48 protein-coding genes and 1 pseudogene (2 of these 49 only partly in view) are annotated in these 57671 nt (G+C 72.5%); 32 read left to right on the forward strand and 17 right to left on the reverse strand.

Annotation, left to right across the window (positions count from 1 at the left end):
• A protein-coding gene (gene clpB, locus AB0C59_RS08660; protein WP_363002030.1) for an ATP-dependent chaperone ClpB crosses the window boundary here: on the forward strand, positions 1-518 show its final stretch. Its footprint begins 2128 nt before the window's first position; 518 of the gene's 2646 nt are visible here — the last part of the coding sequence; its start codon lies beyond the left edge, outside the window; the stop codon is at positions 516-518.
• A 3-nt stretch (positions 519-521) separates the two neighbouring features.
• Here clpB and AB0C59_RS08665 read toward each other — a convergent pair whose 3' ends face one another.
• The gene (locus tag AB0C59_RS08665) at positions 522-1016 is read right to left on the reverse strand and encodes a hypothetical protein (RefSeq protein WP_363002032.1); all 495 of its coding nucleotides are present in this window, start codon (positions 1014-1016) and stop codon (positions 522-524) included.
• A 145-nt stretch (positions 1017-1161) separates the two neighbouring features.
• Here AB0C59_RS08665 and AB0C59_RS08670 point away from each other — a divergent pair, with 145 nt between their 5' ends.
• A complete protein-coding gene (locus AB0C59_RS08670) occupies positions 1162-1713 on the forward strand; it encodes a YbjN domain-containing protein (protein ID WP_363002034.1) in 552 nt (183 codons plus the stop codon).
• Between the two features lie 18 nt (positions 1714-1731).
• Here AB0C59_RS08670 and AB0C59_RS08675 read toward each other — a convergent pair whose 3' ends face one another.
• Positions 1732-2847 carry a mannosyltransferase family protein gene (locus tag AB0C59_RS08675; RefSeq protein WP_363002394.1) on the reverse strand — a complete coding sequence of 372 codons (1116 nt, stop codon included), beginning with the start codon at positions 2845-2847 and terminating at the stop codon, positions 1732-1734.
• 268 nt (positions 2848-3115) lie between these two features.
• Entirely contained in the window at positions 3116-4309 is a 1194-nt protein-coding gene (locus AB0C59_RS08680; protein ID WP_363002036.1) for a pyridoxal phosphate-dependent aminotransferase, read from the reverse strand.
• 176 nt (positions 4310-4485) lie between these two features.
• Here AB0C59_RS08680 and AB0C59_RS08685 point away from each other — a divergent pair, with 176 nt between their 5' ends.
• The 8 genes from AB0C59_RS08685 to AB0C59_RS08720 all read left to right on the forward strand — a co-directional run bounded on the left by AB0C59_RS08685 (position 4486) and on the right by AB0C59_RS08720 (position 13027).
• Positions 4486-4797 carry a hypothetical protein gene (locus tag AB0C59_RS08685; RefSeq protein ID WP_363002038.1) on the forward strand — a complete coding sequence of 104 codons (312 nt, stop codon included), beginning with the start codon at positions 4486-4488 and terminating at the stop codon, positions 4795-4797.
• A 450-nt stretch (positions 4798-5247) separates the two neighbouring features.
• Positions 5248-5784 carry a DUF2617 family protein gene (locus AB0C59_RS08690; RefSeq protein ID WP_363002040.1) on the forward strand — a complete coding sequence of 179 codons (537 nt, stop codon included), beginning with the start codon at positions 5248-5250 and terminating at the stop codon, positions 5782-5784.
• A 116-nt stretch (positions 5785-5900) separates the two neighbouring features.
• Positions 5901-7559, forward strand: a complete 1659-nt coding sequence (locus AB0C59_RS08695) for a polyamine aminopropyltransferase (protein ID WP_363002396.1) — start codon at positions 5901-5903, stop codon at positions 7557-7559.
• A 60-nt stretch (positions 7560-7619) separates the two neighbouring features.
• Complete coding sequence (locus tag AB0C59_RS08700) at positions 7620-8774, forward strand: SRPBCC family protein (RefSeq protein WP_363002041.1); 1155 nt, start codon at positions 7620-7622, stop codon at positions 8772-8774.
• A gap of 54 nt (positions 8775-8828) precedes the next feature.
• A complete protein-coding gene (locus AB0C59_RS08705; protein ID WP_363002043.1) occupies positions 8829-9617 on the forward strand; it encodes an aldose 1-epimerase in 789 nt (262 codons plus the stop codon).
• A 10-nt stretch (positions 9618-9627) separates the two neighbouring features.
• Positions 9628-10200: an orotate phosphoribosyltransferase gene (gene pyrE / locus AB0C59_RS08710; RefSeq protein ID WP_363002045.1), complete on the forward strand. Its 573-nt coding sequence runs from the start codon at positions 9628-9630 to the stop codon at positions 10198-10200.
• Positions 10201-10348: 148 nt separating this feature from the next.
• On the forward strand, positions 10349-11380 hold the full coding sequence (fbaA, locus tag AB0C59_RS08715) for a class II fructose-bisphosphate aldolase (protein WP_363002047.1): 1032 nt from the start codon (positions 10349-10351) through the stop codon (positions 11378-11380).
• 87 nt (positions 11381-11467) lie between these two features.
• Positions 11468-13027: an MFS transporter gene (locus AB0C59_RS08720; RefSeq protein ID WP_363002049.1), complete on the forward strand. Its 1560-nt coding sequence runs from the start codon at positions 11468-11470 to the stop codon at positions 13025-13027.
• A gap of 326 nt (positions 13028-13353) precedes the next feature.
• Here AB0C59_RS08720 and AB0C59_RS08725 read toward each other — a convergent pair whose 3' ends face one another.
• The gene (locus AB0C59_RS08725) at positions 13354-13773 is read right to left on the reverse strand and encodes a DUF3151 domain-containing protein (protein WP_363002051.1); all 420 of its coding nucleotides are present in this window, start codon (positions 13771-13773) and stop codon (positions 13354-13356) included.
• A gap of 281 nt (positions 13774-14054) precedes the next feature.
• On the opposite strand from AB0C59_RS08725, the gene AB0C59_RS08730 reads away from it, so the two are divergent.
• From AB0C59_RS08730 to AB0C59_RS08770, 9 genes are all read left to right on the forward strand, one after another.
• Positions 14055-14930, forward strand: coding sequence for a tryptophan 2,3-dioxygenase family protein (locus AB0C59_RS08730; protein WP_363002053.1), 876 nt, complete (start codon positions 14055-14057; stop codon positions 14928-14930).
• Complete coding sequence (kynU, locus tag AB0C59_RS08735; RefSeq protein WP_363002055.1) at positions 14923-16155, forward strand: kynureninase; 1233 nt, start codon at positions 14923-14925, stop codon at positions 16153-16155. Before AB0C59_RS08730 ends, kynU begins: the two co-directional genes overlap by 8 nt.
• Before the next feature lie 185 nt (positions 16156-16340).
• Complete coding sequence (locus AB0C59_RS08740; protein ID WP_363002057.1) at positions 16341-17246, forward strand: alpha/beta hydrolase; 906 nt, start codon at positions 16341-16343, stop codon at positions 17244-17246.
• A gap of 176 nt (positions 17247-17422) precedes the next feature.
• Complete coding sequence (locus AB0C59_RS08745; RefSeq protein WP_363002059.1) at positions 17423-18487, forward strand: alpha/beta hydrolase; 1065 nt, start codon at positions 17423-17425, stop codon at positions 18485-18487.
• A gap of 118 nt (positions 18488-18605) precedes the next feature.
• Positions 18606-19739 carry an acyltransferase gene (locus tag AB0C59_RS08750; protein WP_363002398.1) on the forward strand — a complete coding sequence of 378 codons (1134 nt, stop codon included), beginning with the start codon at positions 18606-18608 and terminating at the stop codon, positions 19737-19739.
• Positions 19740-19775: 36 nt separating this feature from the next.
• Positions 19776-21140 (forward strand): histidine kinase, encoded by a 1365-nt coding sequence (locus tag AB0C59_RS08755; protein ID WP_363002060.1) that lies wholly within the window; start codon positions 19776-19778, stop codon positions 21138-21140.
• Positions 21137-21811, forward strand: coding sequence for a response regulator transcription factor (locus tag AB0C59_RS08760; RefSeq protein ID WP_363002062.1), 675 nt, complete (start codon positions 21137-21139; stop codon positions 21809-21811). The genes AB0C59_RS08755 and AB0C59_RS08760 overlap by 4 nt, the downstream gene beginning before the upstream one ends.
• A gap of 136 nt (positions 21812-21947) precedes the next feature.
• Complete coding sequence (locus AB0C59_RS08765) at positions 21948-23168, forward strand: cytochrome P450 (protein WP_363002064.1); 1221 nt, start codon at positions 21948-21950, stop codon at positions 23166-23168.
• 87 nt (positions 23169-23255) lie between these two features.
• Positions 23256-23852, forward strand: a complete 597-nt coding sequence (locus AB0C59_RS08770) for a Uma2 family endonuclease (RefSeq protein ID WP_363002066.1) — start codon at positions 23256-23258, stop codon at positions 23850-23852.
• Between the two features lie 21 nt (positions 23853-23873).
• Here AB0C59_RS08770 and AB0C59_RS08775 read toward each other — a convergent pair whose 3' ends face one another.
• Both AB0C59_RS08775 and AB0C59_RS08780 read right to left on the reverse strand, forming a co-directional pair.
• Complete coding sequence (locus AB0C59_RS08775) at positions 23874-25394, reverse strand: APC family permease (RefSeq protein WP_363002068.1); 1521 nt, start codon at positions 25392-25394, stop codon at positions 23874-23876.
• A gap of 247 nt (positions 25395-25641) precedes the next feature.
• Complete coding sequence (locus tag AB0C59_RS08780; protein WP_363002070.1) at positions 25642-26469, reverse strand: diacylglycerol kinase family protein; 828 nt, start codon at positions 26467-26469, stop codon at positions 25642-25644.
• Between the two features lie 196 nt (positions 26470-26665).
• Here AB0C59_RS08780 and AB0C59_RS08785 point away from each other — a divergent pair, with 196 nt between their 5' ends.
• Positions 26666-27949, forward strand: a complete 1284-nt coding sequence (locus AB0C59_RS08785) for an adenylosuccinate synthase (RefSeq protein ID WP_363002072.1) — start codon at positions 26666-26668, stop codon at positions 27947-27949.
• A 301-nt stretch (positions 27950-28250) separates the two neighbouring features.
• Positions 28251-30080, forward strand: a complete 1830-nt coding sequence (locus AB0C59_RS08790; protein WP_363002074.1) for a 5'-nucleotidase C-terminal domain-containing protein — start codon at positions 28251-28253, stop codon at positions 30078-30080.
• Positions 30081-30185: 105 nt separating this feature from the next.
• On the opposite strand, the gene AB0C59_RS08795 is transcribed toward AB0C59_RS08790, so the two are convergent.
• The 4 genes from AB0C59_RS08795 to AB0C59_RS08810 form a co-directional block, all read right to left on the reverse strand.
• Entirely contained in the window at positions 30186-30836 is a 651-nt protein-coding gene (locus AB0C59_RS08795; protein ID WP_363002076.1) for a hypothetical protein, read from the reverse strand.
• Positions 30837-30912: 76 nt separating this feature from the next.
• A complete protein-coding gene (locus AB0C59_RS08800) occupies positions 30913-31056 on the reverse strand; it encodes a hypothetical protein (RefSeq protein WP_363002078.1) in 144 nt (47 codons plus the stop codon).
• A 55-nt stretch (positions 31057-31111) separates the two neighbouring features.
• Positions 31112-31801, reverse strand: a complete 690-nt coding sequence (locus tag AB0C59_RS08805) for a GntR family transcriptional regulator (protein ID WP_363002080.1) — start codon at positions 31799-31801, stop codon at positions 31112-31114.
• Between the two features lie 398 nt (positions 31802-32199).
• Positions 32200-33555 carry an aspartate aminotransferase family protein gene (locus AB0C59_RS08810; RefSeq protein WP_363002082.1) on the reverse strand — a complete coding sequence of 452 codons (1356 nt, stop codon included), beginning with the start codon at positions 33553-33555 and terminating at the stop codon, positions 32200-32202.
• A gap of 227 nt (positions 33556-33782) precedes the next feature.
• Here AB0C59_RS08810 and AB0C59_RS08815 point away from each other — a divergent pair, with 227 nt between their 5' ends.
• Positions 33783-35732 (forward strand): serine/threonine-protein kinase, encoded by a 1950-nt coding sequence (locus tag AB0C59_RS08815; RefSeq protein WP_363002084.1) that lies wholly within the window; start codon positions 33783-33785, stop codon positions 35730-35732.
• A gap of 40 nt (positions 35733-35772) precedes the next feature.
• Here AB0C59_RS08815 and AB0C59_RS08820 read toward each other — a convergent pair whose 3' ends face one another.
• Entirely contained in the window at positions 35773-36513 is a 741-nt protein-coding gene (locus tag AB0C59_RS08820) for an SLATT domain-containing protein (protein ID WP_363002086.1), read from the reverse strand.
• Between the two features lie 344 nt (positions 36514-36857).
• On the opposite strand from AB0C59_RS08820, the gene AB0C59_RS08825 reads away from it, so the two are divergent.
• The 7 genes from AB0C59_RS08825 (at position 36858) to AB0C59_RS08855 (ending at position 43818) form a co-directional block, all read left to right on the forward strand.
• Entirely contained in the window at positions 36858-37199 is a 342-nt protein-coding gene (locus AB0C59_RS08825) for a YbaB/EbfC family nucleoid-associated protein (protein WP_363002088.1), read from the forward strand.
• A gap of 172 nt (positions 37200-37371) precedes the next feature.
• Complete coding sequence (gene recR, locus AB0C59_RS08830) at positions 37372-37971, forward strand: recombination mediator RecR (RefSeq protein WP_363002090.1); 600 nt, start codon at positions 37372-37374, stop codon at positions 37969-37971.
• The gene (locus AB0C59_RS08835) at positions 37964-38623 is read left to right on the forward strand and encodes a DUF5063 domain-containing protein (RefSeq protein WP_363002092.1); all 660 of its coding nucleotides are present in this window, start codon (positions 37964-37966) and stop codon (positions 38621-38623) included. The genes recR and AB0C59_RS08835 overlap by 8 nt, the downstream gene beginning before the upstream one ends.
• Positions 38624-38840: 217 nt before the next feature.
• Positions 38841-40115, forward strand: a complete 1275-nt coding sequence (locus AB0C59_RS08840; protein ID WP_363002094.1) for an aspartate kinase — start codon at positions 38841-38843, stop codon at positions 40113-40115.
• Positions 40116-40167: 52 nt separating this feature from the next.
• Positions 40168-41241, forward strand: coding sequence for an aspartate-semialdehyde dehydrogenase (locus tag AB0C59_RS08845; RefSeq protein ID WP_363002096.1), 1074 nt, complete (start codon positions 40168-40170; stop codon positions 41239-41241).
• Positions 41242-41728: 487 nt separating this feature from the next.
• Complete coding sequence (locus AB0C59_RS08850) at positions 41729-42481, forward strand: SigE family RNA polymerase sigma factor (RefSeq protein WP_363002098.1); 753 nt, start codon at positions 41729-41731, stop codon at positions 42479-42481.
• Positions 42478-43818 carry a hypothetical protein gene (locus tag AB0C59_RS08855; RefSeq protein WP_363002100.1) on the forward strand — a complete coding sequence of 447 codons (1341 nt, stop codon included), beginning with the start codon at positions 42478-42480 and terminating at the stop codon, positions 43816-43818. The genes AB0C59_RS08850 and AB0C59_RS08855 overlap by 4 nt, the downstream gene beginning before the upstream one ends.
• A 243-nt stretch (positions 43819-44061) precedes the next feature.
• On the opposite strand, the gene AB0C59_RS08860 is transcribed toward AB0C59_RS08855, so the two are convergent.
• Together AB0C59_RS08860 and AB0C59_RS08865 are read right to left on the reverse strand one after the other, a co-directional pair.
• Positions 44062-44994 (reverse strand): SURF1 family protein, encoded by a 933-nt coding sequence (locus tag AB0C59_RS08860; protein WP_363002102.1) that lies wholly within the window; start codon positions 44992-44994, stop codon positions 44062-44064.
• A gap of 163 nt (positions 44995-45157) precedes the next feature.
• Positions 45158-47092, reverse strand: a complete 1935-nt coding sequence (locus AB0C59_RS08865) for a prolyl oligopeptidase family serine peptidase (protein ID WP_363002104.1) — start codon at positions 47090-47092, stop codon at positions 45158-45160.
• A 184-nt stretch (positions 47093-47276) separates the two neighbouring features.
• On the opposite strand from AB0C59_RS08865, the gene AB0C59_RS08870 reads away from it, so the two are divergent.
• A complete protein-coding gene (locus tag AB0C59_RS08870; RefSeq protein ID WP_363002106.1) occupies positions 47277-47660 on the forward strand; it encodes a nuclear transport factor 2 family protein in 384 nt (127 codons plus the stop codon).
• A 170-nt stretch (positions 47661-47830) separates the two neighbouring features.
• Here AB0C59_RS08870 and AB0C59_RS08875 read toward each other — a convergent pair whose 3' ends face one another.
• Positions 47831-49810, reverse strand: coding sequence for an NAD-binding protein (locus tag AB0C59_RS08875; RefSeq protein ID WP_363002400.1), 1980 nt, complete (start codon positions 49808-49810; stop codon positions 47831-47833).
• A gap of 366 nt (positions 49811-50176) precedes the next feature.
• Here AB0C59_RS08875 and AB0C59_RS08880 point away from each other — a divergent pair, with 366 nt between their 5' ends.
• Both AB0C59_RS08880 and AB0C59_RS08885 read left to right on the forward strand, forming a co-directional pair.
• Positions 50177-51124, forward strand: coding sequence for an MIP family channel protein (locus AB0C59_RS08880; protein WP_363002108.1), 948 nt, complete (start codon positions 50177-50179; stop codon positions 51122-51124).
• Between the two features lie 191 nt (positions 51125-51315).
• Complete coding sequence (locus tag AB0C59_RS08885; RefSeq protein WP_363002110.1) at positions 51316-51687, forward strand: 6-carboxytetrahydropterin synthase; 372 nt, start codon at positions 51316-51318, stop codon at positions 51685-51687.
• A gap of 268 nt (positions 51688-51955) precedes the next feature.
• On the opposite strand, the gene AB0C59_RS08890 is transcribed toward AB0C59_RS08885, so the two are convergent.
• The 3 genes and pseudogenes from AB0C59_RS08890 to AB0C59_RS08900 form a co-directional block, all read right to left on the reverse strand.
• The gene (locus AB0C59_RS08890) at positions 51956-56119 is read right to left on the reverse strand and encodes a hypothetical protein (protein WP_363002112.1); all 4164 of its coding nucleotides are present in this window, start codon (positions 56117-56119) and stop codon (positions 51956-51958) included.
• Positions 56120-57201: 1082 nt separating this feature from the next.
• Positions 57202-57309, reverse strand: a pseudogene (locus tag AB0C59_RS08895) (restriction endonuclease); the annotation flags it as partial.
• A gap of 31 nt (positions 57310-57340) precedes the next feature.
• On the reverse strand, positions 57341-57671 hold the 3' portion of the coding sequence (locus tag AB0C59_RS08900; protein ID WP_363002114.1) for a DUF4041 domain-containing protein. The gene runs 1043 nt beyond the window's last position; 331 of the gene's 1374 nt are visible here — the last part of the coding sequence; its start codon lies beyond the right edge, outside the window — the gene reads right to left on this strand; it ends in the stop codon at positions 57341-57343.

Below are 57671 nucleotides of genomic sequence, written 5' to 3' on the forward strand. Positions count from 1 at the left end.
CGGTCGACTTCCGCAACGTCATCCTCGTCCTGACCTCCAACCTGGGCAGCCAGTTCCTGGTCGACCCGGTGACCAGCGAGGAGGAGAAGCGGCAGCAGGTCCTGGAGGTGGTCCGCGCCTCCTTCAAGCCGGAGTTCCTCAACCGGCTCGACGACCTGGTGGTGTTCTCGGCGCTGGCGAGGGACGAGCTGGCCCGGATCGCCCAGCTCCAGATCGACCGCCTTGCCCGCCGGCTGGCCGAGCGGCGCCTCAGCCTTGAGATCACGCCGGCGGCGCTGGCCTGGCTCGCCGACGAGGGCAACGATCCGGCCTACGGGGCCCGGCCGCTGCGCCGCCTGGTGCAGACCGCCATCGGCGACCGGCTGGCCAAGGAGATCCTGTCCGGAGAGATCAGGGACGGCGACACGGTCCGGGTGGACACCTTCGGCGAGGGCCTGCTCGTGGGCCCGGCCACGGACGGGAACGGGACCGGGCAGACCGGGACCGGGCAGACCGGGACCGAGGCCGTGTCGCTGTGACGCTCAGGTCGTGAAGGCGGTGAAGCGTACGAGGGCCCGGTCCGGGCCCTCGTACGTGACGTCGACTCGCACCGAGTCCGCCCCGAACCCGGCGCCGGCGGCCCCGGGGACACGGCCCGCCCAGTCCCCGTCGCCCTCCGTGAAGCCAAGGCTCAGGCACAGGTCAGCGGAGCCGTCGCGGCAGGGGTCCTCGTACGCGCTCGGCGGCGCCTTGGGATAGGTGGCTCTCAGCCAGTCGCGCACCGCCGCCCTCGGCATGCGGAATCCGGCCTCGTGGTCGGTGTCCGTCCAGGCCCGCACGGAGCAGTCCGTGTCGTACGCCCCCTCCGGCAGCCTCGCGCCGCCGAAGGCGAGCGCGTCGGCGCAGGACGCCCTCTGCCCGGCGAGGGGATCGAAGGTCGCGAGCCGCCACCCGAACCACGCCAGCCCGATCGCGCACAGCACGCCGATCGTGCCCATCACCCTGCCGGCGATCGTGTTCGCCCGCCCGTGCGCCATGAGGGCCTCCCCGCCCGTGGGACGCCGAATCCCCACCCGTCGGGCCGGATCATGTCAGCCTATGGCTGACAGGTCACGTCAGGGCTTGCCACTTCCCTCCCCGGATGGGGGAGGATGGCGAGATCCGTATGAAGGGAAAAACACGGTGAGCATCGACCCGTCCTCGATTCCGAACTTCGGGGGCCAGCCCGAGCCGCAGCCCCAAGGACCGGCGGGCCCCGTCGTCCCGGATCAGGACCTTGTGAAGCAGCTCCTGGAGCAGATGGAGCTCAAGCACCTCGTGGACGAGGAGGGAGACCTCGTCGCGCCGTGGGAGCAGTTCCGCACGTACTTCATGTTCCGCGGTGAGGACGACCAGCAGGTCTTCTCGGTACGGACGTTCTACGACCGGCCGCACAAGATCGACGAGAAGCCGCAGCTGCTGGAGTCCCTCGACGACTGGAACCGGCGCACGCTGTGGCCCAAGGTGTACACGCACACGCACGACGACGGCACGGTCCGCCTCATCGGTGAGGCGCAGATGCTGATCGGCACGGGCGTGAGCCTGGAGCACTTCGTCTCCTCCACCGTCAGCTGGGTGCGCGCCGCCATCGAGTTCGACCGGTGGCTCGTGGAGCAGCTCGGCCTCACGGAGGACGTCGACACCTCGGAGAAGCCCGGGGAGCCCGGGTCCGGGGAAGAGACCGACGGAGAGTAGCTCCGTCCCCGTCCCCTGTCACAGGGGCGACCGGGCCACCACCAGGAGGTAGGCCCCGTAGACGAACGAGAGCCCGGCCAGGGCGCCCCCCATCACGGTGGCGTGCCAGGGCCGGGCTCTCGCCGTGCGCACCAGCGCCCGCGCCACCGGGATCAGCAGCGGGTACGCCGGCAGCAGGAAGCGCGGCTTGGACTCGAAGAACCCGGACCCGCCGAGCGCGACGAGCAGCAGCAGACCGCTGTAGACGACCAGCGGCAGCGGCGCCCGGTCGGCGAGCAGCAGGGCGAAGAGCACGGCGCCCGCCGCCACCACCAGCAGCGCCATCACGGACACCACGCGCGTCTCGTGCCGCGCCATGTGCTGGGCGAAGTGGAGCGAACCCCGCCCGAAGTCGAAGCGCGAGCCCCACAGCCGCTGGACGGTGAAGTAGCCGCCGAGCGGGTCGCCCCTGCGGTGGCCCACCCACAGCACGTAGCCGCACCAGCCGAGCGGGGCGAGCGCCGCGCCCGCCCACAGCCTGGGGGAGATGCCGCGCCCCCGGGCGCGCCACACCTCCTGGGCCGCCGCCGCGAGGACCGCCGCGGCCACCGCGAAGCCGTTGGGCCGGGACAGGCCGGCGAGGGCGGCGAGGGTGCCCGCCCACAGCCAGCGCCCGGTGACGACCGCGTACAGCGACCAGGCCGCGAACGCGATCAGCAACGGCTCGGTGTACGCCATCGTCAGCACGACGGAGTGCGGGAGCAGGCCCCACAGCGCGACGAGGACGGTGCCCACGGCACGGCCGTACAGCCGGGTGCCGAGCAGGTACACGCCGTACGCGGCGACCAGGGCGGCCGTCCAGGACACCAGCAGGGCCGAGGTGATGCCGTGGAGCGGGGTGAACACGGTCAGGGCGCGGATCATCGCCGGGTACAGAGGGAAGAAGGCCAGGTCGTTGTGGATGGCGTCGGCGGTGTGCTGGTCGAGCCCGTAGCCGCGCTCGGCGATCCGCACGTACCAGACGGAGTCCCACGAGTGCCCGAGCAGCAGCAGAGGCCGCCTGACCAGGCCCCCGGAGGCGGCGGCGAGCACCAGGGCGCCGCACACGCGGACGGCCGCGAAGAGCCCGAGGGCGCCGAGCGCCGAGGTGGGCAGGCGTCCGGCTCCGGCCGGTCGGACAAGGTCACGGTCTCCCGAGCCCCCGGCGGCGGGGGCCGGGGCGGTACTGGCGTGGGTCACAACCGCACCTTGCGCCGCCCCCGCCCGTTTCGCGATCCGCGCAGGTCCGCACGGACGGAATTGCCACCCCTTGGTGTGCCGGGGCGCGGTGGGGTGTGGCGGGTCCGGCCCATGCGTGGTCACGCCCCGGGCGGGGGGCCCGGGCCCGTGCGGCGCCGCTCCCGCGCCCCGTCGGGGGGAGCGGTCAGGGGGCCAGCCGCTCCAGGCGGGCGACCGCCTCGTCCAGCACGCTCTTCCGCTTGCAGAACGCGAACCGGACGAACGGGGCTCCCGCCTCGCGGTGGTCGTAGAAGACGGCGTTCGGGATGGCGACCACGCCCGCGCGTTCGGGCAGGGCGCGGCAGAAGGCGAAGCCGTCGCGCTCGCCGAGGGGGCGGATGTCGGTGGTGACGAAGTACGTGCCCGCGGGGCGGAACACCTCGAACCCCGCCCGGCCGAGCCCGGCCGCGAGCAGGTCCCGCCTGGCCCGCATGTCCGCGCGGAACTCCTCGAAGTAGCTGTCCGGCAGCGCCAGCGCCTCGGCGACGGCGTACTGGAACGGCCCGGAGGCCACATAGGTCAGGAACTGCTTGGCCGAGCGCACCGCGGTCACGAGCGGGGCCGCCGCCGTGACCCAGCCGACCTTCCAGCCCGTGAACGAGAACGTCTTGCCGGCCGAGCCGATGGTGACCGTGCGCTCGCGCATGCCGGGGAAGGTGGCGAGGGGGACGTGCTCGGCGTCGTCGAAGACCAGGTGCTCGTACACCTCGTCGGTGACGACCAGCAGATCGCGTTCGACGGCGAGCGCCGCGACGGCCGCCAGCTCCTCGCGGCTGAGCACGGTGCCCGTCGGGTTGTGCGGGGTGTTGATCAGCAGCAGCCGGGTGCGGTCGGTGACCGCGTCGCGCAGCTCGTCCAGGTCGAGCCGGAAGGCGCCCTCGTGCGGGCGCAGGGTGACGGGCACGCGCCGGCCGCCCGCCATGGCGATCGAGGCGGCGTAGGAGTCGTAGTACGGCTCCAGGGCGATCACCTCGTCGCCGGGTTCCAGGAGGGCCAGCAGGGCCGCGGCGATCGCCTCGGTCGCGCCGGCGGTGACGAGCACCTCGGTCCCGGGGTCGTACGACAGCCCGTAGCGCCGCAGCTGGTGCGCGGCGACGGCCTCGCGCAGCTCGGGCACGCCGGGGCCCGGCGGGTACTGGTTGCCGCGCCCGTCGCGCAGCGCCCGTACGGCCGCCTCGCGCACCTCCTCGGGGCCGTCGGTGTCGGGGAAGCCCTGGCCGAGGTTGATGGACCCCGTGCTCACGGCGAGGGCCGACATCTCGGCGAAGATCGTCGTCCCGAACTCGGCGAGACGGCGGTTGAGGAGGGGACGCGCGCTGGAGGTCGTCATGGCGGTCATCCTGCGCCGAAGCTCTGGAGTTCCTCAACTCTGCTTTGGGCCGCGCCGGGCACGGGCATCTCCCGGTCACCCCGGGAGGAAGACGGGCCCACGGGGGGCCGGTCCGGGGCATGCGAGTCGCACGGGCACCGCCTGCGGACCGCATGGGACACCGTAGGGGAAAGGGGGACTGCGCCATGATCCTGGGCGTATTCCTGGTGGTCGCGTTCTTCGTGGTCTTCGCGGCTCTCGCGAAGGCCGGGCGCAGGAGCGGGGGCGACGCGAAGGCGGGTCCGCGCGGCCGCGGCGGGTCGCGGTCGGGCGACGGCGGCAGCTGGTGGGCGGGGTCGACCGACGGCGGATCGTCGGGCGGCCACCACTCCGGAGGTCACCACTCGGGCGGTCACCACTCCGGCGGAGGTCACTCGGGCGGCCACCACTCGTGCGGCGGGGGCCACTCGTGCGGCGGTCACTCCTCGTGCGGAGGGGGCGGCTGCGGCTCCAGCTGACGGGAGTGCCGAGGGCTCCACGAGCCGAGCGGACCGCGCGCAGGACGCGCGGGAACCATGTCGAGTGCCCGCCGCGGGAAGCGCGGCGGGCACGCTGTGTTTCACCCGGCAGTGGGGCGCGAGGGCGTGTGCCGCGGGCGCTTCCCGTAGTGCGTGCGCCTGCCGCCGGACCGGCGAACCGACGCCGACCTGCGGGTCAACGAGCTTGCACAACAAGGTGGTTGAACAGTTGCGCAAGTGTGCCCCCGGTGGGATGGAAACCCTATGAACTTGGGTAAAAATGGTGTGGTGACGGCGCGGTTCGTGATTCCCTCTCAATCACCAACAAAGCTCCCGGATCCCCGTCCAGCAGGCGTTTTCGCCCGGACAGGCCGAGCAGGCCGCGTCCCAGGTGCCGACCGTGGCGCGCCGGAGCTCTCCCCATCTTTCGCGTGCTAGCGGAGCCGATCCATGCTCACGACCCTCAACACCTCCTACACCGACACACGCGCCGCCGACCTCGCCTGGACCCTCGGGCGCGAGCCGCTGCCCGCGCTCGCCACACTCGATCTCGAACTCGACGGAGCTCATTGTCAGTTGAGACTCCTCGGCGCGTCCCACCAGGTCATCCTGGAGGAGGACCGGGGCACCTGCTCGGAGACGGTGGCGTGCATCGCGGGCTCCAGCGCCCCCCTGCCGCTCGGCGTCGCCAAACGCGTCGGCGACTGGGAGTACGAGTTCGCGGCCCGGGTCGAACTCCTGTCGCCCGGCTCCTTCGCGGGCCGCGCCCAGGAGTTGCTGGCCCTCGTCTCGGACCACCCGCACGGCCTGGCGGGCGTCTTCCCCGGCAGTCCGCACGCGTTCACCGCGATGCTGGCGCATCGCCATGAGGGCCAGGTCCACTGGCGCACCTGGCACGCGTATCCGCAGGACGGCCAGTTGGTGGCGACCAGGACCCGCGTCGGCGTGCGGGTGCCGGCGGCCCAGCTGAGCGGGTCGGGCGTCTGAGGCGTCCGGCACCGCCGACACCCGGTGGCCGAAACGCGCGGTGTCGTCGCCGGAGCCGACAGTTCCACACGTGTGGGTGACAAGGTCGAGCGTATGCGTCACGTAGCGTTCCGATGGTGATCGAACCGCACGCGCATGCGCCACCCGGCGTGCCGCGCCACCCGGGCGAGGCCGGCCCCGAGCAGGCGCGGCTTCCCGTACGGCCCGGCACGGGGCGGTTCCTCGTCCTCCTCGGCGTCTTCGTCTGCGCGGCCTGCGGCCTGGTCTACGAACTCGAACTGGTCGCCCTGGCCTCCTACTTGATCGGCGACTCGGTCACCCAGGCCTCGGTCGTGCTCTCGGTGATGGTCTTCGCCATGGGGATCGGCTCGCTCGCCGCCAAGCGGTTGCGCCATCGCGCCGCCGCGGGCTTCGGCGCGGTGGAGGCGGCGCTCGCGCTGGTCGGCGGCTGCAGCGCGATCGCCCTCTACGCGGTCTTCGCCTGGAGCGGCGACTGGGTCGGCCTCGGCTCCGGCGGCCCGCGCTGGCTGCTGGTGGCCTTCTCGCTCGCCATCGGCCTGCTCATCGGCGCCGAGATCCCGCTGCTGATGGAGCTGATCCAGCGCATCCGGTGCCAGGACGCGGGCGGCGCGGTCGCGGACCTGTTCGCCGCCGACTACGTGGGCGCGCTGGTCGGCGGCCTCGCCTTCCCCTTCCTGCTGCTGCCGCAGTTCGGCCAGCTCACCGGCGCCCTGCTGACCGGCATGGTCAACGCGGCCGCCGGGGGCGCCCTCGCGCTCGGCCTGTTCCGGCGGGACCTGACCCGGCGCGGCCGCTGGCTGCTGCTGATCGCCAACGTCGTCGTGCTGAGCGTGCTCGCCGCGGCGACGGCCCTGGTCGACGACTTCGAACGGGCCGCGCGCCAGGCGGTGTACGGCGGGCACGTCCGGGTCGCGCTGCGCACCGGCGTCCAGGAGGTGGTGCTGACGGGCGGAACCGACGGCCGCCCTCTGGACCTCTTCCTCGACGGCCGGCTGCGGGTGAACGGTGACGACGAGCGGGCCTATCACGAGGCGCTCGTCCACCCCGCGCTCAGCGGCGGCCCGCACGCGCGCGTGCTCGTCCTCGGCGGCGGCGACGGTCTCGCCGCGCGCGAGGTGCTGAGGCATCCGGGGGTGCGCCGGGTCGATCTGGTCGACCCCGACCCGGGACTGGTGCGGCTGGCCCGCCGCGACCCCGCCCTGTCCGCGCTGAACGGCCACGCCCTGACCGACCGCCGCGTCCACGTGGCCGCGGCGGGCCCCTTCCGCTGGTTGCGGGACACCCGGCGGACCTATGACGTGGTGATCGCGGACCTGCCCGACCCGGGGAGCACGTCCAGCACCAAGCTCTACTCGCAGGAGTTCTACGGCCTGGCCCGCCGCGCCCTCGCGCCCGGAGGCCGGCTGGTGGTGCACGCGGGGCCGGTGACCGCCCGCCCGCGCGCCTTCTGGACGGTCGAGGCGACGATACGGGCGGCCGGGCTGAGCACGGTGCCGTACCGTGTCGCCGACCTGGCCCCGGCCCCCGCGACCGGTCTCGCCCGCGCGGCCCTGCCCCTGTCCGGCGCCGCCTGCGACGACTGGGGGTTCGTGCTCGCCGCACGCGCCCGCCCGGTGCTGACGCTGGACCCCCACGAGCCGCCCTCGGGCACCCTGAGCCGGGCCGCGCTGCGGGCGGACGCGCGCGCGGCGGCACGCACCCGGGTGCCCGGGCTGCCGCCGTCGACGCTGGTGCACCCGAGATACCTGGACTGAGGGCACGAATCACGTGGGACAGGGGCGCGTCCGTGGCACTCCTGGGTAGGCTCGGCAGACATGGAGCATGAGGTGTTCGTCATGATGTCCGCCGAGCGTCTCGGTGAGGCGCTGGCCGACCCCGCCCGGGTGGCCCGCGCGATCCCCGGGCTCCAGCAGGACGTGGGAGCGGAGGCGGAGTCGGTCGCCGGGCGGCTGAAGGTGCGGGTCGCGGGACACACGATCACCTACCGGGGCACGCTGAGGGTCAGCAGGCAGGACGAGACGTCGTACGCGATCGAGGCCGAGGCCTTGGAGGCGCGCGGCACCGGCGGGGTGAAGCTCTCCCTGTCCCTGCGCCTGCTCCCGGCCCGCGGCGGCACCACGCTGGCCTTCACGGGGACGGCCACGGGCGACGGGCGGATCGCCGAACTCCCCGAGGACGCGGTCGCCTCGGCCGGGACGCGGCTGCTGGGGCGCTTCGCGGAGGGACTCGGGGCCGGGTCGGACGGGACGCCCGGACCCGCCGAGAAGCGCGCCGACGGAGACCCGCCGATCGAGGACCTCCTCCCCACCAAGGAGCCCGATCCCACCGAGCCCACCGAGAGCGGCCGAGGCCGCGAGGGCGCTGGGGGGCGCGAGGGTGGCGAGGACACCGGGGGCCGCGAGGGTGCTGAGGGCCACCACGAGGGCGTCGGGGGCGGCGAGGGCGACGAGGGCGGCAATGCCGAAGGCCCTGGCCCTGGCACGGGCACCGGTTCCGACTCCGGCACTGGCACCGACTCCGGCCCTGGTACGGGTACCGGCACCGGCTCCAGCACGGACGCCGGCTCCGGCCCTGGTACGGGTACCGGCCCCGGTACGGACGCGGGCACGGGCACCGGAACCGGCCCTGGCACTGGCTCCGGCTCTGGTCGAGGGGCGGGCCCGGGTGTGGGTTCCGGGGACGACTACCTGGCGGGGGGCTTCGACGGCGAGGACGACAACGCGCCGGTTGTCCCGGACGCTTCCTCGCTGGACGGAGATCCCCAGGCCGAGGCGGCCCACGCCCGGCGCACGATGATCGGCCGCAGCGCGGAGGAGGTCGACCACGCGCCCCCGCGCGGCCGCTACGCCCCCGTACCCGTCCCGGAGACCGCGACGGCCACCGCGACCCTGCGCTGGGCGGCACCGGCGGCGGCCCTGGTCGTCGCGTCGGTGGTCGTGGCGGGCCGGATGCTGCGCCGCCGCCGCTGACCCGGCGGGCCGCCGTGAGCGCCGGGTGCCGAAGGTCCCAGTAGGGTCGGCCTCGTGAGCAACGACGAGATCAGGTTGGCCGCGGGAGACGCGGAAGTGGTCCTGGCGCCGGGAAACGGCGGACGCGTGCGGAGTCTTCGCGTCGGCGGGAGCGAACTGCTGCGGCAGGGCGAGCGGTTCGGGTGCTTCCCGATGGCGCCCTGGTGCGGCCGGGTCCGGGACGGCAGGTTCCGCGACGGCGGCACGGTCCATCAGATGCCCCTCAACAACCCGCCGCACGCCATCCACGGCACCGTGCGGGACGGCGCGTGGCGGGTGGCCCGCGCGGACGGCGCCGAGGCGGTCCTCGTCCAGGACCTGGCGGACCCCTGGCCCTACCCCGGCCGTGTCACCCAGGTCTTCACACTCACCGAGGACTCCCTCACGCTCACCATGGCGGTGGAGGCGCACCACTCCTCCTTCCCGGCCCAGGTCGGCTGGCACCCCTGGTTCAACCGCAGCATCCAGGGCTCCGAGGCGCGCGTCGACTTCTCCCCGGCGTGGCAGGAGGAGCGCGGCGAGGACCACCTGCCGACGGGCCACCGCATCGACCGCAAGCCCGGCCCCTGGGACGACTGCTTCGGCATGCCCGACGGAGTCGACGTCACCCTCACCTGGCCCGGACTGCTGGAGCTGAAGGTCACCAGCCGGGAGGAATGGGTGGTGGTGTACGACGAGCAGGAGGAAGCGGTCTGCGTGGAGCCGCAGACGGGCCCGCCCAACGGCCTCAACACGCTTCCGCGGCTGGTCACGCCCATCGAGCCGCTGGAGGCCGCGACGACGTGGAGCTGGCGTCGCCTCTAAGCTGAGGGCCATGACTGACCTCGACGAAACAAGGCCCCACGGCACACGTGACGAGCTGCTCCAGCAGATCAAGGACAAGGCCGTGGTGCACGGCAAGGTGACGCTGTCGTCGGGCCTGGAGGCCGACTACTACGTGGACCTGCGCCGCATCACCCTCGACGGCGAGGCCGCCCCGCTGGTGGGTGAGGTCCTCCTGGACCTCACCGCCGACCTCGACTTCGACGCGGTGGGCGGCCTGACCATGGGCGCCGACCCGGTCGCGGGCGCGATGCTGCACGCCGCCGCCAAGCGGGGCCGCAGGCTGGACGCCTTCGTCGTGCGCAAGGCCGCGAAGGCGCACGGTCTGCAGCGCCGCGTCGAGGGCCCGGAGATCAGGGGCCGCCGGGTACTGGTCGTCGAGGACACCTCCACCACCGGCGGCTCGCCGCTGACCGCGGTGGAGGCGGTGCGGGAGGCGGGCGCCGAGGTCGTCGCCGTCGCGACCATCGTGGACCGGGCGACCGGAGCGGCCGAGAAGATCCAGGAGGGCACCGGGGTTCCCTACCTGTTCGCGTACTCCAAGGACGACCTGGGTCTGGACTGAGCGCGGAGTTATCCACAGGCTGGACAGGGTGCCCCTCGTATCCGGCACGGTCTGCGAAGATGGGCCGCGACGATGACGTCACCCCCTAGGTCAGGGCTTGTAGTACGCAGGACGAATCCCCGCAACCCGCACAACAAGGAGCGGACAGATGCCCATCGCAACCCCCGAGGTCTACAACGAGATGCTCGACCGGGCGAAGGCTGGCAAGTTCGCCTACCCGGCCATCAACGTGACCTCGTCGCAGACCCTGCACGCGGCCCTGCGCGGCTTCGCGGAGGCCGAGAGCGACGGCATCGTCCAGATCTCGACGGGTGGCGCCGAGTTCCTGGGTGGCCAGTACAGCAAGGACATGGTCACCGGCGCGGTCGCCCTGGCCGAGTTCGCGCACATCGTCGCCGAGAAGTACCCGGTGAACATCGCGCTGCACACCGACCACTGCCCGAAGGACAAGCTGGACGGGTATGTGCGGCCGCTGCTCGCGCTCTCCGAGGAGCGTGTGGGCCGGGGTGAGAACCCGCTGTTCCAATCGCACATGTGGGACGGCTCGGCGGAGACCCTCGCCGACAACCTGAAGATCGCGCAGGAGCTCCTCGAGCGTGCCCGCGCCGCCAGGATCATCCTGGAGGTGGAGATCACCCCCACCGGCGGTGAGGAGGACGGCGTCACCCACGAGATCAACGACTCGCTGTACACCACGGTGGACGACGCGGTGCGCACGGCGGAGGCGCTGGGCCTCGGTGACAAGGGCCGCTACCTGCTGGCCGCGTCGTTCGGCAACGTGCACGGTGTGTACAAGCCGGGCAACGTGGTGCTGCGCCCCGAGCTGCTGAAGCAGCTCAACGAGGGCGTCGCCGCCCAGTACGGCCGCCCGGCGGGCAGCCAGCCGTTCGACTTCGTCTTCCACGGCGGCTCCGGCTCCAGCGAGCAGGAGATCCTGACGGCGCTGGAGAACGGCGTGGTCAAGATGAACATCGACACCGACACCCAGTACGCGTTCACGCGTCCGGTCGCCGACCACATGTTCCGGAACTACGACGGCGTGCTGAAGGTCGACGGCGAGGTCGGCTCCAAGAAGACCTACGACCCGCGCACCTGGGGCAAGCTGGCCGAGACGTCGATGTCCCAGCGCGTCCTCGAGGCCTGCGGCAACCTCCGCTCCAGCGGCACGCGGATCAAGTAGCGACGCACCGGGTGTTCCGGGGCGGGGTGACCCGTCCCGGAGCGCCCAGGTCTGGCCCGCGCGCGGGGGACGAGAGATGATCCGTGCATGGCTGTCAGTGCGGAACAGCTCGGTCCCGCCGTCAGGCTGGAGTCACCGCGGGGCAAGTGGATCCTGCTGACCACGGTGCTCGGATCCAGCATGGCGCTGCTGGACTCCACCGTCGTCAATGTCGCGCTGCCCCGGATCGGGGAGGATCTCGACGCCGGTCTCGCCGCCCTCCAGTGGACCGTCAACGCGTATCTGGTCACGCTCGCCGGTCTGATCCTGCTCGGCGGTTCCCTCGGGGACCGCTTCGGCCGCCGCAAGGTGTTCGTCGTCGGCGTCGTCTGGTTCGCGAGCGCCTCCCTGCTGTGCGGGCTCGCCGTCGACGCGACGATGCTCATCGCCGCCCGCGCCCTCCAGGGCATCGGCGGCGCCCTGCTGACCCCCGGCTCGCTCGCCCTCATCCAGGCCTCGTTCCACCGGGACGACCGGGCCCGCGCGGTCGGCCTGTGGTCCGGCTTCGGCGGTATCGGCGCCGCCGTCGGCCCGTTCCTGGGCGGCTGGCTGGTGGCGGGCCCCGGCTGGCGCTGGGTCTTCCTCCTCAACGTGCCGCTCGCCCTGCTGTGCGCTCCCATCGCGCTCCGGCACGTCCCGGAGTCCAAGGACGACCGCGCCCACGGGAGCTTCGACGTCCTCGGTGCCGTTCTCGGCGCGCTGGCCCTCGCCTTCGTCACCTACGCCCTGATCGAGGCCCAGGGCGGCTCCCCGGCCGTGGCACTCACGGCGGTCGCGGGTGTGGCGGCGGGCGTCGCCTTCGTGGTCGTGGAGAGGCGCCGGCCGGACCCGATGCTGCCGCTCGACATCTTCGCCTCGCGCCAGTTCACCTCGGTGAACCTGGTGACCGTGTGCGTGTACGCGGCCTTCGGCGGTTTCTTCTTCCTCACCGCGTTGCAGCTCCAGGTGGTCGCCGGCTACTCGCCGCTGCGTGCCGGTACGGCCCTGTTGCCCACGACCGTCATGATGCTGCTGTTCTCGTCCCGCTCGGGCGCCCTCGCCGAGCGCATCGGACCCCGCATCCCGCTCACCGTCGGTCCCCTGCTGTGCGCGGGCGGCATGCTGCTGATGCTGCGCGTCGGCAAGGACGCCTCGTACCCCGTCGACGTGCTGCCCGCGCTGGTGGTGATGGGCGCCGGCATGGTCACCCTGGTCGCGCCGCTGACCTCCGCCGTGCTCGCCTCGGTGGACACCGGCCGGGCCGGACTGGCCAGCGGCGTCAACAACGCGGCGGCGCGCGCGGCCGGCCTGATGGCGGTGGCCGCGCTGCCGCTGCTGACGGGGATGGGCCCGGACGCCTATCGCTCGCCGGACGCGTTCGACGCCGCCTTCGACCGGGCGATGCCGCTGTGCGCGGGGGTCCTGGTGGTCGGGGCGGTACTCGCCTTCGCGACGGTGCGCCGCCCGGCACCGGACTGCCGCCGCCCGGAGTGCCGCACCCACGGCTGCCTCACGACACCGCCCCTGGAACCCCGCCGCAGCGTCCCGGCCGCCGCCCCGCCGTCGCCGGACGACAGGACGAGAAGCCCCGAGGGCCCGCCGGGCGGCCCGGGCGGCTCCCAGACCTGAGCGGCGGCCTCGGGCCCTCATGCGTCACCCGGCGCTCAGCACCAGCCACCGGCCGGACCAGCGCTCGTGTCCGCCAACCCGCCGTCGCCGGGCGACAGGGGGGAAGCCCCGACGGCCCGCCGGGCGGCGTCGGGCCGCTATGCGTCACCGGGCGCTCAGCACCCGCCACCCGCCAACCGCCGGCCCAGTGCTCGTGTCCGTCCGGGTGCCCCTGGCTCGGCATCTGGCATCCGGCATCGGCCCCTCGCCACCCGTTGGCCGGGGGCCGGGGCCGCTCGGCGGTGCGTCGCGGTGGTGCCGGACCGCTGCCGCCCCGCCCCCGCCGGCTACCGGCGCAGCGCGGCGTAGGCCTCGGGGCTGCTGTCCTGGAGGAACTGCCAGCAGCGCTCGGCCTCGTCCTTCTCGTCGATCGCGTCGGCGGCCCGCGCGAGGGCGGCCAGGCAGCGCAGGAACCCGCGGTTGGCCCGGTGCTCCCAGGGAACCGGGCCGTGGCCCTTCCACCCGGCGCGGCGCAGGGCGTCCAGACCGCGGTGGTAGCCGGTGCGCGCGTACGCGTACGACTCGACCACCCGTCCCGCCTCGAAGGCGTCGTCGGCGAGCATCGCCCAGGCCAGCGAGAACGTGGGGTGCTTCGCCGCGACCTCGGCCGGCGGCCGGGACTCCTCGCCCAGCAGGCGGTACGCCTCCACGTCCTCCGGGAGGCGGGTCGGCTCGGGGCCGCCGAGCAGGTTCTTGTGCGTCGTCATGCGGTCAGTCTGCCACCCGCCGCGGGCCACGGGGCAGGACGTCCGGACGCGCGGGCCGCGCCGGAAGAGCGCCGCGGACGCCGTGCCGCACATGCGCCGGGCCCCGCACCCGGGCAAGATCATAAGGGTGCGTCCCGTTCCTCCCGTTTCCTTCGCCCCCCACGTCCCTCCCGTGCCTTGCGGCGCCGGGAATGATTGCGCAGGATGCGCGTGGGGACCGGGGCCCCCGTGCCGGCATCGGCAGGGGCGGACCGCTACCCGAGCACACACAGGAGACAGCGATGGCCGCACAGGCTCAGCAGTCCCATGAGACGCAGGAGACATCAGGGACGCAGGGGACATCGCAGCCCGAGGCCCCGCATCTCGACTTCCAGGGCACGACGCCGTACGAGGACTACGTCAAGGCGGATCTGCTCACCCACCTCCAGAGCCCCCTGTCCGACGATCCGGGCGAGATGGTCTTCCTGGTCACCACCCAGGTGATGGAGCTGTGGTTCACGGTGCTCGTCCACGAGTGGGAGACCGCCGCGCGGGCCCTGCGCGAGGAGCGGGTGCCGGTGGCGGTGGACGCGCTGAAGAGGTCCGTACGGGAGCTGGAGGCGCTGAACGCGTCCTGGCGGCCCCTGGCCCAGCTGACGCCCGCCCAGTTCAACTCCTACCGCTCCGCCCTCGGCGAGGGGTCCGGTTTCCAGTCGGCGATGTACCGCCGCATGGAGTTCCTGCTCGGTGAGAAGTCGGCGTCCATGCTGGTCCCGCACCGCGGCGCGCCGCGTGTCCACGCCGAGCTGGAGAAGGCGCTGCACGAGCCGAGCCTGTACGACGAGGTGCTGCGGCTGCTCGCACGGCGCGGGCACCCGGTCCCGGACGCGGTGCTCTCCCGCGACGTCTCCCTGCGCTACGAGCCCTCGGACGAGGTCGAGGCGGTGTGGACCGCCCTCTACACGGGGGACCCGACGGACGAACTCGCGCGTCTGGGTGAGGCGTTGACCGACGTCGCGGAACTGGTGCTGCGCTGGCGCACCGACCATCTGCTCGCCACCCGGCGCGCGATGGGCTCCAAGGTCGGCACGGGCGGTTCCGCCGGGGTGGCCTGGTTGGAGAAGCGGGCGCAGAAGAACGTGTTCCCCGAGCTGTGGACGGCCCGGTCCCATGTCTGAGGCGACCGAGGCGACTGCGGCGACCGAGGGCACCTCGGCGACCGGGGTGGCCGCGACGGCCGCGGCGCTGGACGCGGCCGACGAACTGGCCCCGCTGCGCGCGAGGTTCACCCTCGACGACGTCGTCTATCTTGACGGAAACTCCCTGGGTGCCCTGCCCGCCCACGTGGCGGACCGGATGGACGACGTCGTCCGCCGGCAGTGGGGATCGCTGCGGATCCGGTCCTGGGACGAGAGCGGCTGGTGGACGGCGCCGGAGCGGATCGGCGACCGGATCGCCCCGCTGGTGGGCGCGGCGCCCGGGCAGATCGTGGTGGGCGACTCGACCAGCGTCAACGTGTTCAAGGCGCTCGTGGCCGCCGTGCGCATGGCCGACGGGACAGGCCGGGACGAGATCCTGGTCGACGCGACCACGTTCCCGACCGACGGCTACCTCGCCGGGTCGGCGGCCCGGATGACCGGCCGCACCCTGCGCCCGGTCGCCCCGGCCGAGGTGCCCGAGGCCCTGTCCGGCCGTACGGCCGCGGTGCTGCTCAACCACGTCGACTACCGCACCGGCCGGCTGCACGACCTGCCGGGGCTCACGGCCGCCGTGCACGCGGCGGGAGCCGTGGCGGTCTGGGACCTGTGCCACAGCGCGGGCGCCCTGCCGGTCGGCCTGGACGAGCACGGGGTCGACCTGGCGGTCGGCTGCACCTACAAGTACCTGAACGGCGGCCCCGGCTCCCCGGCCTACCTCTATGTACGCCGGGACCTCCAGGACCGCTTCGACTCCCCGCTGCCGGGCTGGAACTCGCACGCCGAGCCCTTCGGCATGCGGCCGGACTACGAGGCGGCGCCGGGCGCGGTGCGCGGCCGTGTCGGCACCCCGGACATCCTGTCCCTGCTCGCCCTGGAGGCGGCGCTCGACGTGTGGGACGGCGTCACCGTCGAGGCGGTGCGCGCCAAGTCCCTCGCGCTCACGGACTTCTTCCTGGAGTGCGTGGCCGCCCACGTCCCCCGGGGCGCGGTCGAGTGCCTGACCCCCCTCGCGCACGCGGAGCGGGGCAGCCAGGTGGCGCTGCGGTGCCGTGACGCGGGAGAGGTGATGCGGCGGCTCGTCGCGGGCGGCGTGGTCGGCGACTTCCGTCCGCCGGACGTGCTGCGGTTCGGGTTCACCCCGCTGTACGTGGGGTTCGCGGACGTGGAGCGGGCGGCCCGGATCCTGGGGGAGACCCTGTCCTGAGGGGCGCCTCCCCGGGACCCCGGTGGCCCCGGGGACGCGGTGAGGTCCTGCGGGACCGTTCGTCGAGCGGTCCCGCGGGCGGTCCCGTGGGCCGGTGCCGTCCGCCCTGGTAGCGTCCCCGCGAACGCCCGGCCGCCCACCGGTCACGGCGGTCGTATCCCGTCTCGCCGCTGAGAGGTTGGAGCATGCCGGACGACGCCCGCGACGCCGCGGAGGAGGCGTCCCTCTTCTCCCATCCTCCCGTCGAGCCGGACGCCACCGCCGCCTACGGCGACCATCCCGACCAGGTCGTCGACTTCTACGCCGCCAGGGGTGTGGAGCCGGCCGGCCCCGCGGGTGCCGCCCCGCTCGTCGTCGTGCTGCACGGGGGAGCGTGGCGCTCGCCCTACGACCGCCTGCACATCAGCCCGTTCGCGGACTTCCTGGCCCGCGGGGGCTTCGCCGTGGCCAATGTCGAGTACCGCAGGGGCGCCCTCATCCCGGCCCAGGCCGACGGCTGTGCGGCCGAGAGCGGCGGCACGGCTCCGGCGGCGGGCCGCTGGCCCGACACCTTCGACGACGTCGCCACCGCGCTCGACGCGCTTCCCGACCTCGTGGGCCGGGCGCTGCCCGGGGCCGATCCGCGCCGCATGGTGATCACCGGGCACTCGGCGGGCGGTCAGCTCGCCCTGTGGCTGGCGGCCCGCCATGTCCTGCCGAAGGACTCCCCGTGGCGTACGGACCGGCCGGCGCCGCTGCGGGGAGTGGTGGCGCTCGCCCCGATCGCGGACTTCGAGACCGCGCGGGACCTCGGGGTGTGCGGTGGGGCGGAGACGCAACTCCTGGGCGGCCCGACGTGGTTCGAGCGGCGGCGCCCCTACGCGGACCCCTCCCTGCTGCTGCCCACAGGCATCGCCACCACCCTGGTCCAGGGGTGTACGGACGTCGTCGTCCCGCAGGCGGTCGCCGAGGCGTACGCGGACGCCGCCGCGCGGGCCGGTGAGGTCGTCGGCCTCACGCTCCTGGAGGACGTGGGCCACTTCCCCCTGATCGACCCGGCGGCGGACGCGTGCGCGGTGGTGGCGGAGGAGATCGCGCAACTGGCCTGGTGAGCAAGGCCTTTGCGGCCCCCGGCCGTCCGCCGCCCGCGGGGCGCCCGTAGTACCCGTAGTCCCCGAGGACTACCTCCGCAGTGGGCTCTTCGGCATGACGCCGACTACACCTCACCCTTCGTAACTTCCCTTCCGTGACGGCCCGATGAGCGGGCCGGCGGAAGGGGGAGGACGCCATGGGACTCCGGGGGAGGCACCCGGTCGCGCGGGCGGCGGCCGCGGCGACGGATCGGGGGGCGGGCGCGGCGACGGCCGGGGGCACCGCCGCGAAGGGAGCGGTGCCCCGCGAGGGCACCCGCCGGCGCCGTGGCCGCCTGCGGCGCACGGGGCTCACGGCGCTGCTCGCGGCCGCCGTCGTCATCCCCCTCTCGGCCGGCGTACGCCCCCCGATCCCGGCGCCGCCCCCGGCCCGGCTCGCCCCGCTCTCGGTGGCCACGATCGCCGCGATCTACGACGCGAACCGCGCGGACGCCGCGACGGCGTCCCGGATGGCCGACGGCCACGGCGACCGGCACCGCGCGGCGGTCGAGCGGGCCATGGCCTCCCCGGACCGCCACCTCCTGGCCTTCGACGGCCGGGGGACGGGCCGGGTGGCCGAGGTCTTCGGGGACCTGGCCACGGCGGAGCACATCGCGGTCCTGGTCCCGGGCTCCGACACCACCCTGGACTCCTACGGCCGTCTGGGCGCGGGCGCGGGGGCCCTGTACCGCGCGGCCGGGCCGCACACCGCCGTCATCGCCTGGCTCGGATACGACACGCCCCGCATGATCAGCCCGAGCGCGCTCACCACGACCCGGGCCGAGGAAGCGGCGCCCCTGCTGCGGCGGTTCGTGCGCCAACTGCGCGGGGCGCGGGGCGAGAGGCCCGGCATCTCCCTGCTGTGCCACTCCTACGGCACGGTGGTCTGCGCCAAGGCCGCGGGCGCGGCCGACGTCCAGGACGTCGTCCTGCTGGGCAGCCCCGGCACCGGCGTGGACCGTGCCGCCGGGCTGCGCACCCGGGCCCGTGTCTGGGCGGGCCGCGGGGCGGGCGACTGGATCGCGCACGTGCCGCACGTCAGCGCCGACCTGTTCGGCACCACCACCGGTTTCGGCGCGGACCCCGTGTCGCCCGGATACGGCGCCCGGGTCTTCGCGGCGGGCGGCGGCGGCCACAGCGACTACTTCAGGCCCGGTTCGCTCTGCCTGCGCAACCTCGCCCGCATCACTCAGGGCCGTGCACCGGAGGCGCCCCGTGCGTGAGCATCCCCCGCACGCGCACGCAGGGCTCGCGAAGGCCCGGTCGGCGACCGCCGCGACCCGCTTCCGGGAGGCGGCGCGCCGTGTCGACGCGGCCACCCCCGCCGACCGTGACCGTGCCGTGGACGCGCTGCGGGCCCTGGCCGTCCTCGGGGTCGTCCTCGGGCACTGGCTGGTGACCGCGCTGGTCGCGGACGGCGGCTCCCTGCACACCGCGAGCCCGCTGCGCCACCATCCGTGGCTCGCCCCCGTCTCCTGGGTGTTCCAGACGCTCGCCGTGTTCTTCCTGGTGGGCGGGCACGTGGCGACGAAGGGCCTGGCCGGCGCGCGCGCCGAGGGCCGCACCTACGGGCAGTGGCTGCGCGGCCGGCTGGCCCGGCTGACCCGGCCCGTCGCGGCCCTCGTCGGCCTGTGGACGGTCCTGGCGTGCGCCCTGCTCGCGGCCGGCGCGGACGCGGTCACCCTCCACACCCTGGTGAAGCTGGCGCTGTCCCCCCTGTGGTTCCTGCTGGTCTTCGCGGCGCTGACGGCGGCGACCCCCCTGCTGGCCCGCCTCCACCCCCTCTGGCCGCTGGTCGTGGTCCTCCACGTGGACCTGGTCCGCTTCGGGTTCGGCGGCCCCTCCTGGCTCGGCTGGGTCAACGTGGCGGCCGGCTGGGCGGTGCCCTTCACCCTCGGCGCGGCCTGGACGCGCGGCGAACTGGAGGGCCGGCGCACGGGCTGGGTGCTCCTGCTGGCCGGCACCGCCGCGACCGTGCTGCTGGTGGCCTTCGCGGGCTACCCGGCGTCGATGGTCGGCGTCCCGGGCGAGGCGGTCTCCAACCTCGATCCGCCGACCCTGGCCGCCGCCACCTTCGGTGTCGCCCAGTGCGGAGGGGCCCTGCTGCTGCGCGCACCGCTGCGCCGTCTGATGCGGCGCCGCCTGCCGCTGTGGGCGGCGGTCGCGATGGTGAACCTCTTCGCCATGACGATCTATCTCTGGCATCTGACGGCGCTGATGGCGACCACGGCCACCGGCCTCCTCGCGGGACCCCTGCCGGGCCTGCACACCGCCCCCGCGGGCCTGACCTGGATGGCCTGCCGGCTGGCCTGGCTCCCGGTGTTCGCCGTCGCGCTGGCCGTGTGCTGGGCCGCCTTCCGCGGGCACGAACAGGGGCCGCGCCGGCGCGCCACCCCCGCCGCACCGTCCTCCCGGCGCCTCCGCGGCCCCTCCGTAGTACTTCAGGCGGATCCCCAAGGCCCCTCTCACCGGTGACGACGGCCGCCTCCGCCGCCGCCTACCTTCGATACCGTGACCGAGACGCCCCAGACACAGACGCCGCCGTCGCATCACGGCGCGGAGGGTCCGTACAGACCGTACGTACCGACCAGCCCGGAGTACCAGGCCCTCGTGAGGTCCCTGCGCGGCCTGCGGCAGGACCTGCTCCACGACGTCCTCGCCTACCGCCCGCTGCCGCCCCGCACCGTCCGCGGGCGGCGCGGCCGGCCGGTGGGCCGGTGGCGGGCCCGGTACGGGCCCTGGACCCGGCACGGCCTGGTGGCGGCGGCCGGCCTGGTGGCGATGTCCGGCGGCTGGCAGGGCGGCGGCGCGAGCCCGGAGGCCCCCCTGTTCGGCCTGATGGCCCTGTTCCCGGTGCTGCTCACCCTGGTCCGCCCCGCCGCTGCCTTCTGGCTGTCCCTGGCCGTGACGGCGGTCACCTCCATGCTGTCCGGCTCATTTGACGACTGGCCCTGGCAGCCCGGCACCTTCATCGCCCACCTGGTCGTGCTCACCGTGGTCGCGATACGGACCCGGCCGCGCACGGCGGCGTGGATGTGGGTGTTCACCGCGATCTACGCCTTCGCCGTCAGGAGCCTCCACGGCTACTCCTTCGGCGACAACCTGGCGCCCATGCTGGTGATCTCCGCGCTGGTCCTGCTGGTCGTCACCGTCTGGCACATCCGCCACGACGCCGAGCAGGAGGTGACCGCGCAGCAGACGGTGACCGCGCACGAGCGCTCCCGCCGCACCCTGCTGGAGGAGCGCACGACGATCGCCCGCGAACTGCACGACGTGGTGGCCCACCACATGTCGGTGGTCGCGATCCAGGCGGAGGCCGCGCCCTACCGGGTTCAGAACCCGCCCCCGGAACTGGAGAAGGCGTTCGTCACCATCCGGGAGAACGCGGTGGCGGCCTTGACCGAACTGCGCCGCGTCCTCGGCGTCGTACGGGCCGAGGACTACGAGGCCCCCGACGCCCCGCAGCCCACCCTCGCCGACCTCGACGCCCTGCTCGCCAATGTGCGTGAGGCGGGCTTGAGCGTGGAGAAGGCGGTCACGGGCGCGGTGCGGGAGCTTCCGCAGGGCGTCGAGCTGTCGGCGTACCGCATGGTCCAGGAGGCCCTCAGCAACACCCTGCGGCACGCCCCGGGCGCCTCTGCCCGCGTGGAGGTCGGCTATGTGCTGGGCGGCCTCGGCCTGCGCATCGTCAACGGGCCGCCGCCCCGGCCCGACCTGGAGAAGTCGACGCAGGGCGCGGGGCACGGCCTGACGGGCATGCGTGAGCGGGTCACGATGCTGAACGGCGAGATGACCGCCGGGGCGACGGACGACGGGGGATACGAGGTGGCGGTGTTCCTGCCGGTGGCCATGCCCGGGACGGAGGACGCCGCGTGAGCGCGGGAACCATCCGCGTCCTGATCGCGGACGACCAGATGATGGTCCGGGAGGGCTTCTCGGTGCTGCTCGGGGCGATGCCGGACATCGAGGTCGTGGGAGAGGCGGTCAACGGCCGGGAGGCGGTCGGGCGGGTCCGCGAACTGGCCCCGGACGTGGTGCTGATGGACATCCGCATGCCGGAGATGAACGGCATCGAGGCCACCCGCGAGATCGTCGCCGCGGACGCGTCGGCGAAGGTGCTGGTCCTGACGACGTTCGACCTCGACGAGTACGTGTACCAGGCGCTGCGGGCGGGGGCCTCCGGCTTCCTGCTCAAGGACGCCTCGGCACGTCAACTCGCCGACGGCGTGCGGGTCGTGGCGGCGGGGGAGGCGCTGCTGGCCCCCTCGGTCACCCGGCGGCTGATCACGGAGTTCTCCAAGCTGTCCGACGGCCCGCGCTTCCCGTCCGCCGCGCAGGGGGCGTACGGGGAGCTGACCGAGCGGGAGACGGAGGTGCTGGTCCTCATCGCGCACGGCCTGTCGAACGCGGAGATCGCCGGGCGGCTGGTGGTCGCCGAGTCCACGATCAAGACCCATGTCAGCCGCATCCTGGTGAAGCTGGGGCTGCGGGACCGGACGCAGGCGGCGGTGTTCGCGTACGAGGCGCGACTGGTGACGCCGGGCTGACCGCCGCCCCGGCGAGGACCAGGTCACGTCACCGCGCCTCGGGTGACCGGGCCTCCGGTCACCGAGCCTCTGGTCACCGGGCCTCTGGTCACTTGGCCTCTGGTCACCGAGGGGGAGGCCGGGCTAGCGTCCGTTCATGGCAGCCCGATCCTCCCTCGCGTTCGACCCCTGGGACCCGGCGTTCCTCGCCGACCCCTACCCCGCCTACGCCGAGCTGCGCGCGAAGGGCCGGGTGCACTACTACGAGCCCAGCGACCAGTGGCTGGTCCCGCACCACGCCGACGTGTCGGCGCTGCTGAGGGACCGGCGCCTGGGCCGGACGTACCAGCACCGGTTCACGCACGAGGACTTCGGGCGCACCGCGCCGCCGCCCGAGCAGGAGCCGTTCCACACGCTCAACGACCACGGCATGCTCGACCTGGAGCCGCCGGACCACACCCGGATCCGGCGACTGGTCTCGAAGGCGTTCACCCCGCGGACGGTGGAGCGCCTGAAGCCGTACGTCCAGGACCTGGCCGGGGAGCTGGTGGCCCGCCTGGTGGAGCGCGGCGGGGGCGATCTGCTCGCGGACGTCGCCGAACCGCTGCCCGTCGCGGTGATCGCCGAGATGCTGGGTGTCCCCGAGGCGGACCGGGACCGGTTGCGGCCCTGGTCGTCGGCCATCTGCGGGATGTACGAGCTGGGGCCGTCGCAGGAGACGGCGCGGCAGGCGGTGCTGGCCTCGACCGAGTTCTCCGACTATCTGCGGGGGCTGATCGCCGAGCGCCGCGCGGACCCGGGCGAGGACCTGATCTCGGGCCTGATCGCGGCGTACGACGAGGGCGACCGGCTCACCGAGCAGGAGATGATCTCGACCTGCGTCCTGCTGCTGAACGCGGGGCACGAGGCCACGGTGAACGCGACGGTCAACGGCTGGTCGGCCCTGTTCCGCAACCCGGCCCAGCTCGCCGCGCTGCGCGCCGACCACAGCCTCGTCCCGACCGCCGTCGAGGAGCTGATGCGCTACGACACCCCGCTCCAGCTCTTCGAACGCTGGGTCCTGGACGAGATCGAGATCGACGGGACGGTGATCCCGCGCGGCGCGGAGATCGCCCTCCTCTTCGGCTCGGCCAACCACGACCCGGCGGTCTTCACCGCCCCCGAGCGCCTGGACCTGACCCGCCGCGACAACCCGCACATCTCCTTCAGCGCGGGCATCCACTACTGCATCGGCGCGCCCCTGGCCCGCATCGAGCTGGCGGCGTCGATGACGGCCCTCCTGGACCGCGCCCCGACCCTGAGCCCGACCACACCCCCGACCCGCAAGCCGAACTTCGTGATCAGGGGCCTGGAAAGCCTGGACGTGACGATCGACTGATCACCCGTTCGGCTGATCGCGGGGCAGGCCGGGGCCGGGGTCCGCCGGGCCCGGCCATGCTGGTGCTCGCCTGCGAAGGGAGACACCATGACGGTCATGGCAGAGCGCACGTCGTCTCGGATGTCGGTGGACCTGTTCGAGCGGATGGCCGAGTTCGCCGCCTCTGAGGACGAGACCGTCAGGTTCGAGTTCATCGACGGACGGATCGGGCTCAAGAAGGTGACGAACGGTAACCACGGCGAGCCGGCGATGTGGCTGGTCTTCCAGTGCAAGCACGCACGACCGGACCTCACCCTCAACACGACGGGCCAGGGCCTGAAGGTCGAGGCGTACCGGAAGGGGCGTGCGCGACCCGACGCCGTGCTGACACGGGTGGGGTACTTCACGGACCAGGGCGAATGGGCCGACCCCGACGGCGTGTTGATGGCGGTCGAGATCACGTCGTACGACGCGGACACCCACCGGCGTGACCGTGTGGACAAGCCGCGCGCCTATGCCGAGGCGGGCATCCCGGTCTATCTGCTGATCGACCGGGACCACCACACGATCCTCGTCCACAGCGAGCCCGATCCCGAGGGCGGCTACGCCGACGTCCACACGGTCAGGCTCGGCGGCAAGGTCACCCTGCCGATGCCCGTCGGCATCGAGCTGGACACCGCGGAGCTGAAGCGCTGGGCGGACTGAGGGGCTCGGTTCCCCCGGTGGCTACCGCTCCTTCGTCTCCTCCAGCACCGTGCGTCCCAGCAGCGCGTACCGCTCCGGGGCGCGTCGCTTCAGGTAGCGGGCGTAGCCGATACCCGTCGCCGCGACCAGGGCCACCAGCCACGGGGTCGCCTTCAGGACGAGTGAGCCGGACTCGGGGCCGGCGGCGGCGCCCATGTTGGACAGCAGCAGCGCCACCACGCCCAGCATCGCGACCCCGCCGATCAGCGGGGCGGTGAGGGTCTTGAACCAGTGGCGGCTCTCGGGGTGGTGGGAGCGGAAGTAGACGAGGACCGCGAACGAGCACACGGCCTGGACGACCAGGATCGCCATGGTGCCGAGGATGGCCAGCAGGACGTAGGTCCCGGTGTACGGGTCCTTGCCCGCCGCCCAGAAGCCGCCGAGCAGCACCGCGCTGACGGCCGTCTGCACCAGGCCCGCGATGTGCGGCGAGCCGTGCCGTGCGTGGGTGCGCCCCACGGTCCGGCGCAGCGACGGCAGGACGCCCTCACGGCCCAGCGCGTACATGTAGCGCGCGGCGCAGTTGTGGAAGGCCATGCCGCACGCCAGCGAGCCGGTGATCATCAGCCACTGCATGACGTCCACCGCCCAGTGCCCCACATAGCGTTCGGTGGGGTTGAAGAAGAGGGAGAGCGGGTTCGCCGACGACGCGGCCTTGACCGCCTCAGCCTCCCCGCTGCCGCTGATCGCCATCCAGGACACGAGGACGTAGAACACCCCGACGCCGAGCACCGAGATCATCGTCGCCTTGGGGATGATCCGCTTCGGGTCGCGGGACTCCTCGCCGTACATCGCCGTCGACTCGAAGCCGACCCACGACCAGAAGGCGAAGAACAGCCCGAGGCCGGCGCTCGTGCCCTTGAACGCGTTGACCGGGTTGACGGGGGCGAAGGTGAAGCCGTGCGGTCCGCCGCCGTGCAGGGCCACGGACACCGCCATCGCCGCGAGGACGGTGACCTCGGTGGCCAGCAGCACGACCAGCAGCTTCTCGGCGACGTCGATGCCGAACCAGGTGCCGGTGGCGTTGAGGGCGAGCATCACCACCGCGAACGCCCACCACGGTATGGCCAGGCCGGTCTGGTCCCTGAGCGTGGTGGTGGCGAAGGTCGAGAAGATGCCGATCAGGGCGGGCTCGAAGACGGCGTAGGCGAAGGTCGCCAGCAGTCCCGACGCGAGACCCGCGGTGCGGCCGAGGCCGTAGGAGATGAAGCCGTAGAAGGCGCCGGTCGACGTGATGTGTTTCGCCATCGAGGTGAAACCGACGGAAAAGATTGCCAGGACGACCATTGCGACGAGATATCCGGCGGGCGCGCCGATGCCGTCGCCCGCCGAGACCATGAAGGGCACGTTGCCCGTCATGGCCGTGATCGGCGCGGCGGTCGCCACGGCCATGAACACCACACCGAGCAACCCGACGGCGTTGGGTTTCAGCCGATGAACGGTGCCTTCACCGTCGCCGTCGCCCGTCTTCGCGTCCGGGACCAAGTCATTCTGTACTGCCATCGGGTGGCCCTTTCCATGGTGCCGTGATCGCGCTGCGCACTGCTGCCGGAGTGGAACTCTGTGGCCCGAATGAGTCGACCAAGCGTGTCCGCACGTTAAATGTTTGTCAACCAGACCTTTAGAGAAATCTGTCGACTCCCCGGTACCCGACACGCCGGAACCGGACACCGCGGCACACGCCGCCACATGACCCCGCCACATGACCCCGCCACACGACCCCGTCGCGCGACTCCGCCGAGCACCCCCGCTACGCGAGCGGAACCGTGATCCCCCAGGCCCCCTCGCGGACCACCCAGGTCCGGCTGCGCACCGGGCCGCCCGGCAGCGCGTCCGCCCGGTAGCGGAAGTCGGGCCCCGACACCGTCACCGCCCGCCCCCGCGCCGCCAGCGGGGAGGAGGCCTCCGCACCCAGCGGCGCCGGCCGGACCTCCACCACCGCCGCGCCCGTCCGGTCCGGGACGACCGAGACCCGCTCCACCGGCCGGTCCAGATCCACCAGCAGGACGCCGTCCACGTCGACCCGCAGCCGCGAGGGCCCCGCCCCCGGCCGCGGCGGACGGGTCAGCGTCCGCACCAGCGAGCGCCGCACCCGCAGCAACCGCCCCCCGGACCCGCCCGCCCGCTGCGTGGGCACCGTCGGCAGGCCAGCCCCCGCCCCGATCCGCAGCTCGCCCAGCACCACCCCGTCGCTGTCGTCCACCAGCAGGTCCAGCCGCCGCTCCACGCCCTCCAGCACCGTCCGCGCCGCCGCCACCGCCCCGGTGGGCACCCCGAGCGAGCGCGCCAGCGACAGCGCGGATCCGACCGGCACCAGCGACAGGACCGTCCCGTCCAGCTCGCGGCGCCGGTGCAGCAGGGTCACCGCCCGCAGCAGCGCCCGGTCGTCCCCCACGACCACGGGTCTGCGCGACCCCCTGCGGGCCAGCGCCCGCGCGAATTCCTCCGGCCCCTCGGGCAGGCACACCTTGGTCGCCGCACCCGCGCTGAGCACGTCTTTCGCGATCCGTACCGACTCACCGTCGCAGGTGCGGGCGACCGGGTCGATCACCACGAGGAGCTGGTCGGAAGTCGCCACCTCGGTCCTGCCTCGCTTCCTCGGGTAGCATCTTTGTGCAAGAGCCCCTTGCGCTATTGCGCCAGGGGCTTCGTCTATTCCGGGGCATCCGGTCCGACGGTTTGCGGCCAAAGGCGGTCGCGGTGCACACGGTGGGTGGACCCTCCGCGTACGCCCCTGACCTTGGACATGCCCCGCCCGGAAGGGGTGTACGCGCGTGCCCGCACTTGTGCTGCTCGGTGCTCAGTGGGGTGACGAAGGCAAGGGAAAGGCCACCGACCTGCTCGGTGGCTCGGTGGATTATGTGGTGCGATACCAGGGCGGCAACAACGCCGGCCACACGGTCGTCGTTGGCGACCAGAAGTACGCCCTCCACCTCCTCCCTTCCGGAATCCTGTCGCCCGGCTGTACGCCTGTCATCGGCAACGGCGTTGTCGTCGACCCGTCGGTCCTGCTCTCCGAGCTGAGCGGTCTGAACGAGCGCGGCGTCGATACGTCGAAGCTCCTGATCAGCGGGAACGCCCACATCATCACCCCGTACAACGTCACCGTCGACAAGGTGACCGAGCGCTTCCTGGGCAAGCGCAAGATCGGTACGACCGGCCGCGGCATCGGCCCGACCTACGCCGACAAGATCAACCGCGTGGGCATCCGGGTCCAGGACCTGTACGACGAGTCGATCCTCACCCAGAAGGTGGAGGCCGCGCTCGAGGCCAAGAACCAGATCCTGAGCAAGCTCTACAACCGCCGCGCCATCGCCGTGGACCAGGTGGTCGAGGAGCTGCTCGGCTACGCCGACAAGCTCGCGCCCTACGTCGCCGACACGGTCCTGGTCCTCAACCAGGCCCTGGAGGAGGACAAGGTGGTCCTCTTCGAGGGCGGCCAGGGCACCCTGCTGGACATCGACCACGGCACGTACCCCTTCGTGACCTCGTCCAACCCGACCGCCGGCGGTGCCTGCACCGGCGCCGGAGTGGGCCCGACGAAGATCAGCCGGGTGATCGGCATCCTGAAGGCGTACACCACCCGCGTCGGCTCGGGCCCCTTCCCGACCGAGCTGTTCGACGAGGACGGCGAGGCGCTGCGCCGCATCGGCGGCGAGCGGGGCGTGACCACGGGCCGCGACCGCCGCTGCGGCTGGTTCGACGCGGTGATCGCCCGCTACGCGACCCGGGTGAACGGCCTGACCGACTTCTTCCTCACCAAGCTGGACGTCCTCACCGGCTGGGAGCAGATCCCGGTCTGCGTGGCCTACGAGATCGACGGGCAGCGCGTCGAGGAACTCCCCTACTCCCAGACGGACTTCCACCACGCGAAGCCGGTCTACGAGTACCTGCCGGGCTGGCAGGAGGACATCACGAAGGCCAAGACCTTCGCCGACCTCCCCAAGAACGCGCAGGACTACGTCAAGGCCCTGGAGGAGATGTCGGGCGCGCCGATCTCGGCGATCGGCGTCGGCCCGGGCCGTGACGAGACGATCGAGATCAACTCGTTCATCTGAAGGCTGTCCCCTCCCTCCAGGCCCGCAGGGCCGATCGGATTCGGGGTCCTGGCCGGTGATCGTCCGCGACCGCCGGCCAGGACCTCGCACCCGCCCGCCCACGGAGCCGCTTCGACGAGGGAGCGGTCGCCCGAGAGGCATGGTCGTTCCATGGGTCATCCTTGACCTGTACATGGGAATTTGAGGGTTTCGCGCGTCACCGGAGTGCCGCGACCATCTACGCGTGTAGTCCCGCCGCGAGCCGTACTCCCCGCGCCACCAGCGCAGTTGACCCTCGATCCTCGAGACCCAGGAGCACCGAATGCCCGTTCCTCCCATGAACCGCCGGGAGTTCGTGAAGAAGTCGGCCGTCACCGGTGCGGCCGTGGCCGCCGCGGGCACCGTCGCCGCCGCCCCCGCAGAGGCCGCCGAGCACCGCCCGGGCCACATGCCCGAACACACGCCGCGCACCTGGTCGTTCTCCATCCTGGGCACCACCGACCTGCACAGCCACGTCTTCGACTGGGACTACTACCTGGACGCCCCCTACAAGGACAAGGCGGGCAACTCCGTGGGTGTGGCGCGCGTCGCCACCCTCATCAAGCAGCAGCGCAAGGCCAAGGGGGAGCACCGCACCCTGCTGGTCGACGCGGGCGACATCATCCAGGGCACCTCGCTGGCCTACTACTTCGCCCGCGTCGAGCCCATCACGGGCTCGAAGGGCAAGAAGGGCCCCAAGCACCCGATGGCCGTGGCCATGAACCACATGCGCTACGACGCCGCCGCCCTCGGCAACCACGAGTTCAACTACGGCATCGACACCCTGCGCAAGTTCGAGAGCCAGTGCGACTTCCCGCTGCTCGGTGCCAACGCCCTGGACGCCAAGACGCTCCGCCCCGCCTTCGCGCCGTACACCGTCAAGCGCATCTGCGTCCCCGGTGCCCCGGACATCAAGGTCGGCATCCTCGGTCTCACCAACCCGGGCATCGCCCTGTGGGACAAGGACAACGTCAGCGGCAGGATGGTCTTCCCGGGCCTGGTCGAACAGGCCAAGAAGTACGTGCCGCGCCTGCGCGCCCTCGGCTGCGACGTCGTCTTCCTGACCGACCACTCCGGCCTGGACGGCTCCTCCTCCTACGGCGACGAGCTCCCGTACGTCGAGAACGCCTCCAACCTCGTGGCCGAGCAGGTCCCCGGCATCGACGCGATCCTCGTGGGCCACACCCACGTCGAGGTGCCGTCGTACACGGTGAAGAACAAGGAGACCGGCGCGGACGTCCTGCTCTCCGAGCCGTACTGCTGGGGCTACCGCCTGAGCGTCTTCGACTTCGAGCTCGAACTCCACCACGGTCAGTGGAAGGTCACCTCCAAGAAGGCGCAGACCCTCAACCCCAACACGGTGGACGAGGACCCGGAGATCAAGAAGCTCCTGCAGGCCGACCACGAGCTGGTCGTGAAGTACGTGAACACCGCCGTCGGCACCTGCACCGCCGACCTCTCGGCCGCGGACTCCTGCTGGAAGGACGTCCCGATCATGGACTTCATCCACCAGGTCCAGATGGACGCGGTGAAGGCGGGACTGTCGACGGCCGACGCCGCCCTCCCGCTGATCTCGGTCGCGGCCCCCTTCAGCCGCACGGCCGACATCCCGCAGGGCAACGTCACCATCAAGGACATCGCCGGGCTCTACATCTACGACAACACCCTGTACGGCAAGAAGCTGACGGGCGCCCAGCTCAAGGACTACCTGGAGTACGGCGCCAAGTACTACCACCAGGTCCCCGGCGGCACGAAGGTCGACACCGCGACCCTCACCAACGCCAACAGCTTCTGGGACTACATGTACGACACCGCGGCGGGCGTCTCGTACGACATCGACATCGCGCAGGCCGAGGGCTCCCGGATCAAGAACCTCAGCTACAACGGCGCCCCGATCGCCGACGACCAGGTCTTCGTCGTGGCCGTCAACAACTACCGCGCCAACGGCGGCTCCGGCTACCCGCACATCGCCGCGGCGCCGATCGCGTACAGCTCGACCAACGAGATCCGCCAGCTCATGATCGACTACGTCACCGCGAAGAAGTCCCTGAACCCGGCCGACTTCGCCGTCACGAACTGGAAGCTGACGCAGGACGGCACCCCGGTGTTCTGACCGGACCGGCCGACGACCGAGCGCCCCCACCGGCAACGGCGGGGGCGTTCTGTCGTGCGGGCGCGTGTACGAGGCGGTCGCCACGCCGGCGCCCCCACAGGGGGCTCAGCTGAAGACGATCATCGAGCCCTGGGCGAGGCTCCGGGTCGCCGCCGCGTGCAGACCGAGCCAGACGTGGCGTTCACGGGCGAAGGGGCTCGGGTCGTACGGGGCGGGGGAGGCCGGTTCCTCCAGGGCGGTGGGCGCCGAGGGGGGCCGCGGGGCCATCGGGGGGTTCACCGGGTCGATGCCGATGGCCGGGGCCACCGCCTGCAGTTCCCGCAGCAGGGCGTGGGTGGAGCCCAGCGGGCCGCCGCTCGCCAGGAGTTCGTCGCTGGACAGCGGCTGGGGGAAGTCCACCGGGACGTACGCGCCGGCGTGGTCGTAGTGCCAGACCAGATGGGACTGCTGGGCGGTCGTCTCGAACATCTCCAGGAGCTGTTCGTAGTCGCCGCCCAGCTCGTCCACCGGGGTCACGGCGAGCCCGCACACCTGGAGCAGGTAGGCGCGGCGCAGGAAGTGCAGCGCGTCGTAGTCGAAGCCCGCGACCGGGGCGACCTCGCCGGTCAGGCCCGGCATGTACTGGTAGACCGGCACCGGGGGCAGTCCTGCCTCGCCCAGCACCTTGTCGTAGAGGGCGAGTTCGTCCGCGAACGGGTTGTCGGGGGTGTGGCACAGCACGTCGACGAGGGGGACCAGCCACAGGTCACAGGCCAACAGTAAGCTCCTCGGCTTGTCGGGACGGCTCATCCAAGTGGTGCAGGCAGCGTAATGGCCGCGGCGGCGCGGCGCCTCAGCGGTGCGGGGGGTGCGCGCAGCACGGGTCGTGCAGGTCCCCTACCCACACCCCGCCGCCCCACTTCACGGGCCGCCCCACCAGTTCGTCCACCGTCCGCCGCAGCGGCTCCTGGTACTGCTGCGGGGGCGGCACGAGCACGCCCGCCCTCCACTGGCCCGCATGCCCTCGTTCACGTGGGCGGAGGGTCCCGCGCTCAACCGGCGCCCGGCGGGGGGAGCAGCGCGAGGGAGTGGGCGTTGTACGAGGAGACGACGGACCGCGCGGCGGTCGGATCGTTGCCGGCCAGGGCGTCCACCAGTTCGGTGTATCCGGCCCACAGCCGGCCCCGCAGCCCGGTCGCCCCGCGCAGGTACTGCACCGTGCAGACCCAGGACTGGACGCGCAGGCGGTGCAGGAAGTCCGCGAGGTACGGGTTGCCGTACAGGCCGCTGAGCTCGCGCCAGAAGCGCAGGTCGTAGCCGATGAGGACGTTCAGGTCGCCGACTGCCGCCGCACGGTGCGCCTCCTCGCCGCGGCGGCGTACGGCGGCGAGGGCGGTGCCGTAGCCGACGGCGGAGGTGATGGTGCCCCACTCGCCGGCGAGCAGGCGCAGGAACATTCCCTCGGTGACCAGGCCGCGGGCCTCGATCATGCCGCGGTAGTCCTCCAGGGAGTACGCGTGCACCTCGAACCCCCGGTGCTGCACGGCGTCCAGCAGGCCCTGGGCCGCCAGGTCCACCAGGGCCTCGCGGACGGGGGTCGCGGAGACGCCGTACTGCTCGGCGATCTCCTTCACCGTGAACGCGCGGCCCGTCTGCAGGCGTCCGGCCAGCATCTCGTCGCGCAGCGCGTCGGCGACCTGCTGGCGCAGGGTGCTGCGGGTGACGGCCCCATGACCGTGCATCACACTCAGGCTCCCCATCCGAGTCAGGTGACGTACACAGACGACATACAGCCACGCGTCACCTTACGCGCTGAACCCCCCGCGGGTGGGTGGTGGGTTTCCGCGCAGTTCCCCGCGCCCCTCAACCGGTACGTGGTCGTCTGCGGGTCCGCGGTGGGATCTCGCGCGGTTCCCCACGCCCCTGTCCGGCGTGGTCCGGTGCGTCGTCGTCCGCGGGCGGCATCGCGCGCGCAGCGCGCCCTCAGGGGCGCGGGGAACCGCGCGCCCCACCACGACGCACCCGCAGACGACAACGCACCGCCGTGAGGGGCGCGGGGAACTGCGCAACAGCCCACCGCGCACCCGCAGGCGACCACACACCGGAAAGGGGGCGCGGGGAACTGCGCGAGAACCGCCCGCTACGACACGTACTCGTCCGCCACAGCCAGCGCAGCGTCCAGCGCCGCCAACCCCTCCTTGGCCTCCGCCTCACTCACGGTGCACGGCGGCACCACATGCGTCCGGTTCATGTTCACGAACGGCCACAACCCCCGCGCCTTCGCCGCGGAGGCGAACGCCGCCATGGGAGCGTTGGCCTCCCCGACGGCGTTGTACGGAACCAGCGGCTCCCGCGTCTCCCGGTTCTTCACCAGCTCCAGCGCCCAGAACATGCCGACCCCCCGCACCTCACCCACCGAGGGGTGCCGCGAGGCAAGCTCCCGCAGCCCCGGCTCGATGACCTGCGCCCCGACGACGGCCGCGTTGGCGACCACGCCCTCCTCCGCCATGACGTTGATCGTCGCCACGGCCGCGGCACAGGCCAGCGGGTGCCCGGAGTAGGTGAGCCCGCCCGGGTAGGGCCGCTTGCCGAAGGTCTCCGCGATCCTCCCGGAGATGGCGACACCGCCGAGCGGCACGTACCCGGAGTTCACGCCCTTCGCGAAGGTCATGAGGTCGGGCGTCACCTCGAACAGGTCCGCCGCGAACCACTCGCCCGTACGCCCGAACCCGGACATCACCTCGTCCAGGATGAAGACGATGCCGTACTTGTCGCACAGGTCGCGCACCCCCGCGAGATACCCGCGTGGCGGCACCATGATCCCGGCGGTGCCGGGAATGCTCTCCAGCACGATCGCGGCGACGGTCCCCGGCCCCTCGAACGCGATCGTGGTCTCCAGGTGCTCCAGCGCCCGCTCGCACTCCTGCTGCTCGGTCTCGGCGTAGAACCGCGAGCGGTACAGGTACGGCGCCCAGAAGTGCACCACGCCCGCCGTGCCGCTGTCGGAGGCCCAGCGGCGCGGGTCACCGGTCATGTTGATGGCCTGCTGCGTGCCGCCGTGGTACGAGCGGTACGCGGACATCACCTTGGCGCGGCCGGTGTGGATGCGCGCCATGCGCACGGCGTGCTCGATCGCGTCGGCGCCGCCGTTGGTGAAGAAGATCTTGTCCAGGTCGCCCGGCGTGCGCTCGGCGATCAGCCGGGCCGCCTCCGAGCGGGCCTCCACGGCGAACGCGGGCGCGAACGTGGTCAGGCGGGCGGCCTGCTCCTGTATCGCGGCGACCACCTTGGGGTGCTGGTAGCCGATGTTGGTGAAGACGAGGCCGCTGGAGAAGTCGAGGTAGCGGTTGCCGTCGTAGTCCCAGAAGTACGACCCTTCCGCACCGGCGACGGCGAGCGGGTCGATGAGCTCCTGGGCGGACCAGGAGTGGAAGACGTGCGCACGGTCCGCGGCCTTGACGGCCGCTCCTGCCTGAGGGTCGGTGTGAGGGGTCATGCGCGGAAGCGTAGGTGCCCGGGGCGCCGGGCGACATCGGCGTCCTGTCCCACGGTCCGGGCGGGAACGCGACAGTGTGTCGACGTGTGCCGCGCGCCCCCCGGTGCGACGCGCGTTCGACCTGTTACCCAACCGTGGACGGTCTTCTTCCCGGCTTCCGCCGCGACGGCACTATCCTCGGCTGTCTCAAGGGCTGGGGGCGGCACGGGAGCGGGTGGGACGCGGCGATGGAGAAGCTGCATGCGGGGGATCCGCAGCGGATCGGGGCCTATCGGCTGCTCGCACGGCTCGGCGCCGGCGGCATGGGCCGGGTGTATCTGGCCCGCTCCGACCGGGGCCGCACGGTCGCGGTGAAGCTGGTGCGGCGGGAGCTGGCGGAGCAGGAGGAGTTCCGGGCCCGCTTCCGGCAGGAGGTGCGGGCGGCGCGCCAGGTCGGCGGATACTGGACCGCACCGGTCCTGGACGCCGACACCGAGGCCGAGATCCCGTGGGTGGCCACCGGCTATGTCGCGGGACCCAGCCTGTACAGCGTCGTGTCGCGGGAGCACGGGGCCCTGCCCGAGCGCACCGTGCGCATCCTGGCCGCCGGGCTCGCCCACGCGCTCCAGGACATCCACGCGGCCGGGCTCATCCACCGCGACCTCAAGCCGTCCAACGTCCTGGTGACGATCGACGGGCCCCGCGTCATCGACTTCGGTATCGCCCGGGCCCTCCAGACCCCCGGCGCCGACGGGCTCACCCGCACCGGCGCGCTCGTCGGCTCCCCGGGGTTCATGGCGCCCGAGCAGGTGCGCGGCGACCGGATCACACCGGCGTGCGACGTGTTCTGCCTGGGCTCCGTGCTGGCGTACGCCGCCACGGGCAGCCTCCCCTTCGGCGCGACCGACAGCGGGGTGCACGCGCAGATGTTCCGCATCGCGCAGGAGAAGCCCGACCTGGACGGCATGCCCGAGGAACTCGCCGACCTCGTGCGGGACTGCCTGCACAAGGACCCGGACGCCCGCCCCACGCCCGCCCGGATTTTGGAGCGGACCGGAGCCGAGGACACGGTCTCCGGCGGACGCAGCCGCGACCCCTGGCTGCCGGGTTCGCTGGTCGCGCAACTCGGGCGGCACGCGGTGCGGTTGCTGGACGCCGAGGACCCGCAGGAGGCGGCGGCCGCCGACGGTCCCGCGACGGTGCAGCTCACCAAGCAGCCCCCGGCGCCCATGGCGGCGCCCGCGCCCGAGGACGCCCCGCGTGCACCCGGGCACGCCCCCGTAGGCGACGCCCGGGCCGGTGCCGGGGCGCCGCGGCCGGCCCCGGTGGCCGCGGGCGCCCCGACGCCCGCCGAGCCGCCCACGGCCGGAGCCACGGCCGGCGCGGCCGCCGGCGCGCCGGGAACCCCGCCGCCGGTCTCCGCCGCGCCCCCGCATCCCGCCTACGGCTATCCGCAGCAGCACCAGGCGTACGCCTCCTACGGCCCCTACGGCTCCCCGCAGCAGCACGCACCCGGTCCGACACCCCCGTACGGCCCGCCCCCGTACACCGGTACGGGTACCGGCACCGGCTTCGGTCCGGCGGGCTACGGCGCGGTCCCGGCCCCTTCGGCGCCCCGGGGCCGCAGCGGCCGGGCCACCGCCGCGCTGGTCATCGCCGCGCTGGTGGTGGCGCTGGGCGCGGGCGGCTCGGTGTTCGCGCTGATGAAGGGCACGGGATCGACGACCGGCGCCGCCGCCGGCACCCCGACGACCCCGGACACCGGCACCGCCGCCCCCGCGCCGCCGGACACCGCGGCACCCGGCTCCCCCGCACCCTCCTCCCGGCCCTCCGGGGGCGGAGCCGTCCCCGACGCCTACCTCGGCACCTGGACCGCGTCCATCGACAGCGCCACCAGCCACAGCACCCGCCAACTGGTCATCAGGCAGGGGAAGGTGGGCGACGCGGTGCTGTCCGTGACGGCGGACGGCCCGGCGGGCGCCGGCTCCTACCACTGCGTCTTCGAGGCGAGGCTGTCCGGAGCCCCCGCCGGGAACGGCCCGTTGGAGATCGGCCCGTCGACGGTCGTGGTCGGGCAGCCCGCCTCGTCCTGCACGCCGGGCGGTGCGACACGGCTGACGGTCCTCGCGGCCGGCGCCCTCCAGCGCGTGAACACGAGCACCGGTGAGTCCCTGACCTACGTCAAGAAGGCGCACTGACGCCCGGACCCCGCGCCGACCAGGGCGGTTTCACCGTCCTTCAGCGAGGCTCCGGAGGCCGCTGGCGCGGCATGTTCGGCCGGGCGCCGCCGGGCGGGGTGAACCTGCCCGAGGCGCCCCCCTCCGGTCGCGGCGCGGCCACGGTCGTGGACTGGATGCCGAGCGGCCCCGAACGGGCCCGGAACTCCACCATCCAGTCCGCTGTCTCGGCCCGCACCAGCTCCGTCACGTCCTCGGAGAACCGCCGCAGCACCGCCAGACACCGCTCGGCCGCCTCCCCGGCGGTCCCCTCGGTGGGCCCGAGCACCTCGCGCACGCTCTCGGAGGCCCAGTCGAACTGCAAGGCCTGCAAGCGCCGTTGCACCGCCTGCGCGGTCGCCACGTCCCGCATCCAGCCCGACGTCACCCCGAAGAAGCGGTCCGCCGCGACACACGCGGCCCCGAGCAGCAGGGACAGATAGGCCCAGGGCGCGACCCCGCCGACCACCGCGGTCAGATCGAGCAGGGGCAGCGCGGCCCCGCACACCGCCCCGGCGGCGGCCCCGCCCCGCAGCAGCAACGCACCCCGCCGCTTCCACGTCCGGTTCGCCAGATACCAGGCCGCCGTCCGCAGCGCCCGGGACTCCACCCACCGGTACAGCTCGTCCAGCCGCTGGGCGGGCTCCCCCCAGTCCCCGTGCGGGAAGGGCCGTCCCGTGAGGTCGTCCGGCCGTGCCCTCGCCGTGCCCTCGTCCCGCTCCTCGTGGAGAGGGCCCTCCGGCTGCATCTCCGGCTGGCTCACCCGGCACTCCCTACCGGCGGCTGTGACGTCCCGCCATGCTCTCGTGACGCACGGTGCTGAGGCGCCGACTCCTTCCTACCTCCCAATGGGTGGCGAAGCCCCGCGTTCTGCCGTCAATGCGCCCGGAAGTGGTCCCTGGTCAGGTATAAGCCACCCCCCGAAGTCACCCGGACGAGTGAGGCGTGTCGGATCCGCGCGAAAACCGCTCCCGCACCTCGTCCAGCCGGTTCCGGGTGGACTACCGGGGCGAGCGTCGCGGTGACCACGTAGGCTCGTGCCAGGCGGGAAAATCGCCCGTTTGACCCCCGACAGCCGACCGAACCGTACGAGACCAGGAGCTCATCGTGATTCCCGGTGGTGGCCAGCCCAACATGCAGCAGTTGCTCCAGCAGGCCCAGAAGATGCAGCAGGATCTCGCGAACGCGCAGGAGGAGCTGGCGCGGACCGAGGTCGACGGCCAGGCGGGCGGCGGCCTGGTGAAGGCCACGGTCACCGGTTCCGGGGAGCTGCGGGGCCTGGTGATCGACCCCAAGGCGGTCGATCCGGAGGACACCGAGACGCTCGCGGACCTGGTCGTCGCGGCCGTCCAGGCGGCCAACGAGAACGCACAGGCGCTCCAGCAGCAGAAGCTCGGCCCGCTCGCGCAGGGGCTGGGCGGCGGCGGCATCCCCGGGCTGCCGTTCTGACATCGCGGCGGCCGACTCACGGACCCGTCCCTTCTAAGAAGGGCGGGGGCCAACTACGGTACGTACCGGAACGCACCGGAGTCCCTTCCGGAAGTCCAGGTCGTCCGAGCAGTGCATGAAGTTCAGGCAGTCCACGAAGTTCAGGTAGTTCGGGAAGCAGGAAGGCAGTCCGTTGTACGAAGGCGTGGTCCAGGACCTCATCGACGAGCTGGGGCGGTTGCCCGGCGTCGGTCCCAAGAGCGCGCAGCGGATCGCCTTCCACATCCTGCAGACCGAGCCGACGGACGTACGCCGCCTCGCCCAGGCGCTGCTGGAGGTGAAGGCGAAGGTCCGCTTCTGCGCTACCTGCGGCAACGTCGCGCAGGAGGAGCTGTGCGGCATCTGCCGTGACGCGCGCCGCGACGTCTCGGTGATCTGCGTGGTGGAGGAGCCCAAGGACGTCGTGGCGATCGAGCGCACCCGCGAGTTCCGCGGCCGCTACCACGTCCTGGGCGGCGCCATCAGCCCGATCGAGGGCGTGGGCCCGGACGACCTGCGCATCAGGGAACTGCTCGCGCGACTGGCCGACGGCACGGTCACGGAGCTGATCCTGGCCACGGATCCGAACCTGGAAGGCGAGGCCACGGCCACCTACCTCGCCCGGATGATCAAACCCATGGGCCTCAAGGTCACCCGCCTGGCCAGCGGCCTCCCGGTGGGTGGCGACCTGGAATACGCGGACGAGGTCACCCTCGGCCGGGCCTTCGAGGGGAGACGACTCCTAGATGTCTGACGCCACGCTGCACTCCACGACGCAGGACCCCGACGACTTCGCCGTGCAGATCGCGGACCAGATCGAGAGTTTCCTGGTCGCCGTCACCGAGGTCGCCAAGGGCGACGAGCCGGACTCGGCCATCCCGTTCCTTCTGCTGGAGGTCTCCCAGCTGCTCCTCGCGGGCGGCCGGCTCGGCGCGCACGAGGACATCGTGCCGGACGAGCGCTACGAGCCCGACTCGGGCCCGGACGCCGACGCCGACGAGCTGCGCGAGCGCCTCGCCACCATGCTGGACCCGATCGACGTCTACTCGGAGGTCTTCGACCCCTACGAGCCGCGCACCGCGCCGGTCCCGGCCCGGATCTCCGACGACCTCGCGGACGTCATCACCGACCTGCGCCACGGCATGGCCCACTACCGTGCGGGCCGCACCACCGAGGCCCTGTGGTGGTGGCAGTTCTCGTACTTCTCCAACTGGGGATCGACCGCGTCCGCGACGCTGCGCGCACTCCAGTCCCTGGTCGCGCACGTCCGGCTGAACCAGCCCCTCGCGGAGCTCGACGGCCTCGACACGGACGAGGACCTCGGCGACGAGGTGCTGGCCGAGCAGGCGGGCAGGGTGATGGCCCAGGAGATCGCGGGGCCGCTCGGACTGCGGACCGTCAAGTAAGCCCACTCCGCGCGCGCTGTGACACGCGGCACTTTCCGAGTACGTACGCCCTCCCGGGGGCAGATGCGCTGCTGGAGCGGCCGGAGGACGCCATGGTGAGCGGGACATCTCACCATCCGGGATGCCGGAAGTGGAATCCGGCCGCTCGATAGACTGAGCCGACCGGACCTGCAAGCTGTGCGGGTGCGGAAAGAGACACACTGAGCGAGGAGCGCACGTGGGCCTTGTCGTGCAGAAGTACGGAGGCTCCTCCGTAGCCGATGCCGAAGGCATCAAGCGCGTCGCCAAGCGGATCGTGGATGCGAGCAAGAACGGCAACCAGGTGGTTGTCGTCGTCTCCGCGATGGGCGACACGACGGACGAGCTGATCGATCTCGCCGAGCAGGTTTCCCCGATGCCTGCAGGGCGCGAGTTCGACATGCTGCTGACCGCCGGAGAGCGGATCTCCATGGCACTGCTGGCCATGGCGATCAAGAACCTGGGCTACAACGCCCAGTCGTTCACCGGCAGCCAGGCAGGTGTCATCACCGACTCGGTCCACAACAAAGCCCGGATCATCGATGTCACGCCGGGCCGTATCCGTACGGCGCTGGACGAGGGCAACATCGCCATCGTCGCCGGCTTCCAGGGCGTCAGCCAGGACAAGAAGGACATCACGACCCTGGGTCGCGGAGGCTCCGACACCACCGCTGTCGCGCTGGCCGCCGCCCTCGACGCCGAGGTCTGCGAGATCTACACCGACGTCGACGGCGTGTTCACCGCCGACCCGCGTGTGGTGAAGAAGGCGAAGAAGATCGACTGGATCTCCTTCGAGGACATGCTGGAGCTCGCGGCCTCCGGTTCCAAGGTGCTGCTCCACCGCTGTGTGGAGTACGCACGCCGTTACAACATCCCGATCCACGTCCGGTCCAGCTTCAGCGGACTGCAGGGCACGTGGGTCAGCAGCGAGCCGATCGAAGGGGTCAAGAAGGTGGAGCAGGCCATCATCTCCGGTGTCGCGCACGACACCTCCGAGGCCAAGGTCACGGTCGTCGGCGTGCCGGACAAGCCGGGCGAGGCCGCCTCGATCTTCCGCGCCATCGCCGACGCCGAGATCAACATCGACATGGTGGTGCAGAACGTGTCGGCCGCGTCGACCGGTCTCACCGACATCTCCTTCACCCTCCCGAAGACCGAGGGGCGCAAGGCGATCGACGCCCTGGAGAAGCGGCGTACGGGCATCGGCTTCGACTCCCTGCGCTACGACGACCAGATCGGCAAGATCTCCCTGGTCGGCGCGGGCATGAAGACGAACCCGGGCGTCACGGCCACCTTCTTCGAGGCGCTCAGCGACGCCGGCGTGAACATCGAGCTGATCTCGACCTCCGAGATCCGCATCTCGGTCGTCACCCGCGCCGAGGACGTGCCGGAGGCCGTGCGCGCCGTGCACACCGCGTTCGGCCTGGACTCCGAGAGCGACGAGGCCGTCGTCTACGGAGGCACCGGACGATGAACGCCCTCCCCCGAGGGGGCATGGGCCGTCGTACGACCCGCACGGAGGGTCGATGACGGCGCGGGCCGGGAAGCCGACGCTCGCGGTCGTGGGAGCGACCGGGGCCGTCGGCACGGTCATGCTCCAGATCCTGTCCCAGCACGCGGACATCTGGGGTGAGATCCGTCTGCTCGCCTCGCCCCGCTCGGTGGGCCGCAAGCTGACCGTGCGCGGCGAGGAGGTCGAGGTCCTCGCGCTCAGCGAAGAGGCGCTCACCGGCGTCGACGTGGCGATGTTCGACGTACCGGACGAGATCGCGGAGCGGTGGGCGCCGATCGCCGCCGCCAAGGGCGCGGTGGTGGTGGACAACTCGGGCGCCTTCCGGATGGACCCCGACGTCCCGCTGGTCGTTCCCGAGGTCAACCCGCACGCCGCCCGGGTGCGCCCCCGCGGCATCATCGCCAACCCCAACTGCACGACCCTCTCGATGATCGTGGCACTCGGCGCGCTGCACGCCGAGTTCGGGCTGCGCGAACTGGTCGTGTCCTCCTACCAGGCGGTCAGCGGTGCGGGCCGCGCGGGCATCGACACCCTGCGCCGGCAGCTGTCGCTCGTCGCCGGTACGGAACTCGGCACCCACCCCGGTGACGTGCGGCGCGCGCTGGGCGACAACACGGGTCCGTTCCCGGAGCCGGTCGCGCTGAACGTCGTGCCGTGGGCCGGATCCCTGCGCGAGGACGGATGGTCCTCGGAGGAGATGAAGGTACGGGACGAGTCCCGCAAGATCCTCGGCCTGCCCGAGCTGCGCGTGGCCGTCACCTGTGTGCGCGTGCCCGTGGTCACCACGCACTCGTTGACCGTCCACGCGCGCTTCGAGGGCGAGGTCACGGTCGGCCACGCGCGCGAGATCCTCGACACCGCGCCCGGTGTGGTCCTCTTCGACAACCCGGCGGCGGGCGAGTTCCCCACGCCCGCGGACGTGGTGGGCACGGACCCGACCTGGGTGGGCCGGGTGCGGCGTGCCCTGGACGATCCCACCGCCCTCGAACTGTTCGTGTGCGGCGACAACCTGCGCAAGGGCGCGGCCCTGAACACGGCGCAGATCGCCGAGCTGGTGGCGGGCGAGCTGAGGACAACCGGGCAGTAGGGGCGCTGCCGGACCGTGTTGGACGGCATCGGACGGCATCGGACGGCGTTGGACGGCGTTGGACGGCGTTGGAGCGTGCCGGACGGCGTCGGACCGGACGGCCGGGGCGAGCGAATTCCCTTGCCTGATGTCTGAAACGTTTGCAGGATTCGTGGTGGTTGTGTGCAGGACCATGGTCCGGACCACTTGAATCGACCCCTCTCGGCGTTCGAAGATTTCCCTCCCCGCCCTCGCAACCGCGCGCGGGGCGGGGAGCGTCTTTGCGGTCGCCTTCGGGGGCTGGGCGCCACCACACACGGGGCATAAAGGAAGAGCTGGTACGCATGAGGGCACTTGACGCACGGTCCGTGCCGGGGGGCATACGACGGGGCGTGCACGGGGAGGGGACGCCGCTCGGGGATGTGAAGGCGCACCGGGATGTGAAGACGCGCGGGAAAGCCCGGCCCGCCGCGTACAACCCTGGCCGGGGACGACGTGTCCAACTGGCGTGGCTGAGGTTCTGGAATTCACCGCGGTACAGGCGAGGGGCGCGGCCCTTCGCCCGCCTCGCCGTCGCCCTCGCGTGCCCGGCACGCCCGGCGGCATGCCGGTGATCGCCCCCATGCCCACGACGCGGCGGCCCGCCCGCATACCGAACCAGCGTGAGACACCGCAGGAGCCGCGCGACGCACGTGAGGCGCAGGGGTCGGACGCGGCACGTGAGCGGGGATCGGCGCGTGCCGAGAGCGCCGCCGACGCGACGGCCGCCGGCACCACCGTCGACCACCTGACCGAGACCTACCGCGCCCACTACCGCTCCCTGCTGGGTCTGGCGGCCCTCCTCCTCGACGACACCGCCTCCTGCGAGGACGTCGTGCAGGAGGCGTTCATCCGCGTCCACTCGGCCCGCAAGCGCGTCCGGGACCCCGAGAAGACCCTCGCCTACCTGCGCCAGACCGTCGTCAACCTCTCGCGTTCGGCCCTGCGACGCCGCATCCTCGGCCTCAAGCTGCTGTCGAAGCCGATGCCGGACATGGCGAGCGCCGAAGAGGGCGCCTACGACCAGTTGGAGCGCGACGCGCTGATCAAGGCGATGAAGGGCCTCCAGCGGCGCCAGCGGGAGGTCCTGGTGCTGCGCTACTTCGCCGACATGACCGAAGCCCAGGTGGCCGAGACGCTCGGAGTCTCCATCGGGTCCGTGAAGGCGTACGGTTCCCGTGGCATAGCGGCGCTGCGCGTCGCGATGGGGGCGACGGCATGAGCGAGCACGACAAGGGCGTCGTTCCCTGGGGGCACGACTCCCACGAACGGCACGAGCCTTACGCGTGGCGGGAGCCGACAGACCGGCGAGAGCCCGACGAGAACGACCATGAGCAGCACGCTGGGAACGCACCTGTGAACCAACGCCCCGACGCCCCGTCCCCCACCGACCCCGACATCGGTGGCCGCGCCCGCGACGAGGCCGGTACCGGCTCGGGCACCGGCACCGGTGCGGACGTCGGCGTCGGTATGGATGGTGGCGCCGATACGGGCGGTGGCGAGCCGGGGCACGGTGCGGCCCCGGCCCCCGAGGGGCCTGGGCTCGGTGCGCTCGATGCGGAGGATGCGCCCGGTACGGACGAGGAAGCCCTGAGGCAGCTGCTGCACCGGGCGGTGCGGGAGATCGAGCCGAGCGACGGCACGCTGGAGCATCTGCGACGCGCGGTGCCGGCCAGACGGGCCCGCAAGCGGCAGGCCGTGGTCGGCGTGGCGGCCGCCGCCCTGTTCTTCGGCACGGCGATCCCGGCCCTGGTGCATGTCTCGGACACCACCGACCTGGGCGCCGACCCCGCCATCGCCGGACAGGCCTCCCAGGCCGGGCAGGACACCGCCGAGGGCAAGGACCCGGACGGCGGTTCCCGCGACGCCGCCGGCGCTTCCGGCACGTCCAGGACACCGGGCAAGGACGACGGGAAGGGCCAGGGCGACCAGCCGGGCAACGGCGTCAGCAGCGGGGCCACCGGCTCCGCCGACCCCTCCGCCTCCCCGCAGAGCGCCCCGGCCTGCACGGCGACGCAACTCGGCGGTGCGACCGCCGCCGCGGGCGGCCCGGACTCCGCGGGCACCATCTACGGCTCGTTCCACGTCGTCAACGTGTCCGCCTCGGCCTGCACCGTCTCCGACGCCGGCAGCGTGACCGCCGCCGCCCAGGGCGCCGCGGACGCGTCCAAGATCAGCGTGGTCACCCATGTCACGACCGACGCGGCCACCGGACTGCCGGACCCGGCCCAGGAGGTCGCCTCACTCGTCCTCGAACCGGGTGCCGGCTACGAGATCAAGTTCGCCTGGATGCCCTCGCAGACCTGCCCCACGACGGGGGGCGGCACGGGCCCCGGCCCCACCTCGGACCCCACTCCCTCGGGCACCCCGAGCGCGAGCGACGGCGCGGGCGGGGAGAGTGGAGCGGCACCGCAGCTGATGAGGGAGGACGGCGTGGCCGACGGCAGTGTGACGGTCTCCCACACACCGGCCACCGGCACCGCGACCTCCACCGCGACCATCCCCGACGCGTGCGCCGGCACGATCTACCGCACCGGCCTCCTCCCGGCCACCTCCTGACCCGGCCGGACCACGGCACGTCCGCCCCCGGGAACAGCCCTCACCGACACCGGCACCCCTCTTCCCGCCGGGCCCGGCCCCTCGGCCGGCCCGTGACCCGGGTCCGCGGCCCCCGGTCAGTGGCTCTGGGGGGGGCGTGGCTCTGGGGCGTGCCTCTCCAGAGGTTCCGGTGCGGGCGACCCCGTCTCGGACGCGGGGGGCATAGCCGACCGATGACCCGCCCCGCGGCCCCGGCCGATCGGCTCAGGACTGCGCGGCCCCCGCGCGGCCCCCGGTCTCACGCGCGGAAGCGGTGTCGGTGTCGGTGTCCGTGTCGCCGCCGCTGTCGCTGTCGCTGTCGGCCTCGGACGACAGGCCGACCGACCCGCCGCCGGCGCCCTCCTCGGCTGAGGACACCCCGGGAACCGGGCCCGCACCGCCGGTCACAAGGCCCAGCTCCGCGTCACGGGCGTACTCGACCTCCCGCCGCAGCAGCCGGAACCACATGAACACCGTGAACCCAGCGAAGACGAACCACTCGCCGGTGTAGCCCAGGTTCTGGAACGCCTTCAGGTCCAGCCCGCCTCCCGCGGGCGCCGTCGCCGGTACCGCCCGCATCCCGCTGTCGGCCTTGTCGAGGGTCACCCACGCGTCGTACACGTCGTACGGCACCAGGTTCACCAGCGACGCGGCGCTGATCGCCGCGGTCTGCCCGGCGGGCAGACCACCGCCCGTGCCCGCGCCCCCGGAGCCCGGGCTCTCCGAGGCCTGCAGAGCCCCTGTCACCGTGACCTCACCGGCCGGCGCGGCCGGTGCCTTCGCGGCGTCCGCGTCTCCCGGCAGCCAGCCCCGCACCACCGGAAGTGCCTTGCCCGACCCGGTCCGCAGCATGGTCAGCACGTAGTACCCGCGCTTGCCGTCCAGCTCCCGGTCCGGCACCAGCAGCTGCTTCCCGTACCGTCCGGTCGCGGTCGCCCGCATCCCCGACGTCCTCTGGTCCACCGGCAGCAGGTCGCCCAGGGGCCGGGCCGCCTGCGTACGGTCCGTCGCGGCACGCTCGGTCTGGGTGTGATGCTCCTGCACGCGGGCCTCGAACCGGCTCAGCTGCCATGACCCCATGAAGACGCAGAAGGGGATGGCCAGCAGCACGAAGGCGTTGATCCCCCACCATCGGGGCGTCAGCAGAAACCGGTACACGCCTCAAAGGTACGGTGCCGCCCACGGGGACCCGCCCGTGGGTCCCGCGCGCCGGTCCGGCCGCCGGGGGGCCAGCCACGCCGGGTGACGGTGCGGTACCCGGGCCGGCCGCCACACCGTGCCACCACACCTGGCCACCGCACCGCGGCAGGGGCAGCCGGGCCTACCTCGCCGTCCCCGTTCCTCCCACCTCCCTCGAAACATCCGCCGACGTGGACGCCGATGTCGATGCCGACGCTTCTGGCGATGCGGACGCCCCGGCCGTGCCCAGATGGCGTGCGGCGAAGTCCAGCTCCAGCCGAACCTGCTTGATCCGCTCGTCGACCACGAGGGAACCGTGCCCGGCCTCGTACCGGTACACCTCGTGCACCGCGTCCCGCGCGGCGAGCCGGTCCACGTAGTTCTCCACCTGACGGATCGGGCAGCGCGGGTCGTTCACCCCGGCCGAGATGTACACCGGTGCCTTGACCGCGTCGACGTACGTCAGCGGCGACGACGCCTCGAACCGCTCCGGAACCTCCTCCGGGGTGCCCCCGAGCAGTGTCCGGTCCATCGCCTTCAGCGCCTCCATCTCGTCGTTGTACGCCGTGACGTAGTCACCGACCGGGACCTGCGCGATGCCCAGGGTCCAGGCCTCGGGCTGGGTGCCGAGCCCGAGCAGCGTCAGATATCCACCCCACGATCCCCCCATCAGAACGAGCCGCTGCGGATCCGCGAGCCCGGAGGACACAGCCCACTCACGGACCGCCGCGATGTCCTCCAGCTCGATCAGCCCGACCCGATGTCTGAGGGCGTCCGTCCACTCGCGCCCGTATCCCGTCGAGCCGCGGTAGTTGACCCGCACCACCGCGTACCCGTGGTCCACCCAGGCCGCCGGGCCCGCCGCGAAGGCGTCGCTGTCGTGCCAGGTCGGACCGCCGTGGATGTCGAACACGGTCGGCAGCGGTCCGGTCACGCCCGCCGGCGTCTGCACCAGGGCATGGACGCGCCCGCCGGGCCCCTCGACCCACACGTCCCGCACCGGCACCGATCCCGGGGACTTCATGCCGGGCGGATCCAGCACGACCTCCCCGGACGTGGAGCGCACCACGGACGGCTCGGCGGCCGACGACCACAGATACTCCACGGTCCCGTCGGGACGCGCGGTCGCCCCCGACACCGTGCCCGGCGCGGTGGGCACTCGCCGCAGCTCCCGCGCCGCCAGGTCGTAGCGGAAGAGCTCGCCGCGCGCCTCGAAGTCGTGCACCACCAGCAGGGCGGAGCCGTCCGGATACCACTCCGCGGTCACGTCACCGGGCAGATCCAGTGCCAGGTCCGTCTCCTCGCCCGACGCGACGTCCCACACCATCGGCTCCCAGCGGCCACGCCGCTGGTGTCCGATCAGCAGCCGGGTGTCACCGTCGACCGGTGCGAAGCCCAGTACCTCCAGGCCCAGCTCGACCGTGCCGCCCTTGCTGTCGTCCAGCTCCGCGACCATGGAACCGTCGGGCCGCAGCACTCGCAGCGCCGAGTGCATCGCGTCCCCGTGCTCGGTGTGCTCGACGGCGATCAGCGAGCCGTCGTGCGAGAGGTCGCCCACTCCGGCCGACTCGCGGTGCCGGTAGATCTCCACCGGCTCCTGACCGGCCCGCACCAGGTGGATCGTCGACCCGTCCTCGTCGGTGGAGCGGCCCACGACCGCCGTCCGCCCGTCCCGCCCGACCGCGAGCCCGGCCGGATACGACGGCTCCAGCCCGGGCGCGGCCGGCGCGTCAGGATTCTCCTCTCCGGCGGGCGTGCCGGCCGCGAACGGCCGGCGCCGCCAGATGCCGAACTCGTCGCCGTCCTTGTCGTCGAACCACCAGATCCATTCGCCGTCCGGCGAGAGCAGTCCGTCCGTCGTACCGTTCGTCCGGTCCGTCACCTGGCGCTGTTCGCCCGTGGTCCGGTCCCACGCGTACAGCTCGAACGTCCCCGTCGCGTTGGACACGAACAGCGAGCGGTGCGGTGCGTCCTCCGCCCAGTCCGGCAGTGACACCCGCGGTGCCCGGAAGCGCTTCTCCCAGTCCGGCATGTCCCCACCGCGCCGTGGTGAGGCGGACCCGTTGCTCTGCGTCATGGGCCAATAGTGCACGCCCCGGACGACTTTGTGCGGCGAAGGCCCCCAGCCTGTGGACAACTCGCCGGGAGAACTCTTTGACCAGGAATGATCCACAGCCGTCGTTGTCGGCGGGCCGCCGCCGGCGCCGTACTGTTCGCCCGGTTCAGGGCCGATTGTCAGTGCCGGGATGCAGACTCGCCCCATGACTTCGATGACCGATCTCCGCACCACGGTGGAGGCCTTCTGGGCCGCCGCCGAGGCCCGTGACTGGGCGGCGTTCGCGGACACCCTGACCGAGGACGTCGTCTACACCCTTCCGCAGACGCGTGAGCGCGTTCGCGGGCGCGAGAACTTCCTCCGTTTCCAGCGTGAGTACCCCGGCGACTGGCATCTGCGCGTCGAGCGCGTGGTGGCCGAGCCCGGACAGGCCGTCTCCTGGCTGCACTTCACCGTCGGACTGGAGGAGATGTACGGCATCTCGTTCTTCACCGCCGACCGGGAGGGCCACATAGCCACGGTGACCGAGTTCTGGCCCGAGCCGTACGAGCCCCCGGCGGGCCGCGAGCACCTGGTCGAGCGGTACTGACCACGGGTGCGCGAAGCACCGCGCCGCGAGCCACCGCGGCCGCGGCGCCGCCGAAGGCGGTCAAGCCGTCCGACGGCACACGTGGCCGCTTTCGCTGCCTGAGCGCCCGCCTCGACCCGTACGGCCCACGTCACCCGCGCGCCCCGCACTTCCCCAGTGCCCCGCACCGCCTACGCCTCCGACGTGCCCAACCTCCCCGACGGCTCGCGGCGTCCGCGACCGAGGAGTTCGGCCAGGCCACGACGCGTCGCCGCGAGGACCACGCGGTCCTGCGGACGCAGGACGTAGGTCGGCGGCAGGTTCCAGACCAGACCGGGGGGCCGGTCGCCGGTGCCCGACTCCGGGTCGGGCTGCTGGTCCCGGTCGCCGGGAGCCCGGGCGTCCAGGGCCAGCACACGCCAGGCTCCCGCACGGAACGCCTCGGCGATGGTCCGCCCCTCCAACTGCGGATGACCGGCCACGTCCACGGCGGCGAACAGCAGTACCCGCCGCTCCACCGGGATCGCGCCCAGGATCTGCCGCCCCAGCATGGCTCCGGCGAACGCGGGAGCCGCCAGATGCGACACGCTGCGACTGCGGGTCAGCGCATGGGGGTGCGCCGCGCGCAGGGTCCGGTAGACGGCGGTCGCGAAGTCGTCGTCGTACAGGCGCAGGACCACCCTGAGGTCGGGCCGAACCGAACGCGCGTACAGAGCGGCCTCAAGATTCGTGGTGTCGGCGCTGGTCAGCGCGAGCAGGGCGTTCGCCCGGTGGATCTTGGCGGCCTCCAGGACGCCTTCCTGCGTCACGTCCCCGAGCACGACCGGCACACCGAGCCGCCGCGCGGTGGCGAGCCCCCGCGCCTCGGGATCGCCCTCGACGCACACCACGGGGATCTTCAGCTCCCGCAGCCTGGTCATCACCCGTGTGCCGATCTTCCCGACCCCGAGCAGCACGACATGCCCGGACAGCCCGCGTGGCGGCTTCCGCGTCGCGGACCCGTTGCGGAAGGTGCCGAGCGCCTCCAGCACGGCGGCGAGCAGCACAGGGAGCAGCAGCAACCCCATGAGCCCGGACAGCAGTTGCAGGATCTGCCGTCCGATGGGCTGGCCGAGTGCCGGGTCGTTGATGGCGAAGAGGTCGAGCAGCGTCAGGTAGGTCGCCCGCAGCGGAGGCTCGCCGGTGACGGCCATCGACGCGACCGCGAGCGCGACGACACAGGCGATGAGCCCGGCGACCGACCACCGCAGCCGCCGCGACAGCAGCCGGCCCAGGGGGACGCCGCTGCGCCCGGTGGGCAGCGAGGGGCCCGCGTACGAGACGTTCTCCAGGACGACCGTTCCGCGCCCGGTGGCCCGCGCGACCGCCTCCTCGTCGGGCAGGAGCCGGGGTCCCAGATCACCGCTGCCCTCCGAGCCGTCGGCTCCGGCGGGATCGCTGGACGTCGCGGACAGCAGAGCCAGCGTGCACAGTCCCGGATCCGCCACCTGACCGGGCCCCGGCGGCGGGCGCTCGACGGCCCGCAGCATCAGCCCGTCGGTCTGTACGACCTTGGTGGTGCCGGCGACGGCCGTGGCGGCCAAGGCGGGCGCCGCGGTGTCCGCGTCGGACAGCACGGTGGTGGACGCGTCGACCGCCCCCACCGCACCGTCCGCCCCGCCCGAGGCGAGCGCCGCGGCCTGGTCGAGAAGTGCCTCTATGTGCTGTCCGAGCCGCCGGTTGTACAGGCGCAGGACGAGCCGCAGCCGCGGATTGAGGCGGCGCGCGGTGAGCGCGGCGCGGATATTGGTCTCATCGTCGTCGTAGACGAGCGCCAATGCGGTCGCCCGCTCCACCCCGGCCTCGGCCAGCACGGCCTCGGACGCTTCCGAGGCCTCCTGAAGCCGGACCGCCCCCGGAGCCCCGGCCGCGCGAGCACCGTCGGCGTGGGCGCGCCCGTCGGAGCCGTTGCTATTCCCGTTCCCGTTCCCGTTGCCGTTCCCGTTGCCCGCCGCCCGGGTGACGGCGGCGGACACCCGGTCCAGCAGCGCCGAGGCGCGTGCCCGACCCACCACAGGCTGCCGGGCCATACGGTCGGACCGCGGAACGACGAGCGTCACCTGCTCGCCGTAGACCCCGCGCAACTCGGCGGCCAGCCGGTGCGCGAGCCCGTCATCACCGCACACCACCATGTGCGGGCCCGGGCCACTCGACCCGTTCTGCTGCGGAACGTCTGCCACGCCGGGAAAGACTGCCCTATCCGTGGCCCTGGTTCCACAAGCGCCAGGCGCACCCTGATCCTTCGGGAGCCATACCGGCCAACGTGCGGCTGTCCTGGACTCCTTGACACCACGCACGCCGTCCACCCTGCCAGGACGCGCGGTCCCCGCACCTCACAGGGTGGCCCACCGGCCATCCCGCCCCCGGCGGCGCCCGGGCCGGCGATGAGCAGGTCGGCGCCGCATGAGTCATACTCGTGTGTGTGCCCGGCCGTGTTCGCTGTGTGCACAGGGCGCAGGAAGCCGCCACCGGCCGGACCAGTCCCTGAGGGGTCCATCATGGCTGTGGAAATCTCACCCCTGGTACGACCATCCCGGCTCAGGCGCCGTGGAGGCCTGCTCGGCGAGTGCCTCGCGGAATTCCTGGGGACGTTCGTCGTCATCTCGTTCGGATGCGGCGTGGTGGCGATGGCGGTGGCCGCGCTGCCGGGTTCCGGCCGCACCGCGAGCCCCACCACCATCTTCGTCGGCGCCGGAGACTGGCTCCTGATCTCGCTGGGCTGGGCCATGGCCGTGACCTTCGGCATCTACGTGGCCGGCGGTGTCAGCGGCGCACACCTCAACCCGGCGGTGACCCTCGCCTTCGCCGTGCGCCGCCGGTTCCACTGGGTCAAGGTCGTGCCGTACATGTTCTCCCAGCTGCTCGGCGCGTTCGCCGGGGCGGCCCTGGTGTACGGCATCTACCACGACGCCATCAACGCCTATGACCAGGCCGCGAAGGACCCCAAGATCAACGGCCACACCCTCGCCTCGTTCTCGATCTTCGGCACGTTCCCGGCGCCGTACTTCCACGGCGGGATCTGGGGCCCCCTGCTGGACCAGATCGTGGGCACGGCGTTCCTCGTCATGTTCGTGGTGGCGGTGATCGACCTGCGCAACACAGCCGTGAAGGCCAACCTCGGCCCCTTCGTCATCGGACTGGTCGTCGCCGCCGTCGGCATGTCCTACGGAGCGAACGCCGGCTACGCCATCAACCCCGCCCGCGACTTCGGGCCGCGCCTGTTCACCTGGCTCGCGGGCTGGAAGGAACTGGCCCTGCCCGGCACGATGCCCGGCTCCTTCAGCGACTACTTCTGGATACCCATCGTCGGGCCGCTGATCGGAGGGGTGATCGGAGTCCTGGTCTACGACCTCTTCATCGGCGACGTCCTGCACATCCGGGCCCGACTCGGCGAACTGCCGGAGATCGGCCAGACCCGCCCGGTGACCACCGCGGACGACGAGTGACCGGGTCGCCGCCCAGCGGCCCACTTTATCTACCGTGGGCCGAGCACAACGCGGGGGCTGCGGAAGCGCCGTGAAGGACGGCTGAGACGGGGGGCTGTGGTGCGGACGGGGTTTGTCGACCGTATGACGCATACGGAGTGGCGAATACGGGGCCGGGGGGATCCGGCGGCGTTCGACCGGCCGGAGGCGCCATGCTGACGGTCTCCAAGGAGTTCCACTTCTCGGCCAGTCATGTGCTGGACCGGCTGCCGAGCGCGCACCCCTGTGCCCGCATGCACGGCCACAACTACATCGTGGTGCTGGAACTGTCGGCGACTCGCGCGGACCTCACCGAGGCGGGTTTCGTCCGCGACTACCGTGAGCTCGACGTTTTCAAGAAGTGGATGGACGACACCCTCGATCACCGGCACCTGAATGAGGCGGTGGGAGCGGGGATCTCTCCTTCGGCGGAGAACCTGGCCGTGTGGATCTTCGACCACTGGATCGACCGCTTCCCGGAGCTGGCCGCGGTCCGGATCTCGGAGACCCCCAAGCCCTGGGCCGAGTACCGGCCGAAGCGCTGAACGAGGACGGTCCCCGCGTGCGGAAGCCGCGCCGGACCGTGCCGTCGGTCGGGTGTTCCCCGGCATGCGAAGGCCCGATCGCTGGCGACGGGGGATGCACCAGCGATCGGGCTACGGCCCACACTAACAACGCCGCTTGCGCGGCGGAGCCGACTGCTCCGCGGCGCAAGGAGGTGTGATCGGGATCACGCGAGAAGGTCTTGGTGGGTGCCCCGGCGCGTGGGGCCGCCAGGTTGGGGTCGCCGCACCGGCTCCGCCCCCGGGCCGGTCATCCGTCGCACGGGGGGTCGTACGGGAGGCGAGGCAGGTACTCCTGCCATTTCTCCGGTGTGAGAACGCCCCGGGTGGCCGAGCAGATGTGGCGAACGGCCGCGTCCGTGTCCAGGTTCCACAGGCGTAGCGTGTCGGCGCCGCTCGACACCCCGAGCAGATGGCTGTTCGGGCTGAACGAGAGGAAGTTGCCCGTCTTGGCGTTGGGGCTCATCGACTGGCCGATGGGGGTGGCCCCGGCGGGGTCGGTGACGTTCCACAGCCGTACGGTGTTGTCGCTGCCACCGCTGGCCAGCGTACGGCCGTCCACGCTGAACGTCAGTGACACGAGCGCCTCGGTGTGCCCGGTGAGAGGGCGGCCCAGCCGGGTGGCCTCCGCGGGGTCGGTGACGTTCCACAGCCGGATCGTGTCGTCGTCGCTGCCGCTGGCCAGCGTCCGCCCGTCCGGGCTGAAGGCGAGAGTGTTGACGGGCCCCAGATGCCCGGTGAGAGGTCTGCCGAGCGCCCGCGCACGACGGGGGTCGGTCACGTCCCACAGCCGTACCGTGCCGTCGGAGCTGCCGCTGGCGAGGGTGCGGCCGTCGGGGCTGTAGGCGAGGGTGTTGACATAGCCCGTGTGCCCGGTGAGGGGCGTGCCCAGGCGGTCGGGGCGGGCCGGGTGGGTGATGTCCAGCAACTGCACGGACCGGTCGTCGTAGTCGAGGGCCAGGGTGTGCCCGTCGGGACTGAGCGCCAGCGCGGGTCCCGCGTACCTCGTGTTCTGCGGGATGGGCGGGCCGTAGGCGACGGGCCGGGAGGGATCGGCGACGTTCCACAGTTGGACCGTGTTGGTGCCTCCCATCAGCACGGCGAGAGTGCGGCCGTCAGGCAGGAACACCATCGACCGGGGCAGGAACTTCGGTGACCGCCGGTCGTCGCCGCCCGTCGTCGAGAAGGGACTGCCCAACGCCACGGGCCGTTCGCCGTCCACGACGTTCCACAACCGGATCCTGCCGTCGCCCGCCCCGGTGGCGAGCACCTTCCCGTTCGGGCTGAACGCCCCGGTCCGGCCGATCATGTCCGATGCCGGGATCGACCACAGCCGGATCCGGCTGTCGCCACTGCCGGTGGCGAGGGTGTGCCCGTCCGGGCTGAAGCCGACGGCGTACATCTCACCGCTGCCGCCCGTGAGCGGTTCCCCGACCTGCGAAGGGAAGGCGGGGTTGCTCACGTTCCACAGGCTCGCCGTGCTGTCCGCGCTGCCCGCGGCGAGCAGGGACCCGTCCGGGCTGAAGGCGACGGACCAGATGGGACCGGTGTGAGTGGCCAGGGGTTTGCCGAGGGAACGCGGATGACGGGTGTCGGTCACGTCCCACAGCCGTACGGTGTCGTCCTTGCTGCCGCTGGCCAATGTCCGCCCGTCGGGGCTGAAGGCGATCGAGTGCACGGTGCTGGACGCGGCGGTCAGGGGGCGGCCGACGGGGCGCGGGTGGCGGGGGTCGGCCACGTCCCACAGCCGGATCGTGGCGTCGTCACCACTGGAGGCCAGCGTCCGCCCGTCGGGGCTGAAGGCGACGGTCCGCACGGAGCCGGTGTGGCCGATCAGCGGCGCCCCGAGAGGACGCGGATGACGGGGGTCGGCGACGTCCCACAGTCGTACGGTGTGATCGTCGTCGGCTGTGGCCAGGGTCCGCCCGTCCGGGCTGAAGGCGGCCAGATAGACCGCGCCGGAGCCGCCGGTCAGGGGCTCGGCGAAGGGGTGCGCGTGCTGCGGGTCGGTCACGTCCCACAGCCAGATGTCGCCGTCGTCGCCGGCGGTGGCCAGCACACGGCCGTCCGGGCTGAACACGGCGGTGCTCACCCAACTGGTGTGACCGGTCAAGGGCTTGCCCAACGGACGGGCGTGCGCCGGATCCGACACGTCCCACAGGCGTACGGTCCGGTCGTAGGAGGCGGTGGCCAGCACCCGGCCGTTCGGGCTGAAGGAGGTGAGGTAGACGGGGCCGCTGTGCCCCCGCAGCGGTGTCGCCAAGGGGGCGTTGACGATCGAGACCAGCCGGTTGTCCGTGTCCTGGTCGTCCGGGCGCAGACGGTGTGCCACCAGGTCCAGTTGGGCGGACAGCGACGGATCCGTGTACTGGGCGCGGTCCGCCTCGGCGAGCACCTGCGCGAACACGGCGTCGTCCCGCTGCCGCCACGCGAGCACCGCCGTGCCCACGGCCAGCAACGCCAGCACGACCAGGGCCGATACGGCGGCACGGCCCATCCGGACGGTACGTCTGCGCAGTCGGACCGACGCGGCCAGGAACTCCACCCCGCTCCGGGTCAGCGACGCGTCGCCCGCGGACATCGCCCAGCCGTGGGCCTGTTCCAGGCGCGAACCCCGGTACAGCAGCGACGAGTCACGGTTCGATCCCTCCCAGGCCCTGCCGTCCTCCTCCAGCCGCTGCCGCAGCAGATTGCCGTTCCTGTCCTCGTCCAGCCAGTCGCGAAGTCGTGGCCAGGCGTGCAGCAGCGCCTCATGGGTGATCTCCACGGTCTCCGCGTCGAGTGTCACCAGCCGGGCACGCACCAGCGCTTCGAGCGACTCCTGCGTCCTGTCGGGATCCGTCGACTCCCGCGTGAGCCGGCGCCGTGTCTCGCGCCTGCGGGTGGCGTGGGTGTCCTCGCCCACTCGCACCAGTCGCAGGAGGAGTTGTCGCGCGGCCGTACGCGCCGCCGGGTCGAGTCCGGACCAGGCCCGCTCGGCGGTCGCCGCCACGGCACCCTGGATTCCGCCCGCCGCGCGGTATCCGGCGAGCGTCAGCCTTCCGGACGTACGGCGCTGCCAGGTGGCCAGCAGGGCATGGGAGAGCAGCGGGAGCAGTCCGGCGTTGTGCGTCCCCTGCGGCCTGCCGGCGCTCACCTCCCGGACGATCAGCTCTGCCAACCCCGGTTCGAGTTCCAGCCCCACGGCCCTGGCCGGGCCGACGACCGCTTCCCGGAGTCCCGCGGTGGTCAGCGGACCCAGCACCGTGTGCCGGTGCTGCAACGCCTCGGCCAGCTCGGGGTACGCGAGGCACTGCTCGTAGAAGTCGGCGCGTATGCCGAGGACGACGAGCGCGGGTGCCGGCTCGCCGGGGCCCGGGGGCGAGGAGGCGGCGTGGAGGAGTTGGACGAAGGTACGCCGGTCCGGCTCGTCCCCGCAGAGGGTGAAAAGCTCTTCGAACTGGTCCACGATGACGACCGGACGGCCGCTGGAGGACGCCGCGCGCCGTGCCCACGCCACGACGGCCTCACGCGCCGCCGGCCCGACCCGCGCGCCGCCACCGCTGCCGCCGCTGTCCGTCCCTCCGCTGTCCGTCCCTCCGCCGTCCGTCCCGGAGGATTCGTCGGAGGCGTCCTTCGGGGGGTCCTGCGGGCCGTCCTCGGAGGTGCTCCCGGAGGTGTCCTCGGAGGCGGTGCTCGCGGCGGAGATGACGGATCCGAGTTCGGGGATGTGGCGGGCCAGCTCCGCCAGGGGATCGCTCCCCGGTACGAGCTGCAGAACGCGCCGCGCCCGGCCGTCTCCGTCGTCCAGCGCGCCGTTCAGCAGCGCGGGCACCAGGCCGGCATTCAGGAGAGACGATTTTCCCGCTCCTGACGCGCCGACGAGCATGACCAGGCCGCCCGCCCTCTCGGCCGCGCGGAGCTCGGCGACGAGAAGGTCCGTGCTGCGTTCCCGGCCGAAGAACCAGGGGGCGTCCTGCGGGCGGTACGAGGCCAGCCCCCGGTAGGGGCATACGCCGGGGACGCCCGGGGCGCCGCTGGGGGGACGAATCTCGTCCTCCGCGGCGGCTGCGGAGGCAGTGGGGGATGTGGGCCGTTCGCCGACCGGGTCGGCCACCGCGCGCTCCCACAAGGACCGCCACCGGGCCAGGTCGTACAGGCCCTCCGACACCGGCGTGGGTCGGGAGCGCCGAGCCTGGGGTATCAGGACGCTCAGCACCGCCGCGAGGGCGGGGAACTGGGCGGGCACGTTCCTGGCCCGTCGCCAGTCGCTGATCCGTTGAGCGGACACCCGCACGGGACGCCCTTGCCGATCGACGCGCTGGAGCCGGACGACCGCCTCGGCGACTCGCTTGAGGGGAGGATCACCGGCCTCCTTGTACAGCAGCGCGAGACGTTCCGCGAAGGCCTCACGCGCCCCCGAGTCGGAGCTCAAGATCCTCCACTCCCTCCTTCCCCCGTGTCCGGACATCCGGACCGGAAAACTTACTCTATGCCGCTGACCTGCAACGAAGCGGTCGACTCGATGCCGGAACCTCCTCTTCCTCACCCCCGGCTGGCACTCTCACTTCCGCGGATCAGCCGCACACCGCCCGACCAGGCCACCAGCTCAGCGCACGGAGATGTCCCATGGCACCGATCGTTTCCGGTCACCGCGCGCCGCAGCCACGGCATGGCGCCCGCCCCGCCGTGTGAACCCGGGGCGTGCGCGGCCCGGGCACCGCGCCACGCCGCCATGTGGCGCATCGATGACCCCCGCCGTCCGGCGCCGGTCCCCACGAGGGGAGGGACCGGCGCCGGGCGAGGGCTCGGCCTTACCGACGACGCGCGTAGGGAGAGTCCTCCGGGAGTGTTCCAGGGGCTGACGCTTTCTCTGCGCCCGAGGGGCGCTGGGACGCTACGACCCCACGCAGCACACCAGGCGTCATCACCGACGTGGACACTTGGGCGCAGCGGGCCACTGCCCCGTGGAACGCGCTGACACCCCACATCCACCAGGACGTCGCGCTCGCGGAACAGGACGGTTCTTTCGGCCTTCCGTTCACCCCGGTGGCCGCTTCGAGGCCGGTCTGCGCCTGACCCTCGGCGGCGGTGCTTCGACCGGGTCGCGGCCCGGCGGGGGCGAGTGTACGGAGAGTGAGGGCCTCCGTCGGGGAAGGGATGACGACGCCGACGGTGGTTTCGGGCGGCAGCTGTTCCAGCAGTTAGCTGACGCCGTCGTGCGCTTCTCGGATCTCGTCTTCGTCGACCCAGGAGCCACCCAATCGGGGCCGAGGTAGGCCGTCCGGGCACGTCTGTCCAGATGCCGGCGGGACGCGGGGGAGAGGGGGGTGACTGCGGGTGTCGCTGAGGACGGTCAGTCCGCCCTCATAGAAGAGGTCGTCGGAGATCGCGGCGATGCGCGGGTGGCACCGGAAATGCTCGTCGAGAAGCAACGCGCCGCCTGCTGAGCGCTCGACGGCGTGGCTCCAGCAGCACCTTTGCCATGCGGCCCAGCAGCGGCAAGTAGTCCGCGACATCTGCCTGAAAACGTCCCAGCGCATACAGCAGCAACGGCTTGTGCGGCACCCGTGCCTCGTCCCGGCTCCGCTGCCTCAGCTTCGCGGCACGCTCCAGCCGATCCATGCCCGTGATCGTGGTGACGCTTGGCCGCACGTCATGCTGTCCGGCCTGTAACTCCTCGTGTGCCTGCGGCAGGCGCACCGGCTTCGCCCATGCGCCTGCCGGCCCGCCATTCCAGTGCCTGGGGTTCCTCGGTGAACTCGATCAGATGCTGTCCAGCGAACCGTTGCAGCGCGTCGCGCACCTCTGCCGGGGTGGCGTAGAAGAACTCCTTCCGGCTGTTGACCTGGTTGACCCGCTGCGAGGCGAACTGTCGGTGGAGTTCCGTCTCCAGGCCGACTGCGTCCTTGCTGAAGATCAGCGCGTGCACGTCGAAGCGGAAGGGCACGGCCGCGCCACTCAACTCGTATACGCGCTCAAGAGGT

The sequence above is a fragment of the Streptomyces sp. NPDC048664 genome (genome assembly GCF_040650555.1).
Classification (GTDB): domain Bacteria; phylum Actinomycetota; class Actinomycetes; order Streptomycetales; family Streptomycetaceae; genus Streptomyces.

Excerpts from the sequence above, each read along its gene's own strand:
- AB0C59_RS08665 (WP_363002032.1), bottom strand. The coding sequence starts at position 1,016 with ATGGCGCACGGGCGGGCGAACACGATCGCCGGCAGGGTGATGGGCACG.
- AB0C59_RS08680 (WP_363002036.1), bottom strand. The coding sequence starts at position 4,309 with ATGACCGCCATGACGACCTCCAGCGCGCGTCCCCTCCTCAACCGCCGT.
- AB0C59_RS08685 (WP_363002038.1), top strand. The coding sequence starts at position 4,486 with ATGATCCTGGGCGTATTCCTGGTGGTCGCGTTCTTCGTGGTCTTCGCG.
- AB0C59_RS08690 (WP_363002040.1), top strand. The coding sequence starts at position 5,248 with ATGCTCACGACCCTCAACACCTCCTACACCGACACACGCGCCGCCGAC.
- AB0C59_RS08700 (WP_363002041.1), top strand. The coding sequence starts at position 7,620 with ATGGAGCATGAGGTGTTCGTCATGATGTCCGCCGAGCGTCTCGGTGAG.
- pyrE (WP_363002045.1), top strand. The coding sequence starts at position 9,628 with ATGACTGACCTCGACGAAACAAGGCCCCACGGCACACGTGACGAGCTG.
- fbaA (WP_363002047.1), top strand. The coding sequence starts at position 10,349 with ATGCCCATCGCAACCCCCGAGGTCTACAACGAGATGCTCGACCGGGCG.
- AB0C59_RS08720 (WP_363002049.1), top strand. The coding sequence starts at position 11,468 with ATGGCTGTCAGTGCGGAACAGCTCGGTCCCGCCGTCAGGCTGGAGTCA.
- AB0C59_RS08725 (WP_363002051.1), bottom strand. The coding sequence starts at position 13,773 with ATGACGACGCACAAGAACCTGCTCGGCGGCCCCGAGCCGACCCGCCTC.
- AB0C59_RS08730 (WP_363002053.1), top strand. The coding sequence starts at position 14,055 with ATGGCCGCACAGGCTCAGCAGTCCCATGAGACGCAGGAGACATCAGGG.
- kynU (WP_363002055.1), top strand. The coding sequence starts at position 14,923 with ATGTCTGAGGCGACCGAGGCGACTGCGGCGACCGAGGGCACCTCGGCG.
- AB0C59_RS08740 (WP_363002057.1), top strand. The coding sequence starts at position 16,341 with ATGCCGGACGACGCCCGCGACGCCGCGGAGGAGGCGTCCCTCTTCTCC.
- AB0C59_RS08745 (WP_363002059.1), top strand. The coding sequence starts at position 17,423 with ATGGGACTCCGGGGGAGGCACCCGGTCGCGCGGGCGGCGGCCGCGGCG.
- AB0C59_RS08765 (WP_363002064.1), top strand. The coding sequence starts at position 21,948 with ATGGCAGCCCGATCCTCCCTCGCGTTCGACCCCTGGGACCCGGCGTTC.
- AB0C59_RS08770 (WP_363002066.1), top strand. The coding sequence starts at position 23,256 with ATGACGGTCATGGCAGAGCGCACGTCGTCTCGGATGTCGGTGGACCTG.
- AB0C59_RS08775 (WP_363002068.1), bottom strand. The coding sequence starts at position 25,394 with ATGGCAGTACAGAATGACTTGGTCCCGGACGCGAAGACGGGCGACGGC.
- AB0C59_RS08790 (WP_363002074.1), top strand. The coding sequence starts at position 28,251 with ATGCCCGTTCCTCCCATGAACCGCCGGGAGTTCGTGAAGAAGTCGGCC.
- AB0C59_RS08805 (WP_363002080.1), bottom strand. The coding sequence starts at position 31,801 with ATGCACGGTCATGGGGCCGTCACCCGCAGCACCCTGCGCCAGCAGGTC.
- AB0C59_RS08810 (WP_363002082.1), bottom strand. The coding sequence starts at position 33,555 with ATGACCCCTCACACCGACCCTCAGGCAGGAGCGGCCGTCAAGGCCGCG.
- AB0C59_RS08815 (WP_363002084.1), top strand. The coding sequence starts at position 33,783 with ATGGAGAAGCTGCATGCGGGGGATCCGCAGCGGATCGGGGCCTATCGG.
- AB0C59_RS08835 (WP_363002092.1), top strand. The coding sequence starts at position 37,964 with ATGTCTGACGCCACGCTGCACTCCACGACGCAGGACCCCGACGACTTC.
- AB0C59_RS08845 (WP_363002096.1), top strand. The coding sequence starts at position 40,168 with ATGACGGCGCGGGCCGGGAAGCCGACGCTCGCGGTCGTGGGAGCGACC.
- AB0C59_RS08855 (WP_363002100.1), top strand. The coding sequence starts at position 42,478 with ATGAGCGAGCACGACAAGGGCGTCGTTCCCTGGGGGCACGACTCCCAC.
- AB0C59_RS08865 (WP_363002104.1), bottom strand. The coding sequence starts at position 47,092 with ATGACGCAGAGCAACGGGTCCGCCTCACCACGGCGCGGTGGGGACATG.
- AB0C59_RS08870 (WP_363002106.1), top strand. The coding sequence starts at position 47,277 with ATGACTTCGATGACCGATCTCCGCACCACGGTGGAGGCCTTCTGGGCC.
- AB0C59_RS08875 (WP_363002400.1), bottom strand. The coding sequence starts at position 49,810 with ATGGTGGTGTGCGGTGATGACGGGCTCGCGCACCGGCTGGCCGCCGAG.
- AB0C59_RS08880 (WP_363002108.1), top strand. The coding sequence starts at position 50,177 with ATGGCTGTGGAAATCTCACCCCTGGTACGACCATCCCGGCTCAGGCGC.
- AB0C59_RS08885 (WP_363002110.1), top strand. The coding sequence starts at position 51,316 with ATGCTGACGGTCTCCAAGGAGTTCCACTTCTCGGCCAGTCATGTGCTG.